This is a genomic window from Methylobacterium sp. Leaf88 (genome assembly GCF_001422795.1).
GTDB lineage: Bacteria > Pseudomonadota > Alphaproteobacteria > Rhizobiales > Beijerinckiaceae > Methylobacterium.
Genome location: NZ_LMMK01000005.1, coordinates 107232 through 164902 on the forward strand (window position 1 = coordinate 107232; position 57671 = coordinate 164902).

Annotated in this window: 43 protein-coding genes (1 of these 43 only partly in view); 28 read left to right on the forward strand and 15 right to left on the reverse strand. The window is 70.8% G+C overall.

Going from position 1 to position 57671, the window contains the following annotated elements; translation table 11 throughout:
- The first annotated feature begins 73 nt into the window (after positions 1-73).
- The 7 genes from ASF20_RS03665 (at position 74) to truB (ending at position 10002) form a co-directional block, all read left to right on the forward strand.
- On the forward strand, positions 74-1105 hold the full coding sequence (locus tag ASF20_RS03665) for an aspartate-semialdehyde dehydrogenase (RefSeq protein ID WP_056212594.1): 1032 nt from the start codon (positions 74-76) through the stop codon (positions 1103-1105).
- Positions 1106-1803: 698 nt separating this feature from the next.
- The gene (gene rimP / locus ASF20_RS03670; protein WP_056270920.1) at positions 1804-2622 is read left to right on the forward strand and encodes a ribosome maturation factor RimP; all 819 of its coding nucleotides are present in this window, start codon (positions 1804-1806) and stop codon (positions 2620-2622) included.
- 74 nt (positions 2623-2696) lie between these two features.
- Positions 2697-4298 (forward strand): transcription termination factor NusA, encoded by a 1602-nt coding sequence (gene nusA / locus ASF20_RS03675; protein WP_056270923.1) that lies wholly within the window; start codon positions 2697-2699, stop codon positions 4296-4298.
- Between the two features lie 74 nt (positions 4299-4372).
- Positions 4373-5116, forward strand: a complete 744-nt coding sequence (locus ASF20_RS03680) for an RNA-binding protein (protein ID WP_056212604.1) — start codon at positions 4373-4375, stop codon at positions 5114-5116.
- Between the two features lie 73 nt (positions 5117-5189).
- The gene (gene infB, locus ASF20_RS03685; RefSeq protein ID WP_056270926.1) at positions 5190-8108 is read left to right on the forward strand and encodes a translation initiation factor IF-2; all 2919 of its coding nucleotides are present in this window, start codon (positions 5190-5192) and stop codon (positions 8106-8108) included.
- A gap of 297 nt (positions 8109-8405) precedes the next feature.
- Entirely contained in the window at positions 8406-8840 is a 435-nt protein-coding gene (gene rbfA, locus ASF20_RS03690) for a 30S ribosome-binding factor RbfA (RefSeq protein WP_056212608.1), read from the forward strand.
- 133 nt (positions 8841-8973) lie between these two features.
- On the forward strand, positions 8974-10002 hold the full coding sequence (gene truB / locus ASF20_RS03695) for a tRNA pseudouridine(55) synthase TruB (protein WP_056270930.1): 1029 nt from the start codon (positions 8974-8976) through the stop codon (positions 10000-10002).
- 566 nt (positions 10003-10568) lie between these two features.
- On the opposite strand, the gene ASF20_RS23780 is transcribed toward truB, so the two are convergent.
- The gene (locus tag ASF20_RS23780) at positions 10569-10781 is read right to left on the reverse strand and encodes a hypothetical protein (RefSeq protein WP_156647939.1); all 213 of its coding nucleotides are present in this window, start codon (positions 10779-10781) and stop codon (positions 10569-10571) included.
- 993 nt (positions 10782-11774) lie between these two features.
- On the opposite strand from ASF20_RS23780, the gene ASF20_RS03705 reads away from it, so the two are divergent.
- Both ASF20_RS03705 and ASF20_RS03710 read left to right on the forward strand, forming a co-directional pair.
- Positions 11775-13967: a TonB-dependent siderophore receptor gene (locus ASF20_RS03705; RefSeq protein ID WP_056270936.1), complete on the forward strand. Its 2193-nt coding sequence runs from the start codon at positions 11775-11777 to the stop codon at positions 13965-13967.
- Between the two features lie 65 nt (positions 13968-14032).
- On the forward strand, positions 14033-14977 hold the full coding sequence (locus ASF20_RS03710; RefSeq protein WP_082501151.1) for an alpha/beta hydrolase-fold protein: 945 nt from the start codon (positions 14033-14035) through the stop codon (positions 14975-14977).
- A 367-nt stretch (positions 14978-15344) separates the two neighbouring features.
- Here ASF20_RS03710 and ASF20_RS03715 read toward each other — a convergent pair whose 3' ends face one another.
- The 5 genes from ASF20_RS03715 to ASF20_RS03735 form a co-directional block, all read right to left on the reverse strand.
- A complete protein-coding gene (locus tag ASF20_RS03715) occupies positions 15345-16520 on the reverse strand; it encodes a M20 aminoacylase family protein (protein ID WP_056270939.1) in 1176 nt (391 codons plus the stop codon).
- 92 nt (positions 16521-16612) lie between these two features.
- Positions 16613-17089 (reverse strand): Cu(I)-responsive transcriptional regulator, encoded by a 477-nt coding sequence (cueR, locus tag ASF20_RS03720; RefSeq protein WP_082487633.1) that lies wholly within the window; start codon positions 17087-17089, stop codon positions 16613-16615.
- Entirely contained in the window at positions 17086-19584 is a 2499-nt protein-coding gene (locus ASF20_RS03725; RefSeq protein WP_056270942.1) for a heavy metal translocating P-type ATPase, read from the reverse strand. The genes cueR and ASF20_RS03725 overlap by 4 nt, the downstream gene beginning before the upstream one ends.
- A gap of 164 nt (positions 19585-19748) precedes the next feature.
- Positions 19749-22304 (reverse strand): PBP1A family penicillin-binding protein, encoded by a 2556-nt coding sequence (locus tag ASF20_RS03730; RefSeq protein WP_056270945.1) that lies wholly within the window; start codon positions 22302-22304, stop codon positions 19749-19751.
- Positions 22305-22392: 88 nt separating this feature from the next.
- The gene (locus tag ASF20_RS03735; RefSeq protein WP_056270948.1) at positions 22393-23037 is read right to left on the reverse strand and encodes an HdeD family acid-resistance protein; all 645 of its coding nucleotides are present in this window, start codon (positions 23035-23037) and stop codon (positions 22393-22395) included.
- Between the two features lie 220 nt (positions 23038-23257).
- On the opposite strand from ASF20_RS03735, the gene ASF20_RS03740 reads away from it, so the two are divergent.
- Together ASF20_RS03740 and ASF20_RS03745 are read left to right on the forward strand one after the other, a co-directional pair.
- Complete coding sequence (locus tag ASF20_RS03740) at positions 23258-24493, forward strand: HlyD family secretion protein (protein ID WP_082501152.1); 1236 nt, start codon at positions 23258-23260, stop codon at positions 24491-24493.
- Between the two features lie 98 nt (positions 24494-24591).
- Complete coding sequence (locus ASF20_RS03745; protein WP_244476318.1) at positions 24592-26130, forward strand: DHA2 family efflux MFS transporter permease subunit; 1539 nt, start codon at positions 24592-24594, stop codon at positions 26128-26130.
- A gap of 1 nt (position 26131) precedes the next feature.
- Here the strand turns inward: ASF20_RS03745 and ASF20_RS03750 are convergent, their stop codons facing one another.
- Entirely contained in the window at positions 26132-27319 is a 1188-nt protein-coding gene (locus ASF20_RS03750; protein WP_082501153.1) for a transglycosylase SLT domain-containing protein, read from the reverse strand.
- A 314-nt stretch (positions 27320-27633) separates the two neighbouring features.
- Between ASF20_RS03750 and ASF20_RS03755 the strand changes: the two genes are divergently transcribed.
- From ASF20_RS03755 to ASF20_RS03805, 11 genes are read left to right on the forward strand one after another with little or no spacing between them, the layout of a single operon-like run.
- Positions 27634-28824 (forward strand): inositol-3-phosphate synthase, encoded by a 1191-nt coding sequence (locus tag ASF20_RS03755; RefSeq protein ID WP_056270954.1) that lies wholly within the window; start codon positions 27634-27636, stop codon positions 28822-28824.
- Positions 28824-29747: a hypothetical protein gene (locus ASF20_RS03760; protein ID WP_056270957.1), complete on the forward strand. Its 924-nt coding sequence runs from the start codon at positions 28824-28826 to the stop codon at positions 29745-29747. Before ASF20_RS03755 ends, ASF20_RS03760 begins: the two co-directional genes overlap by 1 nt.
- A 31-nt stretch (positions 29748-29778) precedes the next feature.
- Entirely contained in the window at positions 29779-30963 is a 1185-nt protein-coding gene (locus tag ASF20_RS03765; RefSeq protein ID WP_056270959.1) for a methyltransferase domain-containing protein, read from the forward strand.
- Positions 30963-31979, forward strand: coding sequence for a Gfo/Idh/MocA family oxidoreductase (locus ASF20_RS03770; RefSeq protein ID WP_056270962.1), 1017 nt, complete (start codon positions 30963-30965; stop codon positions 31977-31979). Before ASF20_RS03765 ends, ASF20_RS03770 begins: the two co-directional genes overlap by 1 nt.
- Before the next feature lie 19 nt (positions 31980-31998).
- A complete protein-coding gene (locus tag ASF20_RS03775; RefSeq protein WP_056212634.1) occupies positions 31999-33588 on the forward strand; it encodes a YcaO-like family protein in 1590 nt (529 codons plus the stop codon).
- Positions 33585-34430: a sugar phosphate isomerase/epimerase family protein gene (locus ASF20_RS03780; RefSeq protein ID WP_056270965.1), complete on the forward strand. Its 846-nt coding sequence runs from the start codon at positions 33585-33587 to the stop codon at positions 34428-34430. Before ASF20_RS03775 ends, ASF20_RS03780 begins: the two co-directional genes overlap by 4 nt.
- Positions 34427-35650 carry a glycosyltransferase family 4 protein gene (locus ASF20_RS03785; protein ID WP_056270967.1) on the forward strand — a complete coding sequence of 408 codons (1224 nt, stop codon included), beginning with the start codon at positions 34427-34429 and terminating at the stop codon, positions 35648-35650. The genes ASF20_RS03780 and ASF20_RS03785 overlap by 4 nt, the downstream gene beginning before the upstream one ends.
- Positions 35651-35654: 4 nt before the next feature.
- Complete coding sequence (locus ASF20_RS03790) at positions 35655-36419, forward strand: PIG-L family deacetylase (protein ID WP_056270969.1); 765 nt, start codon at positions 35655-35657, stop codon at positions 36417-36419.
- The gene (locus ASF20_RS03795) at positions 36409-37119 is read left to right on the forward strand and encodes a uracil-DNA glycosylase (protein ID WP_082501154.1); all 711 of its coding nucleotides are present in this window, start codon (positions 36409-36411) and stop codon (positions 37117-37119) included. The genes ASF20_RS03790 and ASF20_RS03795 overlap by 11 nt, the downstream gene beginning before the upstream one ends.
- Positions 37120-37177: 58 nt before the next feature.
- Complete coding sequence (locus ASF20_RS03800) at positions 37178-38215, forward strand: lysylphosphatidylglycerol synthase domain-containing protein (RefSeq protein WP_056270971.1); 1038 nt, start codon at positions 37178-37180, stop codon at positions 38213-38215.
- A 28-nt stretch (positions 38216-38243) separates the two neighbouring features.
- A complete protein-coding gene (locus ASF20_RS03805) occupies positions 38244-39524 on the forward strand; it encodes an ATP-binding protein (RefSeq protein WP_056270976.1) in 1281 nt (426 codons plus the stop codon).
- Positions 39525-39623: 99 nt separating this feature from the next.
- Here the strand turns inward: ASF20_RS03805 and ASF20_RS03810 are convergent, their stop codons facing one another.
- Complete coding sequence (locus ASF20_RS03810) at positions 39624-41093, reverse strand: AMP nucleosidase (protein WP_210166839.1); 1470 nt, start codon at positions 41091-41093, stop codon at positions 39624-39626.
- A gap of 282 nt (positions 41094-41375) precedes the next feature.
- Here ASF20_RS03810 and ASF20_RS03815 point away from each other — a divergent pair, with 282 nt between their 5' ends.
- Positions 41376-43751 carry an EAL domain-containing protein gene (locus ASF20_RS03815; RefSeq protein WP_056270981.1) on the forward strand — a complete coding sequence of 792 codons (2376 nt, stop codon included), beginning with the start codon at positions 41376-41378 and terminating at the stop codon, positions 43749-43751.
- A gap of 105 nt (positions 43752-43856) precedes the next feature.
- Complete coding sequence (gene tsaA / locus ASF20_RS03820; RefSeq protein WP_056270984.1) at positions 43857-44354, forward strand: tRNA (N6-threonylcarbamoyladenosine(37)-N6)-methyltransferase TrmO; 498 nt, start codon at positions 43857-43859, stop codon at positions 44352-44354.
- 27 nt (positions 44355-44381) lie between these two features.
- Here tsaA and ASF20_RS03825 read toward each other — a convergent pair whose 3' ends face one another.
- The 3 genes from ASF20_RS03825 to ASF20_RS03835 are packed head-to-tail and all read right to left on the reverse strand — an operon-like array spanning position 44382 to position 49683.
- Positions 44382-47489 (reverse strand): efflux RND transporter permease subunit, encoded by a 3108-nt coding sequence (locus tag ASF20_RS03825; RefSeq protein ID WP_056270987.1) that lies wholly within the window; start codon positions 47487-47489, stop codon positions 44382-44384.
- A gap of 59 nt (positions 47490-47548) precedes the next feature.
- Complete coding sequence (locus ASF20_RS03830; protein WP_056270990.1) at positions 47549-48640, reverse strand: efflux RND transporter periplasmic adaptor subunit; 1092 nt, start codon at positions 48638-48640, stop codon at positions 47549-47551.
- The gene (locus ASF20_RS03835) at positions 48637-49683 is read right to left on the reverse strand and encodes an efflux RND transporter periplasmic adaptor subunit (protein ID WP_244476319.1); all 1047 of its coding nucleotides are present in this window, start codon (positions 49681-49683) and stop codon (positions 48637-48639) included. The genes ASF20_RS03830 and ASF20_RS03835 overlap by 4 nt, the downstream gene beginning before the upstream one ends.
- A 306-nt stretch (positions 49684-49989) precedes the next feature.
- Here ASF20_RS03835 and ASF20_RS03840 point away from each other — a divergent pair, with 306 nt between their 5' ends.
- Positions 49990-50562 (forward strand): TetR/AcrR family transcriptional regulator, encoded by a 573-nt coding sequence (locus ASF20_RS03840; protein WP_056270993.1) that lies wholly within the window; start codon positions 49990-49992, stop codon positions 50560-50562.
- Positions 50563-50750: 188 nt separating this feature from the next.
- On the forward strand, positions 50751-51032 hold the full coding sequence (locus ASF20_RS03845) for a hypothetical protein (protein ID WP_056270995.1): 282 nt from the start codon (positions 50751-50753) through the stop codon (positions 51030-51032).
- Here the strand turns inward: ASF20_RS03845 and ASF20_RS03850 are convergent.
- Together ASF20_RS03850 and ASF20_RS03855 are read right to left on the reverse strand one after the other, a co-directional pair.
- Positions 50990-51892 (reverse strand): histone deacetylase, encoded by a 903-nt coding sequence (locus ASF20_RS03850; RefSeq protein ID WP_056212661.1) that lies wholly within the window; start codon positions 51890-51892, stop codon positions 50990-50992. The two genes, ASF20_RS03845 and ASF20_RS03850, sit on opposite strands and share 43 nt — an antisense overlap.
- A 10-nt stretch (positions 51893-51902) precedes the next feature.
- The gene (locus tag ASF20_RS03855) at positions 51903-52901 is read right to left on the reverse strand and encodes an FAD-dependent oxidoreductase (protein ID WP_156647940.1); all 999 of its coding nucleotides are present in this window, start codon (positions 52899-52901) and stop codon (positions 51903-51905) included.
- 126 nt (positions 52902-53027) lie between these two features.
- Between ASF20_RS03855 and ASF20_RS03860 the strand changes: the two genes are divergently transcribed.
- Positions 53028-54212 (forward strand): ceramide glucosyltransferase, encoded by a 1185-nt coding sequence (locus tag ASF20_RS03860; protein ID WP_244476320.1) that lies wholly within the window; start codon positions 53028-53030, stop codon positions 54210-54212.
- 94 nt (positions 54213-54306) lie between these two features.
- Entirely contained in the window at positions 54307-55677 is a 1371-nt protein-coding gene (gene eat / locus ASF20_RS03865; protein ID WP_056271002.1) for an ethanolamine permease, read from the forward strand.
- Positions 55678-55789: 112 nt separating this feature from the next.
- Here eat and ASF20_RS03870 read toward each other — a convergent pair whose 3' ends face one another.
- Entirely contained in the window at positions 55790-56191 is a 402-nt protein-coding gene (locus ASF20_RS03870; protein ID WP_200917624.1) for a response regulator, read from the reverse strand.
- A gap of 112 nt (positions 56192-56303) precedes the next feature.
- Positions 56304-57671, reverse strand: the 3' portion of a protein-coding gene (locus ASF20_RS03875; RefSeq protein WP_082501155.1) for a GAF domain-containing protein. 285 nt of this gene lie beyond the right edge of the window; only the last 1368 of its 1653 coding nucleotides appear in the window; its start codon lies beyond the right edge, outside the window; it ends in the stop codon at positions 56304-56306.

Consider the following 57671-nt stretch of genomic DNA (forward strand, 5'->3'; position numbering starts at 1 on the left):
CGGACGATGCGCTTCGCCAGACCGGCGGGCGCCGCACGGGCCCTCGGCGCCCGTGCAGAGCGGAGTGAAGAGCATGGGTTACAAGGTCGCCGTCGTGGGTGCCACGGGCAATGTGGGCCGCGAGATGCTGGACATCCTGTCCGAGCGCGCCTTTCCGGCGGACGAGGTGGTGGCGATTGCCTCGCGCCGCTCGGCCGGCCAGGACGTGTCCTTCGGCGACAAGATCCTGAAGGTGAAGGCCCTCGATTCCTACGATTTCTCCGATACCGACATCTGCCTGATGTCCGCGGGCGGCGAGACCTCGAAGGAGTGGTCGCCCCGCATCGGTCAGTCCGGCTGCGTCGTGATCGATAACTCGTCGGCGTTTCGCTACCATCAGGACGTGCCGCTGATCGTTCCGGAAGTGAACCCGGACGCTATCCACGGCTTCTCCAAGCTCAACATCATCGCCAATCCGAACTGCTCCACGGCGCAGCTCGTGGTCGCGCTGAAGCCCCTCCATGACGCGGCCACGATTAAGCGCGTGGTGGTGGCGACCTACCAGTCGGTCTCCGGCGCCGGCAAGGACGCCATGGACGAGCTCTTCCAGCAGACCCGCTCGGTCTTCACCGCCGGCGAGATTAAGGCCGAGAAGTTCCCCAAGCGCATCGCCTTCAACGTCATCCCGCACATCGATGTGTTCATGGAGGACGGGTACACGAAGGAAGAGTGGAAGATGGTCGCCGAGACCAAGAAGATGCTCGATCCCAAGATCAAGCTCACGGCCACCGCCGTGCGCGTGCCGGTGTTCATCGGCCACGCGGAAGCCGTGAACGTCGAGTTCGAGCGCCCGATCTCGGCCGAGCAGGCCACCGCGATCCTGCGCTCGGCCCCTGGCCTCATGGTCGTCGATAAGCGCGAGCCCGGCGGCTACATGACCCCGCACGAGGCCGCCGGCGAGGACGCCACCTACGTCTCCCGCATCCGCGAGGACGCTACGGTGGAGAACGGCCTCTCGTTCTGGTGCGTCGCCGACAACCTGCGCAAGGGCGCGGCCCTGAACACCGTGCAGATCGCCGAGATGCTGGTGAACCGCAAGCTCCTGAAGCGGGCCCAGGCGGCCTGAGGTTCGATTTGGGTCCGGACCTCGGGACCCAGACGACCGACAGCGATCATCGACGCCGTCCCGCCCTGCGGGGCGGCGTTTTTCTTGGGCCCGACGCAACGCGGGAGGTCTTCCGGGCTCGCTGTTGCGCCGGACAGTCGTACGCGAGGGCAAAGCCTCGGATCGCAACATCCACCGGCGCGGCCCAGCACCATGGGGATTGAGAGGTCTGCGCCGGCGGCGCGCGATCCCGACACCGTGGACTCCGTTCGCGGTACGCACTGCGAGTCCGAAGGGCCGGGCTGCATGGTTCCGATCGGCAACAGGGTACCATCCGCGTGCCCAGCACGACGCCGGGGTCGTTGCAGTCCCATCCGTTCGGGGTGGGGCGCGAGCGGGATCGCCGAGCGGACCAAGACTGGTCTTCAAATTTTTTCTGATTTCTACCTGGCGCGTTGTGGAACCGCCGCGCGGATCATGGAGATCAAGGCAGCTACGTAGGCGGTGGTTTTCGCCCAGGCCGGCCCAGGGTCCGGGTTCGACACAAGGCGGAAACCGCTTGAAAATGGGAGCGAACGCGCCTACTCTGTTTCTATCAGTTCTGGTTGCAGTTGTGAGACTGCGGTTCGGGAGTGGGCCCCACCGGGTCCGCTCTTTTTTATTGCCGCAATGACTCTTGCGCCGGATCGCCTCGGACAAGGCCGGACTTCAAGCGCAGCATGGCGGACAACCTCAACAGCGACCCGCTCAACAGCGATCTCAACGAGAAGCGCCTCATCACCGAGACCGGCGTGGCCGCGCGGGTGGTGCAGGTCATCGAGGGCTCAATTCAGGGCCTGGGCTATCGCGTCGTCCGGGTGAAGGTGACGAGCGCCAACGGCTGCACCGTGCAGATCATGGCCGAGCGGCCGGACGGCACCATGACGGTGGATGATTGCGAGGCGGTGAGCCGGGCGATCTCGCCACTGCTCGATCTCGATGACCCGATCGGCAAGCCCTACTACCTCGAGATCTCCTCGCCGGGCATCGACCGGCCGCTGGTGCGGGCCGTCGATTTCGCGCGCTGGGCCGGCTACGAGGCCAAGATCGAGCTCGCCGTGCCAATGGACGGCCGCAAGCGCTTCCGCGGCATCATCGGCGCCCCGAATGCGGACGGGCTCACGGTACCGATCGACCTGCCCGACGTGAAGGAGGGCCTGCCGAGCCGGATCGACCTGCCGCTGCGCGACCTCGGCGACGCCTACCTCGTGCTCACCGACGAGCTGGTACGCGAATCCCTGCGCCGCGGCGGTCCCCCCGCTCTCGACGACGAGATGGACGACGCGGAGGATGACGGGGCGGAGATCGAAGTCGAACCGACCCCTGCCCCTGCCCCGCTGAAGAAGAAGATTTCCCGTCCCCTGAAACCGAAGGCCTCGCAACGGCCCAAGCCCGTGAAGGTCGAGACCGAGGAGAGTCTCGCCATCAAGGCTCGGAACAAGGCGAAGCCCGTCCGCACTAAGGCGGTGCGGGTGAAGGAAGACGGCAAGCTCCACTAACACGCCCGGATCCCTGCCCCGCCGAGCGGCGAGGGGATCGCGACAGAACACGACGAAGAGAAGGACGAAAAACGATGGCCGTCGTCAGCGCCAACAGGCTCGAACTCCTGCAGATTGCCGAAGCGGTCGCCCGTGAGAAGGTGATCGACCGGTCCATCGTGATCGACGCGATGGAGGAAGCCATCGCCAAGGCCGCACGCTCCCGCTACGGCGCCGAAACCGACGTGCATGCCGAAATCGACCCGAAGACGGGCGCGCTGCGCCTGTCGCGCCACCTCGTGGTGGTAGACCAGGTCGAGAACGACGCCCGCGAGGTCACCCTGGAGCAGGCCCGCCGCTACAACCCCGGCGCCCTCGTGGGCGACGTCATCTCCGACACCCTGCCGCCCTTCGATTTCGGCCGCGTCGCCGCCCAGTCGGCCAAACAGGTCATCGTGCAGAAGGTGCGCGACGCCGAGCGCGACCGGCAGTTCGACGAGTATAAGGACCGCATCGGCGAGGTCGTGAACGGCCTCGTGAAGCGCGTCGAGTACGGCAATGTCATCGTTGACCTCGGCCGCGGCGAGGGGATTGTTCGCCGCGACGAGATGATCCCGCGCGAGACCTTCCGTCCGGGCGACCGCATTCGTTCCTACCTATTCGACGTGCGCCGCGAGGTGCGCGGACCGCAGATCTTCCTCTCGCGCTCGCACCCGCAGTTCATGGCAAAGCTCTTCGGCCAGGAAGTGCCGGAGATCTACGACGGCATCGTCGAGGTGAAGGCCGTGGCCCGCGATCCCGGCTCGCGCGCGAAGATCGCCGTGATCTCGCGGGACGGCTCGATCGACCCTGTCGGCGCCTGCGTCGGCATGCGCGGCTCCCGCGTCCAAGCGGTGGTCGGCGAACTCCAGGGTGAAAAGATCGACATCATCCCGTGGTCGGAGGACCAGGCGACCTTCATCGTCAATGCGCTGCAGCCGGCGGAAGTCGTGAAGGTGGTGCTGGACGAGGAGGCCGACCGCATTGAGGTGGTGGTACCCGACGACCAGCTCTCCCTGGCCATCGGCCGCCGCGGCCAGAACGTGCGCCTCGCCTCGCAGCTCACGGGCTGGGACATCGACATCCTGACCGAGGCTGAGGAGTCGGAGCGTCGTCAGAAGGAGTTCGCCGAGCGTACCGCGATCTTCATGGAAGCCCTCGACGTCGACGAGACCGTGGGCCAGCTCCTGGCGGCGGAGGGCTTCCGAAACGTCGAGGAAATCGCCTACGTCGAGCCGGGCGAGCTCGCCAACATCCAGGGACTCGACGAGGAGAGCGGAACCGAGATCCAGGCACGCGCCCAGGATCACCTCGCCCGCGTCGAATCGGAGTTCGATGCCAAGCGTCAGGAACTGGGCGTGCAGGACGAGCTGCGCGAGATCGACGGCATCACTACGCCCATGCTGGTGGCGTTGGGCGAGAACGACGTGAAGACGATCGAGGACCTCGCCGGTTGCGCCACCGATGATCTCGTGGGTTACACCGAAGGGCGCGGCCCCGAGGCCAAACGGCACACGGGCTACCTCGAGGGATTCGAGATTTCGCGGGCGGAAGCGGAGGCCATGGTCATGGCGGCCCGCGTCCATGCCGGCTGGATCGAGGCGCCGGCCGAGCCTGAGGCGAGCGAGTCCACCGATGAGGAGCCCGTCTCCGTCTGAGAAGGCGAATCATGGCTCCCCGCGGCCACGGATCGCGGGGATGTTTTCCAGTTGACGAGAGAATCCCACGCCACATGACGGGCGAAACCGCAGATGTAACCGACGATGCCGTCGAGCCGGATCCGAGCACGCTGCTCGATCCGGGTCTGGGGCGGGGTCGTGCCAATGCTCTGCGCACATGCCTCGTCACGCGGGTGACGCAGGCGCCGTCCGGCTTGATCCGTTTCGTGCTCGGGCCCGACGGCGCCGTCGTGCCGGATCTGCGGGCTCGCCTACCCGGCCGTGGTGCCTGGCTTACCCCCACCCGCGCGGCGGTCAACGAAGCGGTGAAGCGGCGCGCCTTTCAACGCGCCTTCAAAAGCAAGGATGCCATGGCATCCGACCTCGCCGACCGCATCGCCGAGGGTCTGCGCGCCGACCTGCGTCAATCGTTGTCCCTGGCCAACAAGGCCGGCTGCGTGGTCGCGGGCTTCGCCAAGGTCGAGTCGGCCATCGGCGACAAGGCCGGTGTGGCGGCGGTGATTCAAGCCTCCGACGGTAGCGCCGACGGACGGCGGAAGATCGTCGCGGCATTGCACCGGCGGCATGGCAGTGCCATATCGTGCATTCCCGTCATTGATGACCTGTCCAACGAAGAATTGGACATGGCCTTGGGTCGGGATCATGTGATACATGCGGCTCTCGTCGCAGGAGTCGGAGCTTCCGGCTGCCTTGCGCGTTGGCGTCGGCTCCGCACCTTCGAAGGTTTGGCGACGACGGCCGAGGAGGCCGGCTCCGCCCGTATTGGGCAGGCCGTTTCCGATCTGCACGACGATTGAAGCGATGGATCTACCCGGCGCACAGCAGTTTGCCGGTTCACGGGACGATGGAAACCCTCAGGGTTTGGACTGAATGAGCGATACGAACAATCCGGGCGACAAGACGCAGGCGAGACCCCCTTCGAAGCCGCTGTCCTTGAAGCGTCCGATCGAGCAGGGAACGGTGCGTCAGAGCTTCTCCCATGGCCGCTCCAAGCAGGTCGTGGTCGAGACGGTGAAGCGCCGTGTCATCGGTGCCGCGCCGGCCGCCCCCGCGCGTGAGACGACGCCCGTCGCCCCTGCGACGCGGGTGGCGCCGCCTCCGCCGCCGGCCGCACCGCGTCAGGCCCAGCGGTCCGCAAATGGCGTGGTGCTTCGCACTCTCAGCGAGCAGGAGAGCAACGCCCGTGCGGCTGCCCTCGCCGACGCCAAGCGCCGCGAGGCCGAGGCGCAGAGGCGTGCCGAGGCAGAAGCCGCGGCTGAGCGCGAGCGCATCGCTGCGGAACAGCGCGAGCGGGAGGCCGCCGAGGCGAAGAAGCGCGAGGAGGAGGCCCGCCGCCGCAAGGAGGAAGAGGATCGCCGCGCCGCCGAGGAGGCAGAACGCGCTGCTGCAATTGCGGCTCAAGACGCTGCGAAGGCCGATGCCGCACCAGCCTCCGCCCCGACCGTGTCGAAGACCGCCCCGATGCCGGCGGCCCCGACCATCGTGCGCTCGGCGCCTCCGGCCCCGGCTGCCCCGGCGGCGGAGCGTCCCGCTCAGGCTGCCGCTCCCGCCCGGCCTGCGGCTCCGACAGCGCCGGCCCGTCCGGTTGCCCGCCCGCCGCTGACGGCGCGTCCTGCCACGGCCGAGCCGCGCAAGACCATCACGGCCGACGTGCGCAAGCCGCGCGACCTGAATTTCATGGCCCGCCCGGCTCCGGCGCCGGAGCCCGAGCCCACCGCTCCGACCGCGGCCACGGCCGCCCGTCCGGCCGGTGGAGCAACGCCGGCCCGTACGGCTGGCCGCCCGCAGGCTGCCGAGGAGGAGAGCGAGCAGAAGCGCGTGATCCGCCGCCCCGGCATGCCGCTCAAGATCATCACGCCGCCCAAGACGCCGAAGCAGCCGGGCGGCGATCGCAACCGCGGCCGTCTCACGATCGCCACCGCCACGTCGGGTGAGGACGAGCGCACGCGCTCCGTCGCCTCGTTCCGCCGCCGCCAGCAGCGCATGAGCGGCAACCGGCAGGTGGAGCAGAAGGAGAAGCTCTCCCGCGAGGTGACGATCCCGGAGACGATCACGATCCAGGAGCTCGCCAACCGCATGTCGGAGCGGGCGGTGGACGTGATCCGTCTGCTCATGAAGCAGGGCGAAATCCATAAGATCACCGACGTGATCGACTCGGATTCGGCGCAGCTCATCGCCGAGGAACTCGGCCACACCGTTCGCCGCGTTGCGGAGTCGGACGTGGAGGAAGGCCTGTTCAGCGACGAGCCGGAGCTGGAGGAGGATCTCGATCCCCGTCCCCCGGTGGTTACCATCATGGGCCACGTCGACCACGGCAAGACCTCGCTGCTCGACGCGATCCGCAAGACCACCGTTGTCTCCGGCGAGGCCGGCGGCATCACGCAGCATATCGGTGCCTACCAGGTCGCCTCCCCGAGCGGCGACATGGTCACCTTCATCGACACCCCCGGCCACGCGGCGTTCACCTCGATGCGTGCCCGCGGTGCCAAGGTGACGGACATCGTCGTGCTCGTGGTGGCGGCGGATGACGGTGTCATGCCGCAGACGGTGGAGGCGATCTCCCACGCCAAGGCCGCCGGCGTTCCCTTGATCGTGGCGATCAACAAGATCGACAAGCCCGAGGCGAACCCGCAGCGGGTGCGAACCGAGCTGCTGCAGCACGACATCCAGGTCGAGTCGATGGGTGGCGAAACTCTCGAGTTCGAGGTGTCGGCCAAGACCGGCGACGGTCTGCCGGAGCTTCTCGAGGGCCTGCAGCTCCAGGCCGAAATCATGAACCTGCGCGCCAACGAGACGCGCGACGGCGAGGGTACGGTCATCGAGGCCAAGCTCGATCGCGGTCGCGGCCCGGTGGCGACCGTCCTGGTCCAGCGCGGCACCCTGTTCACCGGCGACATCGTCGTGGCCGGCGCCGAATGGGGCCGCGTGCGCGCCCTCATTGACGACAAGGGCGAGAACGTCCCCTACGCCGGTCCTTCGGTCCCGGTGGAGGTGCTCGGCTTCAACGGCACACCGGATGCGGGCGACCGCGTCGTGGTCGTGCCGAACGAGGCCCGCGCCCGTGAGGTCACCGAATACCGGGCCCGCCAGAAGCGCGAGCGCCTGGCTGCCCGTACCGGTGGCGCGAATCGCTCGCTGGTCGACATGATGCGCGACCTGAAGGAAGGCGCCGGCCGCAAGGAACTGGCGCTGGTCGTCAAGGGCGACGTGCAGGGCTCGGTCGAGGCCATCAACGGCGCGCTGGAGAAGCTCGGCAACGACGAGGTGTCGGCGCGGATTCTGCTGGCGGGCGTCGGCGGCATCACCGAGTCGGACATCACCCTGGCGGAGGCTTCGAAGGCCGTCGTCATCGGCTTCAACGTGCGGGCCCACAAGGAAGCGCGCGAGTCGGCCGAGAACAAGGGCGTCGAGATCCGCTACTACAACATCATCTACGACCTCGTGGATGACATCAAAGCGACCCTGTCGGGCATGCTGCCGCCGACGCTGCGCGAGGAGCGTCTCGGTGAGGCCCAGATCCTGCAGATCTTCGACGTGTCGAAGGTCGGCAAGATCGCCGGCTGCCGCATCACCGACGGTGTGGTCCAGCGCGGTGCCCATGTCCGCTTGATTCGCGACAGCGTGGTCATCCACGAGGGCAAACTCGCCCAGCTGAAGCGCCTGAAGGACGATGCGAAGGAAGTGACCGCCGGCTACGAATGCGGCATGTCCTTCGAGAACTTCCAGGACATGCGGGCCGGCGACACCATCGAGTGCTACCGGGTCGAGGAGATCCGTCGCACGCTCTGAGCGGCGGATTCGCTTCGGAATACCGACGGGGTCGCGACGAGGTCGCGGCCCCGTTGCGCGTTTCGGAGCCGGTGCCGGCCGTCTTCGCGGAAAGACGACGCGGAAACTGGCGCGACGGGCCTATATCCCGGACGCCGATCTGCGCTAAGAGGGTCGCCTTCGACGTCCGCTTCGTTTCAGCCGGCTCGGCGTTTCCGTGCGGCGGCACCTCGATGTTCCGTTTCAGCGACGCATCGTCCGCGGCTCCCGGCGCGCCGGTGTCGAACCGTTTCGACGACAAGACGATCAGAATCCGACATGGCCCAGAAGCAGACCCCCACCGGACCCTCGCAACGCCAGCAGCGCGTCGCCGAGCTGATCCGCCACGCCCTCGCCGAGGTTCTCCAGCGCGGGGACATCCAGGACCCGGTGCTGAGCGCCCACGTCATCACGGTGCCGGAGGTGCGGATGTCGCCGGACCTGAAGCTCGCCACGGCCTACATCATGCCGCTCGGCGGCCTGGACGAGGCCCCGGTCCTGGCGGCGCTGGCGCGCAACAAGAAGGCGCTGCGCCAGGAGGTCGCCCGCCGGGTGAACCTGAAATACGCGCCTGACCTGCGCTTCCTGCGCGACGAGACCTTCGACGAGGCCGACCGGATCGACGCCCTGCTGCGGACTGATAAGGTGCGCCGTGACCTCGAATCGCCGGCCCCGGAGAAGGACGACGGCGCCTCGGACCCCGACGCCGCCTGACGCGCACCGGCCCTGAGCGGTCCCCCGTCTCCGGCCCGAGGCGGCGGGGACACCGAACAGCGAACCCCGACCGGGACGGATGACGGCGCAGAACGTGCCGCCCGCCCCCTGTGAGCATTGACCGAGGACCCCCATGATCAACGAACCGACCGTCGAGCGCACCGAGGGTTCAGCGCCGCCGAACCCGGCGGACCGGCCCGTGGCCGCCGAGGGCCGGCGTCCGCCGCGGGGCGCGCCGCGCCCCGACCGGCCGAAGCGCCGAGACGTCAACGGCTGGGTGATCCTCGACAAGGGGGTGGGCATGACCTCGACCCATGCGGTCGCTGTGGTGAAGCGCGCCTTCAACGCCAAGAAGGCGGGCCATGCCGGCACCCTCGACCCCCTGGCCTCCGGCATCCTGCCGATCGCGCTCGGCGAGGCGACCAAGACGGTCCCGTTCGTGATGGACGGGCGCAAGGCCTACGTTTTCACCGTGACCTGGGGCATCGAGACCGACACCGACGACGCCGAGGGCCGGCCGGTGGCCACCAGCGAGGCGCGTCCGACCCGCGAGGCCGTGGAAGCGGCGCTGCCGACCTTCATCGGCGCCATCGAGCAGGTGCCGCCGCGCTACTCGGCCATCAAGATCGCCGGGGAGCGCGCCTACGACCTCGCCCGCGACGGCGAGGAGGTCGTGCTGGTGGCCCGCCCGGTGCAGATCGACCATCTCGCGGTGGTCGAGCACAGCCCCGAGCGCACGGTGATCGAGGCCGCCTGCGGCAAGGGCACCTATGTCCGAGCCATCGCCCGCGACCTCGGCCGCCTGCTGGGCTGCTACGGCCACGTCTCGGCCCTGCGCCGCACCCGCGTCGGCCCCTTCACCGAGGCGGATTCCTGCCAGGTCGCCGCCCTCGAGGAAGCCGGGCCGGACGGCAATGCCGGGCATCTCCACGCCGTCGAGACCGCCCTCGACGCGGTGCCCTCGGTGCCGGTGTCGCGGGACATGGCCCTGCGCCTGATGCGCGGCCAGCCGGTGATCCTGCGCGGGCGCGACGCCCCGGTGGAGGGCAAGGCCTTCGCCACCTGCGGCGGAATCCTCGTGGCGGTGGGCGACGTCGAGCGCGGCGAACTGGTGCCCCACCGGGTGTTCCACCTCGGCGGGACCGCCAACCGCCCGGTCTGAGCGGGGCTTCCGGGGGCCCTCCCCCACGGGGAGGGTGACCGCAGGCGCACGCCGCACGGGCTCCGCGCGGGCCCCCTCGCCGTCGGGCGGTGGCACCCGTGCCCGTCGATCCGGGGGCGCCGCAGTCGAGCCCGCCCCGAAGGAGAGGCGCGCCGTCCGAGGCCGCCGACCGTGTCAGGTCCGGCACGCTCGGCGTGCCCGGGTCCCGGGCTCCGCTGCGCGGCCCCGGGGATGAGGGGGTTCCGGACTCCGACTTTCGGTTCGAGCATCGGCCCTTGCGATCGCCCTTTCCTGGACAGGAGGCGGCGTCGCGTCTGCCAACTCGTCCTCGATGGACCTGCGTCACGCGCTTCCCCGAAGCGGTCGGCATCTCCACGGCCCTTCCCGCTCCGGCGAAACGGTCGCCTACGCGCAGGCGGCGGTGAGGCTCTCGGAACGCGATGCGATCTGTCGGGCGACCTCGACCGCCTGATCCGGATGGAGGGGAACGAGGACCGCGAGCCCTCCCGTCATGGGCGTGAGGAGGCGCCCCGATTGCGAGACAGGGAGGCCGTCGAGCCGGACTGTCAGGCGACAGCCGACAGGCGCGGCCGTGAATGTCGCGAACGCCGCCGCACCGCCATCATTGAAGTGGACCACGATGTCGGGTTGGTTCGCCCCTGACCATTTCCCCGCACCGATGTCGATGCGACCGTCAGGCTGACCGCATCGCCGGCGAAGGCCGTCGAAGAGATGCAGAGAAGCAGCGGAAGCAGGAAACGATCGATCTGTCTGCGCATCGCATGAACTCTCCGTCCTCGGGCTGAAACTCGGTCCGCTCGTCTGTGTGAAGGGCCGCTGAGAGTGAGAAGCGGAGCTTGGCCTTTTGCCCTGGAGGGGACGATCTCGCGATGACCCAGCTCGGTCGTCGGCGGGCCGACGGCGCTCGTCCCTCAGAAGTCCTTCCGGCATCTGTCGTGAAGGGAGTCCAAGCGGCCTCCGATCCCGTTGGATGGGACTCCCCATGGGTCGATATTCCACCAAACGGAGCGGCATTCAGAACCCGAGGTGCGTTCGATGTCGCGACATTCCACGGACCAACCAAAACCGGGTGCGCCCTTGATCGTACAAGCGTCAGGGCGTGCCGCGATCGTCTCCGAAAGAGCTTTGTCTCGGATCGCCTGATGTGACAGCCGGAAGGCGTCTGCGGTCGTTGGTACGGTCGCGACGGCCCAGACGATGCGGCCCACGATGATGAGCATGACCAGTGCACTGACGCAGCCGAGAAGCAGCGCTGCGGAGCTTCTATGCCTGGCTTCATCGGACCTTCGCATTCGAGGAGCTTACGAAGTGAAATGTCCGCGATCCACTCGATCCGGTGGTCGAGCGGAGGGGCAAAAACCGCCCCCCGTCAGGCAGACCGCCCGGTATTGCCGCATCTCGAAGGCGGCCATTCGTCAGCTATTTGATCGGGTCAATGAGGAGTCGCTTCAGTACGAGACCCTCCAGCCCTGAGCGGGCGTTCAGTGATCGACCCGACTTCATCGCCGCGATCAGTCATTTCCTTCGATCAAGCCAGTGGCTTAAGGCTGATGGAATCGGCCATGAAGGAAAGCGATGATAGACCGATGTAAAATCTCATTATCCAACGCTATAGGGTTACAGATTGGAACAACTTCAGATTTGAAGTGCTCTAATTGTGTGATAAATATCACGTTTCAAACTTGCCATGCAGATCGTATCTGGCAATGAGTACGATACTGCGCCGCTTAAGGCGCTTATCAGCGTGCCATATGCCCCATCGCGCCCCCTCCCTTGCTTTACTTCTCGCCACAACAGCTCTCTCCTGGCCCGTGGCCGCACAGCAAACGAGCGTGCAGCTCGACCAGCTCTCCGTCGAAGGCGTCGCACCGGGACCCCGGATTGGTAGTGGGGCCAATCTCAGTGGTGGGGATGGCGGCACGGCGGCGACCAGCGGCGGCGGCGGAGGCCCTTCCGGAATCACCGGCTACACCGCTCGGATCAGCCCCACGGCGACAAAGACCAACACACCGCTGCTTGAGACTCCACAGTCGGTCACGGTGCTCACCCGTGAGGCGCTCAACGACCGCAACGTCCAGACGCTCAACGAGGCCATCGGCTACGTGGCCGGAGTGTCCTCGAACGTCTTCGGTTTCGATCCGCGCTTCGATTCGTTCTTCGTGCGCGGCTTCAGCCTGACCTATGACGGCATCTTCCGGGATGGCCTGCGCCAGGTCGCATCGGGCCTGACGGTACCGCGCATCGAACCCTACGGCATCGAGGCGGCTACGATCCTGCGAGGGCCGGCTTCCGGTCTCTACGGGCTCGGCTCGCCCGGCGGCATTCTCGACGTCACCACGAAACGACCGGTCTTCGTGCCCTTCGGCGAGGTGCAGCTACAGGTCGGCAACTTCGACCGCTACCAGGGCAATTTCGACATCGGCGGCCCGGTGGAGGGCACGGGCGGCACCCTCGCGTACCGCGTCACCGGCATCAAGCGGCAGTCAGACACCTTCATCCCCGGGGGCTCGGACGACCGGAGCTACATCGCACCGTCCTTCACGTGGAAGCCATCCGCCGACACCACCTTCACGTTCCTGAGCGAGTATCAGGAGACCAAGCTTCCGGGCAGCACGACGTTCTTCAACCAGAACCTGCGCCCGACCCGGATCTACTCCGGCGACCCGGCCTTCAACGACTTCAGGCAGCAGCAGGGGCGCGTCGGCTACGCGTTCGAGCACCGCTTCGACGGGGATCTGGTCTTCCGGCAGAACTTCCGTTTCTACGATATCAGCAACGACTATCGCTACGCGTCGATCGCCGCGCTCAGCCCCGACGGCCTGAGCGCCAGCCGATCGACAGGATATTCGCGCCAGTTCCTGAGCCAGATCACGCTCGACAACCAGATCGAGGCGCATGTCACCACGGGGCCGGTCGCGCATACGCTGGTGGCGGGGCTCGACTACGCGCATTCCGACTTCAACTATCGCTTCGGTTTCGGCGCGGCCCCCGATCTCAACCTCGTCACGCGCAATTACGGCCAGCAGCCGATCCTCGCGCCGCTGCTGGGCCCGCGCACCGCGCAGAGCCAGGATCAGGTCGGGCTGTACCTGCAGGAGCAGGCCAAGTTCGACCGCTTCGTGCTGACCCTGACCGGGCGCTACGACTGGGTGTCCCAGACCACGACCGCGGCCCCCGCTGCCGCGACCCAGCAGAGCGACCAGGCCTTCACGGGCCGCGTCGGTCTCAACTATCTGCTGGCCCCCGGGCTGGTCCCCTATGCCAGCTACGCCACCACCTTCGCGCCGCAGCCGGGCGTCGATGCCGCCGGACGCGCCTTCAGACCGGCGACGGGGGACCAGATCGAGGCCGGCGTCAAATACCTGATCCCCGGCACGAACATCCAGGCAGGGTTCGCCGGCTTCGATATCGTCCAGAGCAGCGTCCTGCGCACGGATCCGAACAACGTCGCCTTCCAGGTGGCCACCGGCGCCGTCGAGTCCCGCGGCTTCGAGATGGAGGCCATCGCCAACTTCGCGCCGGGCACCAACCTCACCCTCGCCTACACCCACCTCAATCTGCGCTATCTCAGCCAGACCTCGTTCGCGGGCCAGTCCCTGGACGGCAACGCCCTCTCGGGCATTCCCGGGGACACGTTCACCGGCTTCCTGAGCTACCTGTTCCCGTCGAGTTCGGCCCTGCGCGGACTGACGCTCGGTGGCGGCATCCGCTTCAACGCCAACAGCTTCGCCAACGACGAGAACACCGTCCGCAACCCGACCGTCACGCTGTTCGATGCGCTGGTGGCCTACGACTTTGCGGCCATCGATCCGGCGTACAAAGGCTTTCGCGCCCAGATCAACGCCAACAACGTCTTCGACCGCGACTACTTCACCTGTCAGGCGGGCTTCTGCTACCGCGGCGCGCCAGCGACCGTCATCGGCAGCTTGATCTACCGATGGTAGACGGCAGAGCTGACACCGGAGCGCCCCTCTCCGCATCCGTTGAGACCCCTCGCGAGCCGAGACCGATGAAGGCACTTCCCTCGCGGCGCCGCCTGGCGGCTCTTCCCGCCGCCGCCTGGCTGCTGCTGAAGCCGAGCCTGGCCCATGCGACTGCCGACGAGCCGGCCCGGCTCACCGGCGCGGTCGCCTTCGATCTGGGCGGCAACGGCCAGCAGGTGCCGTGGCGGATCACGCTCTACGTTCCGCCCGGCGAGGTGCCTGCAGACGGCTGGCCCGTGCTGTACCTGCTGGACGGCAACGCGGTGACGGCCACGGCGATCGATATCGAACGCGTACAGGCGCCCTACCCCGACGCCACGGGTATCGCCACGCGCTTCGTCGTCGTCGGCATCGGCTATCCCGGGGACGATCCTTACGATGGCCTGCGTCGGTCCTGGGACTACACGCCACCGCCCGGACGGTCCTACCCACCGGCCCAGCTCGGCGGTCCTCCGATCCGGACGGGCGGCGCCGACGCGTTCCTGCGCTTCGTCTTGGACGATCTCCGGCCTGCGATCGCACGACGCTGCAGGGTCGATCCTTCGCGGCAAGCGGTGTTCGGACACTCGTTCGGGGGACTGTTCGTCCTCCACGCCCTCGCTCGGGCGCCCGCGGCCTTCTCGCACTGGATCGCCGCCAGCCCGTCCATCTACTGGGAAGACGCCGTGGTGCTCGAAAGCATCGCGGAGTTGGAGAAGGCCTCTCCAAACGGCGCGCGCGTGCTTCTCCTGGCCGGTGCCTACGAGGAAGCCCTCGCCCCGTTCCAACGGGTCGCCCCGGACCATGAGGCGCGCCGCGCCCGCCTCGCATCGACCCGCACCGTGGAACTGACCCGTGCGATGACGGAGCGGTTGAGCCGGATCTCGGGCGTGACAAGCACCTTCAGCCTTATCCCTGGCCGAACTCACATGACCGTCCTGCCCGAAGCACTCAACGAGGCGGTCGCCTTCTTCATGCAACGTTCGGGATAGCCTCGCCAAGTAGCTCGACGGCTTCGGCAATGCTGGGATCGTTCGTTCGGGCATACGACAGATCCGCTGCCGGCCCCTGCTCCAGCGAACGTCCGACGTCACGACGTTTCGGACTGTCGGCAATCCGGCACCAACCCAACCGATCCGGCCGTAGAGCGTCGTCCGGCAAGCTTCCGAGAAGCGGACCTCCAGAGGTCCAACACGGGGTCGCAAGTCGCTCCTCGCAGGGTCGGGACGTTCGGCTGTTGCCCCCAGGGCCGGGCCCTGTCAGGGCCATCGATCGGCATGCGCGGCCCGGCCGCCCGGAACCCGCCGTTTCAGGAGGGCGCCCGGCTCGGCCAGAGCCTACCTCGCGTGACGATCCGCGTCACGCGCCCCGGATCGGCAACCCCGTCTCGATCACCCGCGCCCAGAGCGAGGCGCCGTAGGGTGCGGCGGCGTCGTTGAAGTCGTAGTCCGGGTGGTGCAGGCCGGCGCTGTCGCCGTTGCCGAGGAAGATGTAGGCGCCGGGGCGGTGGGCGAGCATGTAGGAAAAGTCCTCGGCGGCCATCATGGGGGCCACCGCCCGGTCGATGCCGGCCTCGCCGACGAGCCCGGCCGCCACGTCGGCGATGAAGTCCGTCTCCGCCGGATGGTTCTCGGTGACGGGGTAGCCGCTGTTGAAGTCGATGGCGCCGGTGGCGCCGAAGCCCCGGGGCACGTGGGTGACGATCTCGGTGATCCGGTCCTGGATCAGGGTCCGCATCGGCTTCGAGAGGGCCCGCATGGTGCCCCGCAGGACCACGCATTGCGGCAGCACGTTGAAGGCCTCCCCCGCCTCCAGGGCGCAGACCGAGACCACCGCGCTCTCCAGGGGATCGACGGTGCGCGACACCACGGATTGGAGCGCCGTGATCACGTGGCTCGCCACCAGCACGCTGTCGATGGCGTTGTGCGGCTGGGCGGCGTGGCCGCCCCGGCCCGTGATGGTGATGGTGAAGCGGTCCGTGGAGGCCATGATCGGGCCCGGCCGGATGGCGAAGGTGCCCAGCGCCTGGCCCGGGATGTTGTGCATGCCGTAGACGGTCTCGACGCCGAAGCGCTCCATCAGCCCGTCGCGGACCATGGCCTCGCCGCCGCCGCCGCCCTCCTCCGCCGGCTGGAAGATCAGCACCGCCGTGCCGTCGAAGGCGCGGGTCTCGGCGAGGTACTTCGCCGCCCCGAGCAGCATCGCCGTGTGCCCGTCATGCCCGCAGGCATGCATCTTTCCCGGCACCGTGGAGCGGTAGGGCAGGTCGCGCGCCTCCTGGATCGGCAGGGCGTCCATGTCGGCGCGCAGGCCGATGGCGCGGTTCGAGCCGTGGGCCCGGCCGCGGATCACCCCGACGACGCCCGTTCGGCCGATGCCGGTGGCGACCGTGTCGCAGCCGAAGCCCCGCAGCTTGTCGGCGACGAAGCCGGCGGTGCGGTGGACGTCGTATTGCAGCTCGGGATGCGCGTGGAGATCCTGGCGCCAGGCGGCGATCTCGTCCGCGAAGGCGGCGATCCGGTCGAGGACGGGCATGGACAGCGACTTTCGAGAGGCGACGGCTCTCAAGGGGGGGACGCGCCGGGGTTGCGACGCCGGTCCCAGCAAACAAGAGGCCAGGGATGCGGTCAACGCGTCCCGCGCCGCGAAGGCGACGCTCCGGGGTCGCGCTCCCCCTGCCGCGGTGTCGCGCCGGGCCGGCCGTGGGGACCGCTGGCGAGGTCGTCGAGGATCGGGCAGTCGGGCCGGGCGTCGCCGCCGCAATGGGCGGCCAGATCCTCCAGGGTGCGGGCCATGCCGTCCAGGGCGTCGATCCGGCGCCGCAGGTCCGCCACGTGGTCGAGGGCGAGGCGGCGCACCTGGGCGCTCGCCCGCGCCCGGTCGTGCCAGAGGGCGAGCAGCGCCCGGATATCTTCCATGGTGAAGCCGAGGTCGCGGGCCCGGCGCACGAAGCGCAGGGCATGGAGGTCGGCCTCCGTGTAGAGGCGGTAGCCCGCGGCCGTCCGGCCGGCCGGCGCCAGCAGGCCGGTCTCCTCGTAGTAGCGGATCATCTTGGCCGAGACGCCGGTGGCGCGGGCGGCCTCCCCGATGGTCACCGCGCTCACGCCCCCGCTCCCGTCGTCGACGCCGTGCCGCCGGCCCGGCGCAGCCGCAGGGCGTTGGCGAGGACGAAGACGCTCGACAGCGCCATGGCGCCCGCCGCCAGGACCGGCGACAGCAGCGGTCCGCCGACCGCGTGGAGCAGCCCCGCCGCCACCGGAATCAGCGCGACGTTGTAGGCGAAGGCCCAGAACAGGTTCTGGCGGATGTTGCGCATCACCGCGGCCGAGAGCCGGAAAGCGCCGACGAGGCCCGAGAGGGCGCCCGACATCAGCACCACGTCGGCGGCCTCCACCGCGATGTCGGTGCCGGTGCCGAGGGCGATGCCCACATCGGCCTCGGCCAGGGCCGGCGCGTCGTTGATGCCGTCGCCCACGAAGGCCACCGCGCCGTGGCGGGCACGCAGGGCCTGCACCGCCGCGACCTTGCCGCCGGGGAGGATCTCGGCCGAGACCGACGTGATGCCGAGGGTGCGGGCCACGGCCTCGGCCACCGCGCGGCCGTCGCCGGTCACCATCGCCACCGCGAGGCCGCGGGCGCGCAAGGCCGCCACGGCCTCGGCCGCGCCGGGCTTGATCGGGTCCGCCACCGCGACCAGGGCGGCGAGGCGCCCGTCGAGGGCGATGTAGAGCGGGCTGCGGCCCTCCCGGGCGAAGCGGTCGGCCGCGTCGTCGAGGTCTACGGCCGGGATCGCAAGGCGGTCGAGGAAGCGCCGCGCGCCGACGACGACGGCGCGGCCGTCCACCGTGCCGGCGATGCCGTAGCCGGGCTCCGCCGCGAAGGCCGTGACCGTTCCGAGGGCCAGGCCCCTGTCCGCGGCCGCCGCCACGAGGCTGCGGGCGATGGGGTGCTCGGAGCGGGATTCGAGGCTCGCGGCGAGGCGCAAGGCCTCGTCCGCCGCGACGCCCGGCCCGGCGACGAGGTCCGTCAGGGTCGGGCGGCCCAGGGTGAGCGTTCCGGTCTTGTCCAGGGCGACGACCCCGACCGCGCGCAGGCGCTGGAGCGCGCCGCCGTCGCGGAAGAGCACGCCGAGCTCGGCCGCGCGGCCGGTGCCCACCATGATCGAGGTCGGGGTCGCGAGGCCCATGGCGCAGGGGCACGCGATGATGAGCACCGCGATGGCGTTGACGAGGGCGAGGCCGAGGGCGGGGCTCGGCCCGAAGGCGAGCCAGCCCGCGAAGGTCGCCGCCGCGGCGGCGATGACCGCCGGCACGAACCAGCCCGTCACCCGGTCGACCACGGCCTGGATCGGCAGCTTGGCGCCCTGCGCCGCCTCGACCATGCGGACGATCCGGGCGAGCACGGAGTCGGCCCCGACGGAGTCCACCCGCAGGTCGAAGCTGCCATGGGTGTTGAGGGTGCCGCCCACCGCGCCGTCGCCGGGCGCCTTGGCCACCGGCACCGGCTCGCCGGTGATCATGCTCTCGTCGACGTAGCTCGCCCCGGAGACCAGGACGCCGTCGGCGGCCACCCGCTCGCCCGGGCGGACCCGGACCACGTCCCCGCGCCGGAGGCTCGCCTGGGCCACCTCCGTCTCGACGCCGTCGCGGATCACCCGCGCGGTGGCGGGGCTGAGGCCGACGAGGCGGGCGATGGCCGCGCCCGTCCGCCCCCTGGCCCGCGCCTCCAGGGTCCGGCCGAGGAGAATCAGCGTGACGATCAGGGTCGCGGCCTCGAAGTAGAGGTGGGCCGTCCCCGCCGGGAGAAGCGCCGGCGCCAGGACCGCGACCAGGGAATACAGGTAGGCGGCGCCGGCCCCGAGGGCCACGAGGGCGTTCATGTCCGGGTGGCCGCGGACCAGGGCGGGCAGGCCCTGGCGGAAGAAGCGGGCTCCGGGTCCGGCGAGCACCAGGGTGGCGAGCCCGGCCTGGAGCCCGCCGGCCCAGGCGCCGAGGGCGCCGTGAACCGCGTGGCCGAAGGCCGGGACGAGGTGGCCGCCCATGTCGAGGACCACGATCGGCGCCGACAGGAGCGCCGCCGCGACGAGGTCCCGGCGCAGGGCCGCGCCCTCCTGCGCCAGACGGGTCTCCCGGGCCGCGACCGGCGCTTCGGCCGGAGCCTGCGGCTGGTAGCCCGCCTTCGCGACCGCCGCCTCCAGGTCCGCGCGCGCCACCAGCCCCTCGGGGTGGCGCACCGTGGCGCGGCCGGTGGCGAGGTTGACCGTGACCGCGGCGACGTCCGGGACGGCGACCAGCGCGCGCTCGACCCGCCCGACGCAGGCGGCGCAGGACAGTCCGGCGATCTCCAGGGTGGTGACGGCCTCCGGCACGGCGTAGCCGGCCCGCGCGACGGCCTCCACCGCCGCGGCACCGGAACCCGGCAGACGCAGTTCGGCCCGTCCGGTGGCGAGGTTGACCGAGACCTCCGAGGCTCCCGGCAGGGCGCGCAACGCCCGCTCCACCCGCCCGACGCAGGAGGCGCAGGTCAGCCCCTCCACCGGGAAGCCGAGCCGCCGGCCGGGCGTGGGAATCGTGGCGTCGAGGGTCGGGCGCTTGTCCATGTCCTCCCATGTGGGGGTTCCCATGGTGGGAAGGTCAAGGGCCGGGCGGGGGTACTGACCGGACCGGTTCCGCCCGGTCGGCGCGCCGCATCCGCGGGAGGGGGGCCAACGCATCGCGGAACGGTGCGGAACGCGATGTTCCGCTCAGCCCAGGATTCCGGCCCCTACCGCCGCCGGCCCCAGATGCCGGCGCGCTCGGAGCGGGCCTGCTCCTCGGCGGCGAGGAGGTCGGCCGGCGCGTCCTCGGCGGCGCGGGCGCCGCCGGCCGTGAGGATCAGGGCGGCGAGGTCGTCGCCATCGATCTGGCAGCGGAGCTGCTCGCCAGCCGCCTCGGCCCCGGAGGCGGGGGCGCAGGTCACCTCGCGGCGGCGCAGGTAGCGGGCGAGCTGCCGGGCGAGCGCCCCGCCCTCCCCTTCCACCCCGAGGAGGCGGACGGTGCGGCCGCGGAAGGCCAGGGTGCCGGTGTCGACCACCTCCGGTACGCCGCGGATGCCGGGCGCGGCGGCGCTGGCGGCGACCTCGCGGGCGGGCGCCGGCTCGGCCCGGGCCGGCTCGCCCCGCGCCGCCGAGGGGCGCTTGCGGCCCTTGGCCAGCTGCGCCGTCGCCCGCTGGACGAAGTCGTGGAAGATGCTCGCCGGGAGATCGCCGCCGCCGACGCGGTTCATGGAGGCATTGTCGTCGTTGCCGACCCAGACGCCCACGACGAGGTCCGGCGTCATGCCGATGAACCAGGCATCGCGATAGTCCTGGGTCGTCCCGGTCTTGCCGCCCACCGGCAGGCCGGCGACCCGGGCGGCCTTGCCGGTGCCGCCGTCGACCACGGCCTGGAGGGAGTCGAGCATCATCGCCCGGGCCTCGGTGGGGATCGCGGTGCCGCCCTTGGCGTCGGCGCGCAGGTAGAGCGGCTGCGGCTGAGCGCCCCGGATGGCGTGGACGCTGTGGGTGTCCACCGGCGCGGCCCCGGCCAGCACGCCCGCATAGGCGCGGGTCATCTCCAGCAGCGTCACCTCGGCCGAGCCGAGGGCGAGGCTCGGCACGTTGGGCAGCTCCGCGGTCACGCCCATCCGGTGGGCGGTGGCGATGACCGCCGGGATGCCGACCTCGTCGGCCAGCTGCGCCGCCACCGTGTTGATCGACTGCGCGAAGGCGCTGCGCAGGGGCATCGCGCCCTTGAACCGGCCCGTGGAATTCTGCGGTTCCCAGTCGCCGATCTGGATCGGCCGGTCGACCAGCACCGTGTCGGGGTTGAAGCCGTTCTCGTAGGCCGTGAGGTAGACGAACAGCTTAAACAGCGAGCCGGGCTGGCGCTTGGCCTGGGTGGCGCGGTTGAACTGGCTGTCCTCGTAGTCGCGCCCGCCCACCAGGGCGAGGATCGCGCCCTCCTTGTTGAGCACCACCATGGCGCCCTGGCCGGCCTTCTTCTTGGGCCCCTCGGCGTCGAGGCGGCGGGCGACGACGCCCTCCGCGAGGCTCTGCAGGTCGAGGTTGAGGGTGGTGCGCACGGTGACGTCGCCCGGCGCGTCGGCGAGCTTCTTCGACTCCGCCGAGACCATGTCCAGGAAGTAGTTGGTGCCCGGCGGCGTCTCGGGGGGCGTGCGCAGGGTGATGGTCTGGGCGCGGGCCTTGTCGGCCTCGGCGGCCGTGATCGCGCCGGTCTCCACCATGGTCTGCAGCACCACGTCGGCGCGCTCCTTAGCGCCGCCGAAGTTCCGGGTCGGGGCCAGCTGCGAGGGCGCGCGTACGAGGCCCGCCAGCATCGCGGCCTCCGGCAGGGTCAGGGCCTTGGCCCCCTTGCCGAAGTAGCGCCGGGCGGCGGCATCGACGCCGTAGGCGCCGGCCCCGAAATAGGCGGTGTTGAGGTAGCCGAGCAGGATCTCGTCCTTCGACATCGTCGCCTCGACGCGCAGGGCCAGGAACGCCTCCTGGATCTTGCGGCGCAGCGACTTCTCCTGGTTCAGGGAGACGAGCCGGGCATATTGCTGGGTGATCGTCGAGCCGCCCTCACGCACGCCGCCGCCGACGGCGTTGCGGTACAGGGCGCGCAGGAAGCCGCGCGGGTCGAGGCCCCAGTGGGAGCGGAAGCGCCGGTCCTCGATCGCGATGATCGCCTGGCCGAGATGGGCCGGCATCTCCGCCGCCGTCAGCTTCTGGCCCTGGAACGCCCCGCGGGTGGCGAAGACCCGGCCGTCATCGGCCTCGACGGTGAGCGCCCGCTGGCCCGCTTCCGGCACCACGCCGCCCAGGGGCGGCAGGGTGGCGAAGCTGTAGAGGACGAGCCCGGCCAGGGCCAGCAGCGGCAGCAGGACGACCGCCAGGGCCGCGGCGCGCCAGGGATGGCGGCGGAGCCGGGCCGGCCAGCCGGCGGCGCGGGGCGCCGGCGCGCGTGCGGGCGCGGGCGTCGGCCCCGCCGCAGGCGCGGCGGTGGACGGGGGCGGAGGTCCGGCCGGCGCGCGGGGGCGCATGCGGTCAGCCCATCCCCGCCAAGCTGGCCCCGCCGCCCGCGCCGCGCCGGCGGCCCGGCGTCCGGCACCCCGTGCCGCACCGACGGCGAGCACGCCGAGCTGGCGGCCGAGGGTCCGCGCCGCCGCCGCGGCTTCCCGCGCCGCGGCGCGGGTGTCCGCATTGTCCGGCCCGGCGGCGCTCCGGGGCTCGGGCTCAGGGGCGGGCCGGGGCGGGTCGACCCGCGCGGGGCGCGGGCGTTCCGGGTCGGGGGAGGTCATCGCGGGCCATGGTCACGGGGGGCGGGGCTCGGGCGGCGAAGCGCCCCGCGGTGTCCCGCCGGTTCTAGACCATCTCGCGCGGCCAAAGCTACGCCGTTCCGGGGCGCCCCAGGGGGCCGGGCCGGCCCGCCTCCGCGTGGCGGCCGCGCAGGCGGAAGGCCAGAAGCACCAGCAGGATTCCGAACACCATCGTGTAGCTGCCGATCCACCAGGTCAGGACCAGGGCCGACATGCCGGGATCGACCAGGAGCGCGATGCCGAACAGGATCGAGACGACGCCGCCGAGCACCAGCCACCAGCGCCCGTAATGGGCATGCAGGCGGAAGCCCGCCGCCACCATGAGGCCGCCGGTGACGAGGGCCCAGAACGCCACGAGGTAGACGAAGGCCCAGACGGCTGCCGCCGGGACGAGCACGGCCGCGACGCCGACGACGAGGTCGAGGAGCCCTTCGAGGAGGAGGAAGCCCCAGCGCTCGTGGCGCTGGGCGGCCCGCACCGAGGCGATCACGCCGACGATGCCGTCCACCAGCATGTAGGCGGCGAAGAACAGCACGAGGGAAAGGACGAAGGCGCCCGGCGCCACGAAGGCGATCAGCCCGAACAGGATCGCGACGACCCCGCGCAGGGCCATCAACCACCAATTGCGGGCCAGCACCGTGCTCATCGCGTCGAGACGGTCGAGGCCGCCCGGACCGGCGGCACCCGGTGGCGACAGGGAAGAACCGGCTGTCATACGCGCCTCCTGCAGGTTGCGGACGAACCGGGATCCGGCCCGTCAAACCCGAAAACGCGCGCCGGATTTCGGACGTTCCGTCGGGCCGCGGACGGGGCCCGCAAACGTCATGCGCACTGGGAACTATCGCCGGCGCTACTTCTTGTTGTCGCCGAGGCGGGAGTTTCGGGCGGCGCGGTTTCGATCGCGCGGCCCCTGGATGCGTTCGGACGGTTCGTCGATGCTTCAGGATCAGCAGGCTGTGGGGCGCCAGCCCGCACGGGGCGACGCGGTGGGGCCCTCCGACCCGGAAGGGGCCGATCCGCAGGAGACGGCGTCCGCGACGAGGTCCCCCGGAGAGGCGCCCCCCGGCGAGACCGAGCCGGGCGCGGAGTCCGGCTCGCCCGAGAAGTCCGGCTCGGGCGAGGAGTCCGACGCGGACAGCAAGCCGAACATCCTGCGCCGGCATCCGTTCTGGGCCCTTGGCATCACCGTGGCGGTCGTCGCCGTGGCGGCCGGCGCCTACGTCTACTGGCTGACCCGCCTGCACCCGTTCGAATCCACCGACGACGCCTTCGTCGATGCGCGGCAATTCTCCATCGCGCCCAAGGTCGCCGGTTACATCGTGGACGTGCCGGTCACCGACAACCAGCATGTCGAGACCGGGGCCGTTCTCTTCCAGATAGACCGGCGCGACTACGCGGTGGCCCTGGCGCAGGCGAAGGCGCAGGTCGCCTCGGCCGAGGCCTCGATCCGCAACTTCGAGGCGCAGATCGAGGGCCAGAAGGCGCAGGTCGCCGCCTCCCAGGCGGAGGTGACGCAGGCCGAGGCCTCGCTGAAATTCGCCCGGGAGGATGCGGCCCGCTACCGGGACCTCGCCGAGAAGGGGGCGGGCACGATCCAGCGCTCGCAATCCTCGTCCTCGACCCTCGACCAGCAGCAGGCCGCCTACGATCGCGCGCGGGCGAACGTCGTCGCGGCGCGCACCCAGGTCGGCGCGCTCAATGCGCAGAAGGCGGGGGCCGAGGCCAGCCTCGCCACCGGCAAGGCCCAGGTGGCGCAGGCCGAACTAAACCTCGGCTACACCACCGTCACGGCGGCCCAGCCGGGCCGGCTGGTACAGCTGTCGGGCGCCAAGGGCCAGTTCGCCCAGGCCGGGCAGACGCTGTCGACCTTCGTGCCCGACGACATCTGGGTGATCGCGAACTACAAGGAGACGCAGATCACCGACATGCGGCCGGGCCAGCACGCCGACATCGCGATCGATGCCTATCCCGAGCGCAAGATCACCGGCCACGTGGAGTCCGTGCAGCCCGGCTCCGGCACCGCCTTCAGCCTGCTCCCGGCCCAGAACGCCACCGGCAACTACGTGAAGGTGGTCCAGCGCATCCCGGTGAAGATCGTCGTCGACCAGTGGCCCACCGACGTCGCCATCGGCCCCGGCATGTCGATCGTGCCGCGGGTCCACGTCCGGTGAGCGGTGCGGCTTCGCAGGCGGGGGGCAAGGCGGGGGGCAAGGCGAGCGGCGCGTCGGGGGCCTCCGCCAAGGCGCCGGGCGGGCACAACCCCTGGGCGATCGCCCTCGTCGTCTCGCTGGCGACCTTCATGGAGGTGCTCGACACCACCATCGCCAACGTGGCCCTGCGCTACATCTCCGGGGGCCTGGCGGTGGGCCCCGACGAGGCCGCCTGGGTGGTGACGAGCTATCTCGTGGCCAACGCCATCGTGCTCACGGCCTCGAGCTTCCTCGCCAAGCGGTTCGGCCGCAAGGCGTTCTTCATGTGGAGCATCGCGCTCTTCACCGTGGCCTCGGTGCTGTGCGGCTTTGCCTGGAACCTCGAATCGCTCCTCGTCTTCCGCGTGCTCCAGGGCTTGGGCGGGGGCGGCATGGCGCCGCTGGCCCAGTCGATCCTCGCCGATTCGTTCCCGCCGGCGAAGCGCGGCCAGGCCTTCGCCCTCTACGGCCTCGCCGTGGTGGTGGCACCCGTGATCGGCCCGACGCTGGGCGGCTGGCTCTCCGACAACGTCTCCTGGCACTGGTGCTTCCTCATCAACGGCCCCATCGGCCTGATCGCCCTCGGGCTGATGCACGTGCTGCTGGAGGACCCGCCGGGGGCGGCGGCGGAGCGGCGTCGCCTGCGCCGCGCCGGCGTGCGCTTCGACCTCGTGGGATTCCTCCTCGTCGCCACCTTCCTGGGGTCGCTCGAGGTCGTGCTCGACGAGGGCCAGCGCAAGGACTGGTTCGGTTCGACCTTCATCATCGTGTTCGCGGCGATCTGCGTCGTCGCCTTCGTGGCGATGATCCCCTGGGAGCTGACCCGGAAGAACCCGGTCGTGGACCTCCGGCTCCTCGGCAGCCGCCAGTTCGGCGCGTGCTTCCTGGTGATGATGGCCACCGGCGCGATCCTGATCGCGACGACGCAGTTCGTGCCGCAGCTGGTGCAGGAATATTACGGCTACACCGCCACCCTCGCGGGCCTCGTCCTGGCGCCCGGCGGCCTCGTCACGGTGTTCATGATGCTGGTGATCGGCCGGATCTCGGGCAAGGTGCAGCCGAAATACCTCATCGCCCTGGGCGCCGCGATCGTCTCCGCGGCGATGTACGACCTCACGCGCCTCTACGGCGACACCAGCTTCTGGTTCTTCGCCTGGTCGCGCATCTATATCGGCATCGGCCTGCCGATGATCTTCATCTCGATCACCGCCGCCTCCTACGAGGGGATCGACAAGGGGCAGACCGACCAGGCTTCGGCGCTGATCAACGTCGCCCGCAACGTCGGCGGCTCGATGGGCGTGAGCCTCGCCCAGAACGTGCTCGCCTACCGGCAGCAATTCCACCAGAGCCGGCTCGGGGAGAGCATCTCCGGCGCCAACCCGAACTACCAGGAGACCCTGCGGGCGGCGACGCAGTACTTCCAGGCCCATGGGGCGTCCGGCGTCGAGGCGCAGAACCAGGCCATCGCCTGGATCGGCCAGCAGCTCCAGACCCAGGTGGCGTACTGGGGCTACATCGACGTGTTCTGGTCGCTCTGCCTCGTTTCGGGGGCGGCGGTGCCGCTCGCGATGATCCTCAGCAAGGTCAAGCTCGGCGGGCGCGCGCCGGCCGGGCACTGAGTCAGTCGGCCGGCGTGGTCGCCTCGGTGACGTGGACGCGCGCGGCCGGCGCCGGGGTGGGGGCCGCGTCGGTCTCGATCTCCATGAGGGTGACCTCGGATTTCAGCTCGGGTCCCGCCAGGGCGGCCACGCCCTCGTAGCGGTCGAGGCGACGGTCGATCATGCCGCCGATCTTCTCGCGCACCTCGGCGACCGTGAGGCTGCGGCGGCCCTTGCCGGCCTTCTCGGTGAACAGGCTCCGGTTCGCCTTTGCCGCGGCCTTGAAGACCTGCTTGGCGACCTGGCCCGGCTTCTCGGCGGTGAGTTCGAGGAAGCGGCCGGCGCTGGCGGTGCCGAGGAAATGCGCGAAGTAGAGCTCGGCGGTGGAGAGGTCGCGGCCGATGCGCTGCTCGATCCGGCCCTTGTCGCGATTGATGAGCTCGCCCGCCATCAGGGCGGCGACGTAGGGGTCCTGGCGCAGGCGCAGCACGCGGGTCCGCACCGCCTCGTCGGCGATCGTGATGGCACTGCCGCGCCCCTTCACCGCCGCCGCCTCGTCGGCGAGGCCGTGGCGGGCGCCGTAGGTGCGGATGAGTTCGAGCCAGGTGCCCGACAGGAACTGGAACAGGCCCTCGGCGGAGGAGGTCGAGGCCTTCACCGTGGTCGAGAAGCTCGATTCCTTGTCGGCCAGCGCCATCATGTAGGCGGGATCGACCCCGGTTTCGGTGGCGGCCCGCAGGATGGTGTCGACGATCTCGCGCGGCACGGCCATGTCACCGAAGCGCAGGCGCTCGGCGCCGGCGGCGTCGCGGCTCGGGGCGAGGGCCGCGAGGTCGCTCTCGATCAGCGACAGCGTCGCGGGTTCCTGCTCGAGCACCGGAACCCCGGCCCAGTCGGCCGCGTTGGGGGCTTCAGGTGCGGGCGCGGACTGCTCCCGGATGAGGGTCTGCGCCGTCAGGGCGCGCTCGTCGATCCGGTCATGGGCCGCCGCGGCGGGGGCCAGGGCGTTCTGCGGCAGGGCGCCGCCCAGCAGCGCGCCTGTGACGAGCGTCGCGAGGGTCCGGCGGCGGAGAGTGGCGAAGGTCCGGCGCGTCCTGCGCTCGGTCCGCGGCAGCCACGCCACGGTCAGATCTGCGTTGAAGGTCTCGTTGGGCACGAGACGGCTCACGTCGTCGGCGCAGAGCGCCGGCTCCGGGAAAACCCCCATCATTGGTCCTTGTTCGTACCGCTGCCTTCGTCGGGCGCGGCTTCGTTGTCGTTCAGCGAGGGGACGTCTCGCCGGCTGCTGTGACCAGAATGGGACAGCTCCGTGATTCAACGATGGCAGGCTTAACGTTGGGTTAAGCTCTTGTATTTACGAATTTTTAACGCCTCGTTCGGAGGCCGTTCAGGCGCACCGCGTCAAAAAGGCGTCCTGGCCAGGGTTGGAACGCAACCCCGGAAGCCCAGTTAGTGAGGGCTGAGCGGAACGGCCCCCAGGTTGGGACAGGCTCCCGTTCGCCTGAAGAAGGAAGCCGTTTCCCAATGAGCATGCAGACCGGTCGCCGCGTCGGCGTTGCGTTCGTTGGCATGGGTGGCGCTGTCGCCACCACCGCCATCGCAGGCATCGAGATGATTAAATCCGGATCGAACCGCCTTGATGGCCTGCCCCTCGCGGGCGTCCCCGTCGCCGGGATGGCCGACTACAAGGACCTCGTGTTCGGCGGATGGGACCTGAACGACGATGACCTCGCCTCCGCCGCTACCGGCCACGGTGTCCTCAACGCCCAGGATATCGAGAATGGCGCCCAGGTTCTGAAGGGCATCAAGCCCTGGCCGGCCGTCGGCAGCGCCAAGTTCTGCAAGAACATCGAGGGTGCCAACCGCATCGTTGCCAAGGACCACCGCGAGGCGGTCTCCGTCATCGCCAACGACTTGCGCCGCTTCAAGGCCGAGAGCAATCTCGACGAGGTCGTGGTGATCAACCTCGCCTCCACCGAGCGCTGGCCCGACCTCTCCGACCCGACCTTGAACTCGACGGCCGCCTTCGAGAAGGGCCTCGACAGCAGCGACGAGTCGATCAGCCCGGCGATGCTCTACGCCTACGCGGCGATCAAGAGCGGCGTTCCCTACGCCAACTTCACCCCCAGCGTCGCCGCCGACGTGCCGGCCCTGCTCGAACTCGCCAAGGACCTGAACGTCCCCGTGGCGGGCAAGGACGGCAAGACCGGCCAGACCATGATGAAGACGGTGCTGGCCCCCGCCCTGAAGGCGCGCGCCCTGCACGTCGATGGCTGGTTCTCCACCAACATCCTCGGCAACCGTGACGGCCTCGCGCTGAACGACAAGGACTCGCTCCAGTCGAAGCTCAACACCAAGGGCACGGTGCTCGACTCGATCCTCGGCTACCCGGTCGAGGACCACCTCGTGCACATCCACTATTACCGTCCCCGCGGTGACGACAAGGAAGCCTGGGACAACATCGACGTCACCGGGTTCCTGGGTCAGCGCATGCAGATCAAGGTCAACTTCCTCTGCAAGGACTCGATCCTGGCCGCCCCCCTCGTCATCGAGATCGCCCGTGTTCTCGACCTCGCCAAGAAGCGCGGCGACGGCGGCCCCCAGGAGCAGCTCTCGAGCTTCTTCAAGGCGCCCATGGTGAAGAACGGCCACGGCCCCGAGCATGATTTCGGCAAGCAGCAGACCATGCTGCTCGATTGGCTCGGCGCCCACTGATGATCGCCCAGACGGAGGGCGCCGGTCCCGCGGCCCCGCGGGCGCTTCGCGCCCTCCTCGTCGAGGTCAACGACCTCAAGCGCGTGCACTCCGCCGGGCGCACCGGCTCCATCGCCGAGCGCCTCTTCGCGCAGGGCTGGAGCGCCCTCACGGGGGGCGCCGCGCCGGAGGCCGTGGCCCTCGACATCACCGCCAAGGCGCTCGCCGCCGCCCGCCTCTGCGACCTCGACGCGGCCTTCCTGGCCTCCGCGGGGCTCGAGGCGGGCGAAACGGCCGACGTCCTGGTGGCGGGCTTCGATGCCGTCACCGACAGCGTCGAATCCGGCCTGCGGGACCGCCTCCGGGCGGCCCTGCGCGCGCCGTCGGGCTTCGGGCAGGGGCCCCTCCCGGGCTTCGTCGCCGCCCTGGCGCATCAGCCCCGCGCCGGCGTCACCTGCCCCGGCAAGCCCCGCATCCTGCTGGAGCCGCCGGAGAACCACGCCGAGCACTGCCTGATGGTGGCGGTCTACGGCGTCGTGCTGAGTCCGTTCTACCGGGCCGACCCGACCCAGGTCTTCCTGGCCGCCATGGCCCACCACTTCCACAACGCCGCGATGCCGGATGCCGGCTTCACCGGCGAGATGCTCCTCGGCGACCACCTCCTGCCGATCATGGCCCGCACCACGCGATGGGCGCTGGACGAACTCGATCCCGGGCTGCGGGAGACTGTGGAGCGGGCGCGTGCCGTCCTGCCCGACGACGCCACGGCGGAGGGCCGCGCCTTCCACGCCGCTGACTGCATCGACCGCGTCCTGCAGATCGCCCAGCATCTGCGGGCCGCGACCCTGACCATGGGCACGGTCCTCGACGAGATGGAGCTCGTCCACGCGGGTCCGGTGAAGGGCTTCCACGACCGCGTGCTCAAGGACATGCAGATCCCGTGATGTTTCCTCGCGACCGCGCGGGCGCCCCGTCATGATCCCCTTCGATCTTCGCTCGCCGGAGACCGGCGAGCCCCTCAAGGCCGACACCCCGCACTCGCTCCGCGACGGGGCGAGCGGGGCGCGCTGGCCCGTGATCGACGGCATTCCCTACCTGCGGACCAACCGCGCCGACCTCGTGGCCCAAACCCTGGTGCTGCTCGATTCCGGCGAGGCGAACCTCGCCCTCGAAGGTCTCCTCGCCGACCAGGACGACTGGTGGACGGGCCCGCCGGCCGATCCCCTGGACCTCCACGAACTCGTGCGCGAGCGGGACAAACGCTCGCTGCGCGACGCGGTGCGGCTCCTCGGCTGGGGCCGGGTCGGCGACTACTTCCTGAATCGCTGGACCGACCCGACCTTCCTGGCCGGGCTGACGCTCCTCGAGGCCCACTGGAACGACCCGGTCTGCGTGTTCGAGTTCGCCTGCGGCATCGGCCACTACCTGCGCGAATTCCAGACCCGCGGCATCAAGGTCGCGGGCGCCGACGTCGTCTTCGCCAAGCTGTGGGTCGCCCGGCACTGGGTCGTCGGCAAGTCGGCCCAGCTCGTCTGCTTCGATGCGAATTCGCCCCATTGGCCGATCCCGGGCGCGCCGGTCGACCTCGTCGTCTGCAACGATGCCTTCTACTTCCTCGACCGCAAGACCGAGGTGCTGGAATGCCTGCGCCAGAATGCCGGTGACGACGGCTGGCTCGCCGTCAGCCACATTCACAATAGCGACCGCCCGGGATTCTCGGCGGGGCGCGCCGTCTCGGCCGCCGAGATCGACGAGCTCTTCCCCGACGGCCTCGTCTACGACGACGACGACCTGACCCGGGCCATGGTGGAGCGGCGTGCCCCCTCCCCCCGCAAGCCCCAGGACCTCACCGCCTGCGAGGCCTTCTCGGTGGTGGCGGGTCCCGGCATGCGCCCGGCCCCCCGCCGCGTGATCGATGGCATCACCGTGCCGCGCCCCGGCCGGAGCCTTCGGCTCAACCCGCTCTTCCTCTCCGAAGGCGGGGCGCGGCACGCGATCCGCTGGCCGTCCGAGCGCTACGAGGCCGAGTACGCCGCCCGCGCCACCTATCCGTCGACCTACACCGGGCCGGACACCCTGGATTGGCAGGGCGACCTCGACGCGCCCGAGGCCGACCGGGTCCGTGACCGGACCTATGTCGACCTGCCGGAGCGCTGGTGATGGGGGGTTCGGAGCGGAGCCCCGTCGCCTGGGGCATCGTCGGCTACGGTTGGGTCGCCCGCGACTACATGGCACCGGGTATCCGCGCGGCCGGGCACCGGCTCGTCGCCGTCGCCGATCCGGGCGAGGCCTCGCGCGCGGCGGCCGAGGCCGAGGGCGCACGGGCCTACGCGCGGCTCGAAGACCTCGTGAACGACGCGGAGGTCGAGGCGGTCTACGTCGCCACCCCGAACCACCTGCACCGGGAGGCGATCGCGGCGCTGGCCGGCTCCGGCAAGGCGATCCTGTGCGAGAAGCCGATGGCGGCCTCCCTCGACGATGCCGAGGCGATGGTCGCGGCCTTGGCGCGCGGCGACACCTTCTACGGCACCGCCTTCGACCAGCGCCACCACCCGGCCCACCGGGCCATGCGGGATGCCATCCGCGCGGGCCGCCTCGGCACCGTCACGGCGATCCGCATCGTCTATGCCTGCTGGCTGCCGCGCGCCTGGACCTCCTTCGCGGGCCAGGACAACTGGCGCATCGACCCGGCCAAGGCCGGCGGAGGCGCCCTGATGGATCTCGCCCCGCACGGCCTCGACCTCGTCGACTTTCTCCTCGACGAATCGATCCACGATCTGGCCGCCCTGACCCAGGCGCGGGCGCAGGACTACGCCGTCGACGACGGTGCACTCCTGATCGGGCGCACGCCCTCGGGCGTCCTTGCCAACCTGCACGTCGCCTACAATTGCCCGGACGCCCTGCCGCGCCGGCGCCTCGAAGTCACCGGCACCCAGGGCCTGCTCACCGCCGTCGACACGATGGGACAGGTGGCAGGCGGAACCCTGTCGTTCACCGACGGGTCAACCGGCATCTCCGAAACTCTGCCCTTCGATGGGGAGGCCTCGCCCTTCCTCGAACAGGTGAAGGCCTTCGGCTCGGCCCTGCGCCGACCGGAGGAGCGCGAGGCCTACAGCGCAACGCGCGACCTTCACACCATGCGCTTGCTGGCCCGCGCCTACGAAGCGTCGGCCTGAACAACGGAAACGCACGACCGTGAACGAGCAGGACCAGGACGACCGCGCCCGCCACAGCCGGATCAAGGCACCGCGCGCCTACACACACGGCGCTCCCCGCCGGATCGAGGGCCTGCCGGCCGCCCTGCCCGAGCCGGTGCGCGCCTATCTCGACATCCTGCCGGAGGGCCGCATCGTCGGCTTCCCCCTGGCGCCGCTGGACCGCACCGGCATCCCGGTCTGGTTCGTGTCGCTGTTCCTCGATGATCCGTTCTTCGTCGGCGCCATGCCGAGCGGCATCGGTTACGGCGCCACCGACGATGAGGCGATCATCGGCGCGGTCGCGGAGATCGCCGAGAACCTGATGCCCTCACTCGCCGTGATGCCGCGCAAGAAGGAGCGCGCCAGTTACGACGACCTCGTGCGGGTCTACGGCGCCGGCGCGGTGGCCGATCCCCTCACCCTGTGCCTGCCCGCCGGCAGCCCGGTGGGGCGCGCCACCACCCTCGAATGGACGCCCGCCCTCCGCGCCCGCAGCGGCGAGACGGTGCTGATGCCGCTCGACATCGCCGCCACCGATTATTTCGAGCTGTCGGAGGGCTACAAGCCTTTCACCAACCTCATCACCAACGGTCTCGGCGCCGGGCCGGACGTCGACTTCGCGCTGGGCCACGGCCTGCTCGAACTCCTGCAGCGCGACGGCAACGGCCTCCTGTTCCGCGCCCTCGACCAGGGGGTGGTGCTCGACCTGTCGGAGGGCCTCGGCCCGGAGACGCGCGGCATGCTCGATCGGCTGGATTCCCTCGGGATCAAGGCCCTGCCGAAATTCGCCACCGATCAGTTCGGCCTGACCAACCTCTACGTCGTCGGCTACGACCGGAACCTCGCCGACACGCCGGTGCCGATCGCGCTCTCGGCCTGCGGCGAGGCCTGCGACCCGGACCGCGAGCGGGCCCTGCGCAAGGCGCTGCTCGAGTTCCAGGCCGCCCGCGTGCGCAAGGCCTTCGGCCACGGGCCGCTCGCCTTCGCCGAGCGGGTCACGCCCCCGGGCTACGTCAAGGCCTTCATCGACAAGGCCCTGCCGAGCCTCGATCTGGAGGAGAGCCGCGCCCTCAAGGCGATGCTCGAATGGATCGTGCAGCCCCCCGAGGGCATCGCCGCGACCTTGCGCGACACCGTCTATTCCGAGCGCGCCACCAAGCGCTTTTCGGAGTTGCCCACGACGCAGGCCCCGGACGGGCACGCACGGGGCCGCATCGCCCGCGAACGGCTGGAGGACGCCGGGTTCGACGTGCTCTACGTCGACTGCTCGCCGCCCGGCGGCCGGGTCGGCGTGGTCAAGGCCATCGTGCCGGGGCTCGAGGTCGAGACCATGAGCTATCACCGCATCGGCGCGCGCAACACGCAGAAGCTCATCGACCGCGACCACCCACTGATCCGCTTCGGCGAGGCCACCGACACCCTGAAGCCCGTGCGCCTGACCCCGGAGGCGATCGAGCACTTCGGCGGGCAGCCGCTGTTCGACACCGCGCTGGCCGACCGGATCGTGGGCGCCCACTACCCGCTCTATCGCGAGCCGGAATCGCACCACGCGCCGTTCCGCCTGAGCCAGCAGGGCCGCGCCGCATGAGCCTGCGCTTCGCCTACAACACCAACGGCACCGCCCATCACCGCCTGGACGATGCGATCGACCTCATCGCCGAGTCCGGATACCAGGGCGTGGCGCTGACCCTCGACATCCACCACCTCGACCCCTTCGCCGAGACCTGGGTGCAGGAGGCGCAGCGGGTGTCGAGCCGCCTGCAGCGCCTCGGCCTCGGCTCGGTGATCGAGACCGGCGCGCGCTTCCTCCTCGACCCGAAAGCCAAGCACGAGCCGACCCTGGTCAGCGGCGACGCGTCCGGCCGGGCGCGGCGCATCGGCTTCCTCAAGCGCGCCGTCGACATCGCGGCGATCCTGCAGTCCGAGGCGGTCTCGTTCTGGGCCGGCGTGCCGAAGCCCGGCATCGATCCCGACGCGGCGAGGGCCTGGCTGCGCGAGGGCCTGACCGAGGTCGTCGCCTACGCCGCCGAGCAGAACGTCATCGCCTGCCTGGAGCCCGAGCCCGGCATGCTGATCGAGACCCTGGACGACTACGCCGCCCTGGACCTGCCGGGCCTGAAGCTCGCCCTCGACACTGGCCACTGCCTCGTCACCGGCGAGCGCGACCCGGCCGTCGCCGTCGGCGAGTTCGCCGACCGCATCGGCACCGTGGCCCTCGAGGACATGGCGCGGGGCATCCACGTCCACCTGCCCTTCGGCGAGGGCGACATGGACGTGCCCGGCGTGCTGGACGCCCTCGAGGCGATCCGGTTCGACCGGCTGATCTGCGTCGAGCTCTCCCGCGAGAGCCACCGCGCCGACCTGATGGTGCCGGCCTCGCTGAAATACCTCCGCGATTGCCGCAATCCGAACCCGGGAGCCTCCGCGTGAGGATCTGCTTCGTCTCGCGCCGCTACTTCCCGGCGATCTCCGGCATGAGCGTCTACGCGCAGAACCTGCTGCGCGAGCTGGTCGAGGCCGGCCACGACGTCACGATGATCTCCCAGTATCGCGGCGACGCCTTCGGCACCCGGGTCTATGGCGGCGGCCCGCCGCCCGACGTCCCCGGCGTCACCGTGATCGGCCTGGAACAGCTCGGCGAGCAGGAGAGCGGCGACTTCGAGCGCGACATCGACACGATGGTGGCGGCGATTCGCACCGAGCACGCGAAGAAGCCCTTCGACATCCTGCACGCGCAGTACGGCTACCCCACCGGTTGGGCCACGCTCCTGGCCTCGCGCGCCCTCGGCGTGCCGAACGTGGTCTCGATCCAGGGCGGCGACGGCCACTGGGTCGGCTCGTGCTGCGAGACCCACCGGGTCGCCATGTGCGAAGTCCTGGCCCATGCCAACGCCCTGCTGATCGGCGGCGCCTCCTTCGTCGGCGAGGTCTGCGACCGGCTCGGCTCGGACCCCGCCCGCTTCACCATCGTACCGGGTGCGGTCGACACCGCGCGCTTCACGCCCGGCCCCGATAACCATCCCGGCCCGGTGCGGCTGTTCTATCACGGCCGAGTCGACCGCCGGAAAGGCGTCCTCGACTTCATCGACGCCCTCGCGCTGGTGCGCGCCCGCGCCATCCCGTTCGAAGCGACCATCTCCGGCATCGGGCCGGACGTGGACTCGTCGAAGGCTCGCGCAGCGGACCTGAAGTTCTCGGAAGCCGAGATCCGCTTCACCGGCTACGCCGACTACGACACCGTGCCGGACCTCTACCGGGCGGCGGACGTCTTCGTCTCGCCGACCTATGCGGAAGGATTCTCCAACACGATCCTGGAGGCGATGGCCGCCGGGCTCGCGGTGGTCTCGACCCATGCGGTCGGCGTCTCGGACTGCCTGCGCGACGGCGAGAACGGACTCCTGGTCCAGCCCGGCGACGTGCCGGCCCTGGCCGAGGCCCTGGCCCGCGTCATCGAGGACGAGCCCCTGCGCAGGCGCCTGGCCGAGGATGGGCTCGCCGAGTGCCGGCAGGTCTATTCCTGGCGGGCGGTGGGCCGGCAGATCATGGACGTGTACGCGCGCGTGGCGAACGAGCGCCCGGCGACCGATTTCGCCGCGACCCTGCCGCACGACCCGTCCTGCCGCTTCCGCGCCGAACCGCACCTGCTCTGAGCCGATGCCCACCGCCCTCGCCCTGTCGCCGCATCTTGACGATGCCGCCTTCTCCTGCGGCGGGCTGCTCCACGCCCTCGGCCGGGCGGGTTGGCAGGTCGAGATCGTGACGGTGTTCACCGCCTCGGTGGCGAACCCGACCCGCTTCGCCCTCGCCTGCCAGACCGACAAGGGGCTCGGGCCCGAGATCGACTACATGGACCTGCGCCGGGCCGAGGATGCGGCAGCCGTGGCCGCCCTTTTGCTCGCACCCCCGCGCCATTGGCCCTTCCGCGAGGCGCCGCATCGCGGCTACGGCTCGGCGCCGGAGCTGTTCGGCGCGGTGCGGGCCGAGGACACCATCGTGCCCGACCTGACCCGCGCGATCCGAGCGCTCCTCGCCGAGACGGCACCCGACCTCGTCCTGGCCCCCCAGGGCATCGGCGGGCATGTGGATCACGTCCAGGTGGTCCGCGCCCTGGACGCGGCCGAGCCGACCGCGCCGATCCTGTGGTGGCGCGACTTTCCCTACACGGTGCGCGACCAGACCCCGAAGGAGCCCCTGCGCCCGCGCTTCGCCGATCTGCCGGAGACGGAATTCCGGTTCGGCCCCGAGGGCCGGGTGGCCAAGGGCGCGGCCTGCGCGGCCTACGCGACGCAGCTCGGCTTCCAGTTCGGCGGTCCCGAGGGCCTCGCCCGGCGCCTGGCGCAGGAGGACGGGCGCGAGCGCTTCCGCCGGCAGGGCACCCTGCCGGAAAGCCTGAGGCGCCTCGTCGCCGATGTCGGCTGAGGCGCCGCCCGCCGAACCGAAGAGCCTGCGCGACCCCGTCACCCTGGCCGCGCGCAAGTCCCGGCTCGACAGCCCCCACCTCGCCCCGATCCGCGCCCTCGGCCGGGCGATCGCCGCGGCGCAGGGCGCCGAAGTCCCCGAGCCCGACCCCCTCGACGGCGGCGTCGCGGCCCGCCTGCTGCTGCTCCTGGAGACGCCGGGTCCGCGCATCCGCGGCACCGGCCTCGTCTCGCGGGACAACCCGACGGGCACCGCCGCCAACCTCTTCCGCTTCCTCGCCGAGGCCGGGATCGCCCGCCGCGACACCCTGATCTGGAACACGATTCCGTGGGTCATCCACACCCCCGGCGCCCGCAACCGGCCCCCGCGCCGGTCCGAGGTGCGGCAGGCTCTGCCCTGGCTGACGCCCCTCCTCGCCTGGCTGCCGCACCTGCGCGTCGTCGTGCTCTCCGGACGGGTCGCGGGCTTCGCGCAGTCGGACCTCGAAGCGTCGCGTCCGGATTTGAGGCTGATCCCGATCCCGCATCCGAGCCCGACCTTTGTCTGCACGGCGCCGAGCGTCGCCGCGCGCATCCGGGCGGGGCTGGCGGAGGCGCAAGCCTGCATCGCCGGTGGGCATTGCGCCTCCCTCGCTGGCAATTGCCGGCCGATGCCCCTAAATGCGGGCGACGGGCCGTGGTCCGGCACAAGCTCGGGTTGACCCCATGCCGCCGATGCGGCCGTGCGCGGGGAGCCCAGCGGAGGCGGACGCCGACACGATGAACTTTGCGAGACAGCAGAAGCAGATCGAGACGGCCGAGGCGCTCGCGCCCGAGGCGTCGCCGATCGACGCGGCGGAGACCGAGGCGCCGAAGGGCGGCCTGCGCGGTCGCTACGCCTGGCTCGGCACCATCGCCAGCCTCGCCATCCTGGCGGGCTCGCTGTTCGTCCTGTGGAAGCTCGTCGAGACGGTCACCTGGGCCGAGATGCACGCGGCCTTCACGGGCGCCTCGGCCGAACAGCTCGGCTTCGCCTTCCTGTTCGTCGGCCTGAGCTACCTCTTCCTCACCTGCTACGATGCCCTGGCCCTCCGGCAGCTCAAGCTGAAGGTTCCGTACCGAACGACGGCCCTGGCTTCGTTCACGAGTTACGCCGTCAGCTTCACCCTCGGCTTCCCGCTCCTGACGGCCGGGACGATCCGCTACTGGATCTACTCGAGCAAGGGGCTGGGAGCGGCCAAGATCGCCGCCCTGACGGTGATCGCGGGCTTCACCTTCTGGCTCGGGATGGGCGTCGTCCTGGGCCTCAGCCTCATCGTCGAGGCCGGCCAGCTCGCCGCCCTCACCTTCACCAGCATCGCGCTGAACCAGGGGGTCGGCTTCGGCGCCCTCCTCGCCGTGGTGGCCTACCTGCTCTGGGTCTCCCTCAAGCGCCGCCACGTCCGGGTGAAGAGCTGGCGGCTCGAACTGCCGGGCGCCTCGGTCTCCCTGAGCCAGATGGTGGTGGGCATCGGCGACGTCTGCGCGGCGGCCGCGACGCTCTACGTGCTTCTCCCGGCGGGCACCTCCATCGGCTTCACCACCTTCGTGGCGATCTACGTCCTGGCGGCCATGCTGGGCATCGCCTCGAACGCGCCGGGCGGCATCGGGGTGTTCGAGGCGACGATCCTCCTCGCGCTGTCGAGCCTGCCCCGGGACCAGGTGCTCGGATCGCTGCTGCTGTTCCGGGTCTGCTATTATCTCGTGCCCTTCGTCATCGCGCTGGCCATGTTGACCGTCTACGAGATCGTCAAGCGCACCCGGGACGCCCGGGCCTGAGGCGCGGGGCTGAGCCGGGAGGGTCCGCATGGCACGGGGCGCACGCCGATCATCCTGGACCGCCGCCACCGTCGCGACGGTGGGACTCGGGGTGTTCGCGGCCGGACGGGGAACCCTCGACGGACCGATGATCGCGGCTTCCCTGGTCGTCCTCTGCCTCGGCGGCGTCATCGGCAGCCTTGGGCGGGCCCGCATCGTGCGGGTGACCGAGAGCCCCGGGGCCAGCCGGCATTCGGTGGCGGAAGCGCTCCTCGCCAACATTCCCGATCCCGTCATCCTCGTGGATCGCCGTGCGGTGGTGATCGAGGTCAATCCCGCCGCCCGGGCCCTGCTGCCGGCCCTGAAGCTGCGCCACCCGCTCTCCTTCGCCCTGCGGGCCCCCGACGTCCTCGACGGGATCGAGGAGGTGCTGCGCACCGGCGCCCCGCTCAAGACGCTCTACGCCACGCGCGTCCCCACCGAGCGCGCCTTCGAGGTGCAGATCGGCGCCCTGCCGATGCCGGACGGCGTGGTGGGCGGGCAGCCCAACGTGGTGCTGTTCCTGCGCGACCTCACCTCGGCCCGGCGCCTCGAGGCGACGCGGGTCGATTTCGTCGCCAATGCCAGCCACGAGCTGCGCACGCCGCTGGCCTCGCTGCTGGGCTTCATCGAGACGCTGCAGGGCCCGGCCCGCAACGACCCGCCGGCGCGCGAACGCTTCCTCGGCATCATGAAGACCCAGGCACAGCGGATGGCGCGCCTCGTCGACGACCTCCTGTCGCTGTCGCGGATCGAGCTGCGCGAGCACGTTCCGCCGACGCACCCCGTCGACCTGACCCGGATCGCCCGGCAGATGGTGGACACGCAGGGGCCGCTGGCCCGCGACCGCGGCGTGGTGCTGAGCGTCGCCGCCGAGGGCGCCTTCCCCATCCTGGGCGAGCGCGACGAGCTGCTGCGGGTGGTCGAGAACCTGATCGAGAACGCGGTGAAGTACGGCGGCAGCGGGGGGCGCGTCGAGGTCGCGCTTCGGCGCCAGACCGAGGCGGCCAGCGGGCGGACGAGCATCGAGCTCGCCGTGCGCGACCACGGGCCGGGGATCGCGGCCGAGCACATCCCGCGCCTGACCGAACGGTTCTACCGGGTCGACGTCGCCTCCAGCCGCGACCAGGGCGGGACCGGCCTCGGCCTCGCCATCGTCAAGCACATCGTCAACCGGCACCGGGGCCGCCTGCTGATCGAGAGCGTGCCCGACGCGGGCACCACCGTGCGGGCGATTTTTCCGGAATTCGAGGCCGTCGAGCCCCCGGACGTCCTCGCCGAGCCGGCCTAGAGCGTTTTCAAGAAAGGGGGATGCCGGATCGCGTGAAGACAACGCGACCACACAATAAGAAAGGGCATTTTCGGTGATCTGGAAATCACCGAAAATGCTCTAGCGGAAGGGCGGCTCGTCGAAGCTGCGCAGCTTGCGGGAATGCAGGCCGTGGCGCTCGGCCCGCAGGTTGTCGAGGGCGGCGAGGCCGATGAGCAGGTGCTCGGCCACCGCCCGCTCGTAGAAGGCGTTGGCGGCGCCGGGCAGCTTGATCTCGCCGTGGAGCGGCTTGTCGGAGACGCAGAGCAGCGTGCCGTAGGGAACCCGCAGGCGATAGCCCTGCGCCGCGATGGTGCCGCTCTCCATGTCGACGCCGATGGCGCGGGACAGGTTGATGCGCCGCCGCTCCTGGCTGAAGCGGAGCTCCCAGTTGCGATCGTCGTAGGTGACGACCGTGCCCGTCCGGAGCCGGCGCTTCAGGGCCTCGCTCTTCTCGCCGGTGACGTGGGCGGCCGCCGCCTGGAGGGCGAGCTGCACCTCGGCCAGGGCCGGCACCGGCACGTCGGGCGGCACCAGCTCGTCGAGGATGCGGTCGCGGCGGAAATAGCCGTGGGCGAGGACGTAGTCGCCGATGGTCTGCGACTGGCGCAGGCCGCCGCAATGGCCGACCATCAGCCAGCAATGCGGACGCAGGACCGCGAGGTGGTCGGTGATCGTCTTCGCGTTCGAGGGGCCGACGCCGATGTTCACCAGGGTCGTGCCCTGCTGGCTGCCGTCGGGGCCCCGCGCCACGAGGTGGTAGGCCGGCATCTGGTACTTGTGCCAGGGCGAGGCGGCGATCAGCGCCGCCGGGTCGACGGTGGCGGCCTCCGCCCGCGAGACGGTGACGCCGCCCGGCAGGATCATCCGCTCGAACCCCTCGTCGCCGCGCGCCAGGCGCTCCAGGCCGTGGCGGATGAAGCCGTCGACGTAGCGGTGGTAGTTAGTCAGCAGGATCCAGGGCTGCACGTCGCCCCAGTCGCTGCCGGTGTAGTGCACCAGGCGCCGGAGCGAGTAGTCGGTCCGGATCGCGTCGAAGAGGGCGAGCGGGCGCGGCGCGTCGGGCAGGTCCTGCCAGAGCCCGTCCGCGATCTCGTCGCCCACCACCGAGAGCAGCGGCACCGGGAAGTAGGTGGCGAGGTCCCGCGGGGTGACGCCGCTGCGCCCGAGATCGGCGCCCGGCTCGATCACGTAGGGATACGGGATCTCCTGGGCGCTGAGGCCGACCTCCAGGGTGACGGCGTAGTCCCGAACCAGGGGCCGCAACTGCTCCAGCAGGTAGCCGCGAAAATGGTCCGGCTGGGTCACGGTGGTGGCGTAGGTGCCCGGGGCCTGGAGCTTGGCCGTGGCCCGGGAGACCTGCGGCATCGGCCCGGCCGGCTGGTAGGTGAGGCGCAGTTCCGGATAGCGGAACTGCAGCCGCTCCGTCGCGTCCGGCGGCGGGCCGCCATCGAGATAGCGCGCGAGGGCCGAACGCAACGCCGCGATCGCCCCCGCATGGAGCGCCGCCAGGCGTTCCACCGCGGTCTCGGCATCGGAGACGGATTCCATCGGTCGCAACTCGTCGCGGATCACGGTGACTCCTGCCCAGGCGCTCGGTCCCCAGGGTCTTACACCCGCCGCACCCAGGAGGCGAACGCGGGCAGGATCGGCGACTTTTCCCGCCGTCGTCGCGGCCTGAGGGATTCCCAATGGCCGCTGGGTTCCAATACAACCATTTCGTTTCGCCTCCGATTCCCTTAACATATGCAAGGTATCCATTTCGTCCTGAAGAGACGAAGACTGGGTCCTCGGACTGGCATAAGCGGCGACGACAGGGGGAACAGGGCGTCGATGCTCACAGTCTTCGGGTGCTTCACTACCGAACATGACCCGTGGCTGCTGACGCTCGCGGCGATCATTTGCGCCCTGGCCGCGACGTCTACGGTCGCGCTCCTGCACCACGCGAAGCAGACCCGGATCGGCTGGCGCAGCGGATGGGTCGGGGTCGCGGCCGTCGCCGGCGGCTCGGGGATCTGGGCGACGCATTTCCTCACCATGCTGGCCTCCGATCCGGGCCTGGTCGCGGCCTATGCGGTCGGCCTGACGGTGCTGTCGCTGGTGTTCGGCATCGGGGTGAGCGGGATCGGCCTCGCGACCGCGGCGTTCTGGAGCGCCCGCAGCGCCCCCCTGGTCGGGGGGGCCATCGTGGGCCTCGGCATCGCCGCGATGCACTACACCGGGATGGCGGCCTATCAGGTCGCCGGGCGCATGGTCTGGAACCCGGCCCTGGTGGCGCTCTCCGTCGCCGTGGGCGTCGGGCTCGCCATGGCGGCCCTGGGGATCGGGCTGACCAGCGCACGCGCGCGGGGTCGGGTCGTCGGGGCCGCGCTCCTCGCGGGCGCGATCTGCGGCCACCACATCCTCGGCATGCTGGCCCTGACGGTGATGCCGGATCCCTCGGTCGTCGTGCCCGAGGAGACGGTCCCCTCGCTCTGGCTCGCCCTCCCGGTGGGGCTCGCGAGCCTGACGATCCTCCTGATGGCCTGCACGACCCTGGTGCTCGACCTGCGCGACCGCCAGCGCGAGGTCTATCGCGGACGCCTGCACAGCCTCGCCAACGCCGCCGTCGAGGGCCTGGTGATCTGCCAGGATGGCGTCATCATCAGCGCCAACGACAGCTTCGCGGCCCTGGCCGGCGGCGAGGCGAAGGCCCTGGCCGGATTGCCCCTGGCGCAGTTCGTTCCCGACAGCGCGACCCGCGGCAGCCTCGCCGACCACCCCGACGACGGGGTCGAGGGGACCCTGTACCGGCTCGACGGGTCCGACCTCCCAGTCCAGCTCATCATGCGCCCGGTCGCCTATGGGCGGACGCCGCACGTCGCCCTGGCGGTGCGGGACCTCACGACGCGGCGGCGGGCCGAGCGCCAGATCCGGTTCCTCGTCGGGCACGACCTCCTGACCGGATTGCCGAATCGCCGGCATTTCCAGGACTGCCTGGACCGGAACATCCGGCAGGCGGGCAGCGGGCGCCTGGCGCTCCTCCACATCAACCTCGATGGGTTCAAGGAAATCAACGATCTCTTCGGAAACCCGATCGGGGACGCCACCCTCGTGCGGGTCGCCCGCCTCGTCGGCGGCCTCCTGGACGACACCCAGACGATGGCGCGGATCGGCGGCGACGAGTTCGCCGTGCTGACGCCCTGCACCCACGCGGTGACGGCCGGCCGCCTCGCCGAGACCATCCGGGCGACCCTCCAGGCTGCGGCCGAGAGCGCGCTCCAGGGTGAGCCCGTGCCGGCCGCCACCATCGGCATCGCGGTGTTCCCGGACGACGCGCGCGACCGCAACGACCTCGTGAACGCGGCCGATACGGCGCTCCTCCTGGCGAAGTCCGAGGGGCGGGACACCTACCGCTTCTTCGAGGCGTCCATGGGACAGGATGTGCGCGAGCGCCGCCTCCTGGAGAAGCAGCTGCGCCGCGCCCTAGCGGAGGACCAGCTGCGCCTGGTCTACCAGCCGCAGATCGAGACCCGCTCCGGGACGGTGATCGGCTTCGAGGTCCTGCTGCGGTGGCACCAGCCCGGGCGCGGGCTGGTCTCGCCGGCGGTCTTCATCCCCATCGCCGAGGAGAGCGGTCTGATCCGGGAGATCGGCGCCTGGGTGCTGCGGGAGGCCTGCCGGGAGGCCGCACGCTGGGAGGTACCCCTGGCGGTCGCGGTCAACGTCTCGGGGGTCCAGGTCCATGATTCCGGCTTCGCGCCGGCCGTCCAGGCGATCCTGGCCGAGACCGGCCTCGATCCGGCGCGCCTCGAACTCGAGATCACCGAGACCGCCCTGATCCGCGATCCCGAGCGGGCCCTGACCAACCTGCGTCGGCTGAAGGCGCTGGGGCTGCGCCTCGCCATGGACGATTTCGGCACCGGCTACTCGTCCCTCTCGAACCTGCGGCTCTTCCCCTTCGACACCATCAAGATCGACGGCTCCTTCATCGCGTCCGTCGACTCGAACCCGCAGGCGGCCGCCATCGTGCGCTCCGTGCTCGGGCTCGGCGCCGGCCTCGGGCTGCCGGTCATCGCCGAAGGGGTGGAGACCGCCGAGGAGCTCGGCTTCCTCGTCACCGAGAAGTGCCACGCCGCGCAGGGCTACTTCATCGGCCGGCCCGGCCCCATCAGCGAGTTCGCGCAGCAGACCCGCGGCGCCCGGCAACGGTCGCCGGTCGCCGCCTGACCGGCGGCGACCGGCCCGCTCCCGGTCTCGGCTTGCTCCCGGTCTCGGCTTGCCCGAAACGAGAGGCCCGGCGCTTCGACCCGCGCCGGAGGAGAGCCGCCGCGCATGCACGACGAGACCGACCATCGTCCCGGTGAGGTGGCGATCCCGCTGCCCGACGCCTTCGACGCCGGGCTCTACTTCATCGGCCGCGTCCGCACGCCCTGGGCCACGCGCGGCGAGTGCCCGAAGAACGGCCTGAAGACCGACGCGGTCTGCACGCTCGCCGTCGATGCGCCCTTCGCCGAGGCCCTCCAGAACGTCGAGGGCGCGAGCCACCTCATCGTCCTCTACTGGATGGACGAGGCCGCCCGGGACCTCGCGCTGCAGCGCCCCCGCCATGCGGAGGGCAGCCGGGGCACCTTCTCCCTGCGCTCGCCGGCGCGCCCGAACCCCATCGCCCTCTCGGTGGTCGAGCTCCTGGCGCGGGACGGGGCGAGCCTGCGGGTGCGCGGTCTCGATTGCCGCGACGGCACCCCGCTCCTCGACATCAAGCCCTATTTCGCGTCGACGGATTCGCGCCCCGGCGCCACGGTGGACCGGGCCGGGACGAGCCCGCGCTGAGGCGGTGCCCGCCCGCGGATCCGCGGATCAGCCCGCGGGCGCCTCGGCACCGTGGACCTGCCCGTCCGTGCCGTGGACCTTGCGCGGAGTGCCCTTCGGCGGCGCCTTGATCCGGTACCAGCCGACATAGAGGGCGGGCAGGAAGAACAGCGTCAGGAAGGTGGCCGCCAGGATGCCGCCGATCATGGCGTAGGCCATCGGTCCCCAGAACACCTCGCGGGCGATGGGGACGAGGCCGAGGCTGGCCGCCGCCGCGGTCAGCAGGATCGGGCGCATGCGGTGGCAAGTGGCATCCACCACCGCGTCCCACGGCGCCAGCCCGTCGCGCTCGTACTCGTCGATCTGGGTCACCAGGATCACCGAGTTGCGCACGATGATGCCGATCAGCGCCAGCACTCCCAGGATCGCCACGAAGCCCATGGGCTTGTTGAAGGTGAGGAGCGCGATGGCGACGCCGATGAGCCCGAGCGGCGCCACGCTGGCCACCAAAAAGAGCTTCTGGAAACTCTGGAGCTGGATCATCAGGAACATCGCCATGGTGAGGAGCATCACCGGCGCCACCGCGGCGATGGGCCCCTGGCCCTTGGCGCTCTCCTCCACCGCCCCGCCCACCGCCAGGACGTAGCCGTCGGGCAGGGACTTGCCGAACGCGGTGATCGTCTCGTCGAGCTGGGCGACCACCGTGGCGGGCTGGGTGTCGTCCGCGATCGAGGCCCGCACCGTGATGGTCGGCAGGCGGTCGCGGCGCCAGACGATGGGCTGCTCCAGCTCGTACCCGATGGTGGCGAAGGCCAAGAGCGGCACCACGCTGCCATTGGCCAGCGGCACCTGCAGGCTCTGCAGCGTGTCGAGGGAGTTGCGCTCCACGGCCTGCGCGCGGGCGACCACGTTGACGAGGTAGATCGAGTCGCGGACCTGGGTGATCGACCGGCCGCCGACGATGCCGTTGAGCAGTCCGGCGATGTCCTCCGAGGTCACGCCGAGCTGGCGCGCCTTGTCTTGGATGATGTCGACCTTGAGCACCTTGCCGGGCTCGTTCCAGTCGAAGGTCGGCACGTCGAGATGCGGGTTGGCGCCGACGATGTTGCCGAGGGTGAGCGCCTGGGCCCGCAGGGTCTGCAGGTCGGGGCCGCTGAGGCGGTACTGCACCGGACGCCCCACGGGGGGGCCGAGGTCGAGGGAATGGATGAGGAAGTCGGTGCCGACGAACTGCTCGCGGGCGAGCTTGTCGAGCTTCAGCTTCATGCGCTCGCGCGCCTCGATCGACTTCGTCTCGATCACGATCTGGCCGAAGAAGGCGTTCCCGAGCTGCTGGTCGAGGGGCAGGTAGAAGCGCACCGCGCCCTGACCGACATAGGACGACCAGCGTACGATCTCGGGGTCGCCCACCAGGGTCGCCTCGAAGCGGTCCATCTGGCCCTTGGTCTCGGCGATGCTGGCGTTCTGCGGCAGCGTCATGTCGACGAGGAGCTCGGGCCGGTCGGAGGCCGGGAAGAACTGCTGCTGGACGAAGCCCATGCCGACGATCGCCGCGCCGAGCATGCCGACGCAGGCCGCGACGGTGGTCCAGCGCCAGCGCATGGCGCCCAGCAGCAGGCCGGTGAAGATCCGCATGGACCGGCTCGGGGCGCCGTGGTCCTTGTGCTTCATCTGCTTCGGCAGGAGCTTCACCCCGATCAGGGGCGCGAACAGCACCGCCACCACCCAAGAGACCAGGAGCGAGGCGGCGATGACGACGAAGAGCGAGTAGGTGTACTCGCCCGCCGACGAGCCGTTGAAGCCGATGGGCAGGAAGCCCGCCACCGTCACCAGGGTGCCGGTGAGCATCGGGAAGGCGGTGGAGGTGTAGGCGAAGGTGGCGGCCTTCTTCAGGCTGTCGCCGACCTCCAGCCGCGCGACCATCATCTCGACGGTGATCATGGCGTCGTCCACGAGGAGGCCCAGCGCGATGATCAGCGCGCCGAGCGAGATGCGCTGGAGCGTGACGCCCATCACCTGCATGACAACGAACACGATGGCGAGCACCAGCGGGATCGACAGCGAGACCACGAGGCCGGCGCGCCAGCCGAGCGAGATGAAGCTAACCGCGAGCACGATCACCACGGCCTCGACGAGCGCCTTGGTGAAGCCGCCCACCGCTTCCTCGACGATCTTGGGCTGGTCCGAGACGAGGTGGATGCCGACGCCCACCGGCAATTCGCCCTCGAGCTTGCGCATCCGCTCCTTCAGGTCGTGCCCGAAGGTGAGCAGGTTGCCCGAGGGCTGCATCGCGATGGCGAGGCCGATGGCCGGCTGGCCGTTGAAACGGAACAGGTCGGTCGGCGGGTCGGTGAAGCCGCGGGAGATCTCGGCGACGTCGGAGAGGCGGAAGAAGCGATCGTTCACCCGCAGGTTCACGGCGCGCAGGCTCTCCTCGTTGACGAACTGGCCGCCCACCCGGACGGAGACCCGTTCGGGGCCCGCCTGGATCACGCCCGAGGGCGCGATGGCATTCTGCGACTGCAGGGTGCGGATGACCGAGTTGGTGTCGAGGCCGAGGCCGGCGAGCTTGCGGGTGGAGAAGTCGAGGTAGATCACCTCGTCCTGGGCGCCGAGAAGCTGCATCTTGCCCGCAGACGGCACCTTCTTCACCTCGGCGCGGACGCGCTCGACGTAGTCGCGCAGCTGCCGCGGGGTCACGCCGTCGGCCGTGAAGGCGTAGACGTTGCCGAACACGTCACCGAACTCGTCGTTGAAGAACGGACCCTGGATGCCCTGCGGGAACGTGCCCTGGATGTCGCCGATGCGCTTGCGGACTTGGTAGAAGATCGCCGGGATGGTCTTGGGTGGCGTCGTCTCGCGCAGCTGCACGAACACCGTGGCCTGGCCCGGCGTGGTGTAGCTGCGGCTGAAATCGACGGCATCGATCTGCTGCACTTCCTTCTCGATCCGCTCGGTGACCTGATCGAGGGTGTCGCTGATGGTGGCGCCCGGCCAACGCGCCTGCACGATCATGGTCTTGATCGCGAAGGGCGGGTCCTCCTCGCGGCCGAGGCGCTCGTAGGCCAGGAAGCCGGCCACCACCGAGATCAGCATCAGGAACCAGACGAAGGAGCGATGCTCCAAGGCCCATTCGGAGAGATTGAAGGACTTCACGGGTTTGCTCTCGCCTTACCGGGATGGCGGCTGATCATGGATGGCGGCGGTGCCCGGGCTCAGGGCGTCGGGTCGGGCAAGCGCACGGCCTGCCCCTCCTGGAGCGAGTGGACCCCGGCCAGGACCACCCGCTCTCCGGCGTTCAGGCCCGTGCCGATGCTCACGCGCTCCGGGTCGCGGCGGGTGACGGTGACCGGCCGCTTGCGCACGCTCTTCCCGTCCGGCGCGACGACCCAGACCGCGTCGCGGCCGTCCTCCGTCAGCACCGCGGCGGCGGGCAGGTCGACGTGAGGCGCCTCGGCCCGCGCCAGGGTGACGGTGAGGGTCGAGCCCAGCCGGAAGGCCTCGGAGGGCTTGAGCAGGGTCATGCGGATGCGCCGGGTGCGCGTGGTCTGGTCGGCGAAGGGGGCGATCTCGCGCACCCGCGCCGTCGCCGTCACGTCCGGGGCGCTCTGGAGCGCCACCGTGAACTGGGCATCCGTGGGCATCGTCCCGACGAGCTCCTCGGGGATGTCCACCACGGCCTCGCGCTCCTCGGGGCGGGCCAGGGTCGCCACGGCCTGGCCCGCGCTGAGCACCTGCCCGACCTCGGCGCTGCGTACCGTGACGACGCCGTCGAAATCCGCGTGCAGCTCGGTGTAGCCCATCTGGTCCCGGGCCCGCTGCAGGTTCGCCTCCGCCTGGGAGACGCGGGCCTGGGCGGTGTCGCGGCTCGCCACGGCGGTATCGAGCTGGGCCTGGGTGACGTTGCCGCCGGCCAGCAGGCGCCGGCGCCGCGATTCCGTGGCGCTCGCGTTCTCGGCCTGCGCCCTCGCGTCGGCGAGGTCCGCCTCGGCGCGGGTCAGGGCGAAGCGCGTCACCACCGGATCGAGGGCGGCGATGCGCTGGCCCTTGTGGACGATGTCGCCCACGGTGACGTCGCGGGCGATCATCCGGCCGGCGATCTGGAAGCCGATCTCCGACTGGTAGCGGGGGGCCACGACCCCCGCGAAGGGGCCGAAGACCTGGGCCGCTACCGGCTTCACGACTCGGTACAGGACCGGCCGTACGGGTGGCGGCGGGGCCGTCTCCTCGGCGGCCTGGCAGGCGCCGAGGGGCGAGACGAGCGCCAGGGCGCCCAGGGTCGACCGGAGCAGGGTCGGGCGGATCATCGCGCCGCCTCCAGGGTCTGCGAGACGGCAACGGTCTGGCCCGGGCGCAGGAGCTGGATGCCCGCGATGACGACCTCCTCGCCGGGCTCGACGCCGCCCTTGAGCGCGATGGTGTTGGGCCCGTAGCGCTCGATCACGACCGGACGGGGCGCGACGGTGCTGTGGGTGGGATCGCGGACCCAGACGGCCGGGGCGTTCTCCCAGCGGTAGAGGGCCGACCAGGGCAGCACGATCGCCTGGCGCGGCCGGAACTTGCCGGTGCCGACCACGATGGCGCCGAGGCTCATGGCCTGGGGCGTCGCGTCGAGCCCGACCTTGACCCGGACCGTGCCGGAGGCGGCATCGACGCTGGGCGAGATCTCGCGTACCCGGCCGGTCGCCTTGACCCGCGGGTCGGCCTGCAGCGTCACCTCCACGGTCTTGCTCTCGGGGGGCGCGGCCAGCACCGCCTCGAAGATGTTGAAGACCGCGTCGCGGGGGCCGTCCTGGGCCATCGCCAGCACCGTCTGGCCGGTCTGCACGACCTGGCCGACTTCGAAGGTCCGACTGAGGACGATGCCGTCCACGCCCGCCTTCAGGTCCGTGTAGGAGTACTGCTCCTCGGCGCTGCCGAGGGCGGCCTTGGCGGAATCCACCGAGGCCTGCGTGGTGCGCAGCTGCTGTTCGGCATCGTCATAGCTCGGGCGGGTGGTGTAGCCACTGGCGAGGAGCTGCTCCTGACGCTTGAAGTTCAGCTTGGCCTGGGTCAGCAGCGCCTCGGCCGAGGTGAGCGCGGCCTGGGCGTTGTTGAGGTTGGCGCGCTGCTCCTGGGGATCGAGCTTGGCCAGCACCCGATCGGCGGTGACGTGGTCGCCGACCTCCACGAGGCGCTGCGCGATCTTGCCGTTGGTCCGGAAGGCCACGTTGACCTGGGACTGGGCCTGGATATCCCCGGTGAAGATCAGGTCGGAGGCGATCGTGGTGGCGCGCGCCACGGCCGTGCGCACGACGGCAACGGCGGGGCTCGCCGGCTTCCCCGTCTCCCTGGCCGTTTCCCCGGCCACCGCCTCGCCGCCCCGGGCCGGCGCCAGCGCGACGGCACAGACCGCGAGCACGAAGGCCACGCCCGCGCACCTGCGCGGCCACACCCTCAGCCTACCCACCATCGCGTCCTCGAACTCGAAAAGGCCCTCTCTGACGTCACCCATATCGGCTCCGCTACCGACCGTCCAGACGGTTTCTTTTTTCGGCGAACCGTCTTCCCGCCGCCGTCGTTCCCCGATATCCCATTGTCGTTTCCCGATCTTCGCGCCGGTTCTGGCAACAGATCTCCCGCCCTCGAAACCGCCGGTGAACCGGCTTGATCGTCGATGATGAAGGCGCGTACCCGCCGCGAAGACCGACCGGTGGTCATCCTGGATGCCGCCGAACGCCTGATCCGGCGCATGGGCGCCCGGACGCTCACCATCGACGCGGTGGCGGCCGAGGCCTCGCTCAGCAAGGGGGGCGTGCTGCATCACTACGCCTCGAAGGACGCACTGATCTCCGCGCTGGCCGAGCGCAAGCTGCGGGAGATCCGCGAGAGCGTGGCCGCGCACGAGGTCGAGCAGGGTCCGGGTCCGGCAGCACTCCCCCTCGCCCTGATCGCGCATGCCCGTCAGGTCTACGCCGACGAGGACGGGTTTCCCCGCGCGCTCCTGCTGGCCTCGGCGGAAAACCCCGAGGCCTTCGCGGGCTTCAACGCCTTCCTGAAGCAGCGCCTCGCCCAGATGGAGGACGTGGCCTGCTGCCCGGGGGCCGGCGCGATGCTGACCTTCGCCACCCTGGGCTTGCTGCTCAGCCGCACCCTGGGCTTCCACTGTCTCGAGGGCGCGGAACTGGAGAAGCTGTTCGACGCCATGGAGAGCGCCGCCCGGAGCCTGCCGAAGCCGATCCCGGCCTGAAGCCGCACGCGCGCCGCGCGTGCGTTTCTTGAACCTTGAGGAGCGAACGGCGACACAGACCTCTGCCGCGTAGCGATGCCGACGCGTTTCGGTCGCCGGCCGACCGGGCCTCCCGACGCCGGGAGCGCGCCGGCGGAAGGCACGCGGGACGCCCCCCTTCGACATCGCGGTCTCGGGTCCTGCCCGGTATGGGCGGCGTCGCCCCGGCGCGGGACCTGAAGCGGCGGCGTCCGACGCTGCCGGTGCCGCCCGCCTCCAGCGACAGCCACATCCTGGCGCAGGAGGATGCCCAGGGCTTCGAACTCCTGCGCACGCCGTATTGCGGCGGGCAGCCGGGTCGGACGATCGACCGGATCGTCGCCCGTCACGCGGCGCTGTCGAAAGCCGAGGTCGAGGTCACCGCCGCGACGGCCGATCGGGTGCCCGGTCAGGCCGCCCGTTCGGCCATGGCTGCGAAGACCAGGGCGTGACGGGCCGCGAGGGCGTCGATGTCGGTGGAGTAGCCGCCGCCGATCACCCCGACGAAGGGAATGCCCCGCCGATGCGCCTCGCCGACGACGAAGCGGTCGCGCGCCAGCAGGCCCGCATCGGTGAGATCGAGGCGGCCGAGCCGGTCGTCGCGATGGGGGTCGACGCCGGCATTGTAGAAGACGATGTCGGGGCGGATCGCATCGAGCAGCGGCCCGACATGGGCCGCCAGCACCGCGAGATAGCCGGCATCGTCGACGCCGTCGGGCAGGCCGACATCGCGGTCGCCGGCGATCTTGCGCGTTGGGTAGTTCTTCTCGGCGTGGATCGAGAGGGTGAAGAGATCGGGCGTGCCGCCGAGGCAATCGGCGGTGCCGTCGCCCTGGTGGACGTCGCAATCCACCACCAGGGCACGGGCGATGGTGCCTTCGGCGTGCAGCGTGCGCGCGGCCACCGCCACGTCGTTGAAGATGCAGAAGCCAGCGCCGGTCTCGCGGCGGGCATGGTGGCTGCCGCCGGCGGTGCTGCCCGCGAGGCCGTGCGCCAGGGCGAGGCGGGCCGCCAGCAGCGTCCCCCCCACCGAGGCGCAGGAACGGGCGACCACCGAGGCGCCCACGGGCAGGCCGATGGTGCGCTCGATCTCGCGGGAGACGTCGAGGGCGAGCACGGCCTCCACGTAGGCGCGGTCGTGGGCCGCGGCGAGGAGATCGGCCCCGGCGGGCTCCGGCCGCGCAAAGCCGCCCGGCACCAGTCCCTGCTCCACCAGCAGCGCGGCCAGGCGCCCATACTTGCGCATCGGGAAGCGATGGCCTTCGGGCAGGGTCGCCTCGTAGGCCGGGTGGAAGACGATGGGCAGGCTCATCGTGACAGGCTCATGCGAGATCCGCGATCAGCCGGTCCGCGAGGGCGAGCCCGCTGTCGAAGGCAGCCTCGATGCGCGGCCCGAGGCAGCCGTCGCCGGCATAGCCGAGACGCCGGCCCGGATCGTAGAGACAGGGGGCGCCGCAGGTCTCCTCCACGAGGGCGTAGCGCCAGCGATGGGCGCGGGCCTGCAGGGGGATGACGGGGTCGCCGAACAGGTCGCCCAGGGCGGCGAGCAGCGCGGCCCGCACCGCCTCCGGGGCCTCTTCGAGATGCGTCTTCGACCAGTCCGGCGTGGCATGGACGGTGTAGGCGACGGGCGCGGTCGGGCGCCCGGGCTTCGCGCCCTCGCGGAACATCGCGGCGACCGGCCCGTCCACGGGGCGCAGGACGTCGCCCGGGAGGGGCAGGTCGTGCTCGCAGGCCAGCATCAGCGACCAGCAGGGCGCGTAGGTCGCCCGCTCGACCCCGGGCAGGGCGAGACCGCTCGCGGCGAGGAGGCGCAGGGCCTGCGGGCCCGGCAGCGTCAGGGCGACCGCGTCGAAGAGCCGGTCCTCGCCGGCCTCCGCCAGGGTGAGTCGCCAACCGCCGTCGGCGCGCGCCAGGGCGGTGACGGTGCGCCCGACCTGTACGTCGAGGCCGGCGAGGAGGTCGCGCACGGGCGCGGTCATGTCGGGCACGGCAGTGACGCTGCCGGGCGCATCGTAGGGCGCGACGCGGCCGCTGACCGCCCAGTCGGCGAGGCGGGCGCGGAAGGCGGGTCCGTGCGCCCGCATCACCTGCGCGCCGTGGTCGAAGCTGAGGCCGGTCTCGTCGTCGCGGCGGTTCGCCATGCGGCCCCCCGGCTGCCGGCCCTTGTCGAAGACCGCGACGGAGAACCCGGCCGCGTGGAGCGCGCGTGCCGCGCTCGCCCCTGCCATCCCGGCCCCCACGATCGCCACACGCGCCGGTCTCGCCCCTTGCACCGGTTCCGCCACCCGCACTCCCCCCTCGTGATCCGGGGCTGTCATACGACTGAAGCATCACGGCTGTTAGGGGCGCTGTGCAGCCGGGGACGCGACGCGGTGTCCAACCCGCGCCGGGCTGCGATGGTGGGGTTTCGCGAACGGGGGACGTCGCGGATGTGGGACCAGGCGCTGCAGGAGCTGTCGGAGCCGGGCGCCACGGCCGCCCTCTGGCTCTGCGTCGCCCTGACCTGCATCAACCTCGTGGGCATCGCGGTGGCGGCCTTGCGGATCGGGCGGCGCAACGGCGCGTCAGTGTTTCCGAGCGCCGTCCCGATCTCCCTAGTGCGGCCGGTCTGCGGCGTCGAGGCCTTCAGCGAGGAATTACTGACGCGCGGCTTCCATCTCGCCCATCCCGACTACGAGCTGATCTTCTGCGTCGCCCACGGTGCCGACCCCATCGTGCCGTTGCTGGAGCGCCTGATGGCGGCGCATCCCCGCGTGCCCGCCCGCCTGATCGTCGGCGACGAGCGGATCAGCGACAACCCGAAGCTGAACAATTGCGTACGCGGCTGGGAGGCGGCCCGCCACGACTGGGTGGTGCTGGCCGACTCGAACGTCGCGATGCCGCCGGACTACCTGCAGCAGCTGCAGGCGGCCTGGCGCCCGAACACCGGCCTCGTCTGCTCGACGCCGATCGGGGCCCGCCCCGCGGGCCTGTTCGCCGCGGTGGAATGCGCCTTCCTCAACACCCTGCAGGCGCGCTGGCAATATACCGGCGAGGCCCTCGGCCTCGGCTTCGCCCAGGGCAAGAGCATGCTCTGGCACAAGCCCTTCCTGGAGGCCCGCGGCGGCATCCGGGCGCTCGCGTCCGAGATCGCCGAGGATGCGGCGGCGACGAAGCTCGTGCGCGCGGCGGGGGCGCAGGTGCATCTCGTGGCCGTCCCCTTCGACCAGCCCCTCGGGCAGCGCACCCTCGCCGAGGTCTGGTCCCGGCAGCTGCGCTGGGCGCGCCTGCGCCGGGTCACCTTCCCGCTCTTCTTCGCCCCCGAGATCGGCTGCGGCCCGCTCCTGCCCTTCGCGGCCGCCCTCGCGGCCGCGCCGTCCATCCCCTTGGCCGGCCTCCTCCTCGGGCTCACAGGCCTGTGGTACGGGGCCGAGATCGCCCTGGCCGTCCGGGCGCGCTGGTACCGGCACCCCCGGCTGCTCCTGGCCTTCCTGATCCGCGACGCCCTGGTTCCCGCCCTGTGGGTGAGCGCTTGGCTGCGGGGCGCCATCGTCTGGCGCGGCAATCCCATGGACATCCGGACGAAGGCGTCCGAGCCCTCCCGGCGCAACCCCTGGCGCCGCCCGCGGCCCCGCGCCAGCGCCGCCTGAACGCGCCGGTGCCAGTCCTCCGTCCGACGCGAGGGCACGGCAGCGCTCTTGCTTCAAGCTCCCCCGCCCGCGGCGGGCGGACGGAGCCAGGGCGATGCAGACCGAGACGAGCGGCCTCCACAGGGGCCTGAACGCCTTCCACCTCTGGGGCATCGCAGTCGGGCTCGTCGTTTCGGGCGAGTATTTCGGCTGGAGCTACGGCTGGGCCTCCGCCGGGACCCTGGGCTTCCTCATCACCACCACGGCCGTGGCGGCGATGTACGTCGCCTTCATCTTCAGCTTCACCGAACTCACCACGGCGATCCCGCAGGCCGGCGGCCCCTTCGCCTACAGCCGGCGCGCCTTCGGGCCGGTGGGCGGCTGCATCGCCGGCTACGCCACGCTGATCGAGTTCGTGTTCGCCCCGCCCGCCATTGCCCTGGCGATCGGCGCTTATCTCAACGTGCAGTTCCCGGGCCTCGATCCGAAGCACGCGGCTTTGGGCGCCTACCTCGTCTTCATGTCCCTCAACATCGTCGGCGTGCAGATCGCCGCGACCTTCGAGCTGTTCGTGACGATCCTGGCGGTGGCCGAACTCCTGGTCTTCAAGGGCGTCGTCGCCCCGGCCTTCGCCTGGTCGCACTTCGCCGCCCACGGCTGGGCCGGCGCGAACCGGTTCGGCCTGCCGGCGATCGGCGGCATGTTCGCCGCGATCCCGTTCGCCATCTGGTTCTTCCTCGCCATCGAGGGCGTGGCGATGGCGGCCGAGGAGGCCAAGGACCCCAAACGCACCATCCCCATCGCCTACATCACGGGCGTGCTGACCCTGACGGTCCTGGCCTTCGGCGTGATGCTCTTCGCCGGCGGCTCGGGCGACTGGCGGACCCTGAGCAATCTCAACGATCCCCTCCCCCAGGCGATGAAGGGCGTGGTGGGGGAATCCAGCGGCTGGCTGCATATGCTGGTCTGGCTCGGCCTGTTCGGCCTCGTCGCCTCGTTCCACGGCATCATCATGGGCTACTCGCGCCAGATCTACGCCCTGGCCCGGGCCGGCTTCCTGCCCCGCGGACTCGCCCGATTGCACCCGCGCTTCCGCACGCCGCACGTCGCCACCCTCGCCGGGGGCGTCGTCGGGATCGCGGCGATCTACAGCGACAACCTGGTGACGATCGCGGGGCAGTCGCTCACCGCCAGCATCGTCACCATGGCGGTGTTCGGCGCACTGGTGATGTACGGGATGAGCCTGGCGAGCCTGTTCCGGCTGCGCCGGATCGCGCCGGATCTCGCCCGTCCCTATCGCGCTCCCCTCTACCCGGCGGCGCCCGCCTTCGCCCTCACCCTGGCGGCGGTCTGCTTCGTCGCCCTGGTCGTCTACAACCCGGTGATCTTCGCGATCTTCCTCGTCCTGATGGGTCTGGCCGTGCTCGCGGCGAAAGGGTTTGCGACGCCGGCCTCGGGCAAGCCGCTCTGCGACCCGGCGCTCTGAACCCGAATGCCGCCGGAGGCCGATCGCGGCGCCTTTCGCAATGCCGCGCGGTGGTGGCCGGGGGCAAGGGGCGCGGTGAAAGGCGCCCGGGGGCGTAGCCCAGGCCCAGGCGCTACTGAACCTTCAACCCGTTCTCGTCGATCATCTGCTGCAGATGGCGATTGACGATGCGGGCGCTGAAGGGCTTCTCGATGAAATGGGCGAGCGCGGGCATGTCGCCGACGACGGGACGGGCAATTCCCGACGAGACCAGGATGGCGATGTGCGGGTAGGTCCGCGCGGTCTCCCGCGCCAGGGAGAAGCCGTCTTGCGTGCCGGGCATCCGGACATCGGTGAACAGGACGGTCACGTCCCGATGGCAGCGGCGCAGCAGGTCCAGGGCCTGATCCGCGGTCTGAGCCTCAAGGGTGGCGTAGCCCGCCCGCTCGAGAATATCGACGGCATCCATGCGGATCAGACCGTCATCCTCCACCACGAGAGCGTGCGAGCCTTTGGAGGAGGTCGGGTAGGGCATGAACCTCAACGCTTCGCGGTCGAGAAAAGGTCCGGCATAGCGGCCCTGTCGCCGCCACCGGCCTCGAACGGCCCTCTCGTCCCGCACTCCGAGCCGGCGGACCCTATGGGCCTTACTCCTCCGCTTCTATCCCGCGCAGGGGCGCAGCCAGGGTACAGACCAGGCCTGTGGACGCGTAGGTGGTGCTCACCGCCCCGCCCACCGCGCCGGCGAGGCCGCGCTCGATCAGGCGGCTTCCGAAACCCCGGCGCGTCGGGGTGACCACCGCGGGGCCGCCACGCTCGGTCCAGCACAGGGACAGCATCGCTTCGGCCCCCTCGGTCTCGATGGTCCAGATCACGGCGACCGAGCCCTCGGATCGGGACAGCGCCCCGTACTTGGCCGCGTTCGTCGCCAGTTCGTGGACCATCAACGCAAGGGAGAGGGCGGCCCTGGAGCCGACCTGGACGAAGGGACCGGCCAGGTGCAGCCGCTCCGACCGGGCATCGTCGTGAATCTCGAGAGCCCCGCGAATGACCGCCTCGATGCTGGCGCTCTCGCGGGTTCCGCTGAGAAGCAGGTCGTGGGCCTTGCTCATCGCGATCAGGCGGTCGGCCAGCACGTCCCTGGCGGTCTCGAGGTCGGGTGCGCTGCGCAGGGTCTGGGTCGCGATCGCCTGGACCATGGCCAGCATGTTCTTCATGCGATGGCTGAGCTCGCGGTTGAGCACCGCCTGATGTTCCTCGGCCCGCAGGCGCGCGATGCCCACCTGGACGCGATCCGCGACGTTGCGGACGAAGGCGATCTCCTCGTGCCGCCACGGGCGCGGCGCGTCGCTGTGCACGAAGAAGAGACCGACGCTGCGACCGCGCTCACGCACCGGGACGTTGAGCATCGCGCCGACATTGATTCGCGAGAGGAGCGCGGCCGCCTCCACGGTGCGCGGATCCTCGGCCACGGCGTCGACCACGAGGGTCTCCCCGCGCGAAAGGCAGGGGGCGAGGGTCTCGTGGTCCATGAAGCGATGCCGCCCGACGAGGCTGTCCGAGCCGACGGTGGTCCAGTCGCGATGGATGGTGATGTACTCGCCGGCCCCGTCGAGTTCGCCGTATCCGGTCCGGCTGGCGTCCAGGGTCCGGCCGACGATCTCCGCCGCCCGGTGCGTCATCGCCGGCACGGAGGCCTCGTTCCGCAGGAAATCCCCGAGTTCGATCAGCGCGGCGCGCCGGAGGGAGGCCGCACGGGCATAGACCTCCTCGGCCTTCACCAGGGCGATCTGCCGGCGCTCGTCGATCAGCGTCGTCACCTGACGCGTCAGGCGGCGCAGACCGTCCGCCTGATCGTCCGTCAGACCACCCGCGCGCGGCTGGTGATCGAGCACGCACAGGGTGCCGAGCACGCGGCCGCTGGGCATCCGCAGGGGGGCGCCGGCGTAGAAGCGGATATGCGGATCCCCCGTGACGAGGGGGTTCCGGCAGGTGCGGGGATCGCCCGTCAGGTC

Excerpts from the sequence above, each read along its gene's own strand:
- truB (WP_056270930.1), top strand. The coding sequence starts at position 8,974 with ATGATCAACGAACCGACCGTCGAGCGCACCGAGGGTTCAGCGCCGCCG.
- ASF20_RS03735 (WP_056270948.1), bottom strand. The coding sequence starts at position 23,037 with ATGACAGCCGGTTCTTCCCTGTCGCCACCGGGTGCCGCCGGTCCGGGC.
- ASF20_RS03715 (WP_056270939.1), bottom strand. The coding sequence starts at position 16,520 with ATGCCCGTCCTCGACCGGATCGCCGCCTTCGCGGACGAGATCGCCGCC.
- ASF20_RS03725 (WP_056270942.1), bottom strand. The coding sequence starts at position 19,584 with ATGGACAAGCGCCCGACCCTCGACGCCACGATTCCCACGCCCGGCCGG.
- ASF20_RS03770 (WP_056270962.1), top strand. The coding sequence starts at position 30,963 with ATGGGGGGTTCGGAGCGGAGCCCCGTCGCCTGGGGCATCGTCGGCTAC.
- rbfA (WP_056212608.1), top strand. The coding sequence starts at position 8,406 with ATGGCCCAGAAGCAGACCCCCACCGGACCCTCGCAACGCCAGCAGCGC.
- ASF20_RS03750 (WP_082501153.1), bottom strand. The coding sequence starts at position 27,319 with ATGATGGGGGTTTTCCCGGAGCCGGCGCTCTGCGCCGACGACGTGAGC.
- ASF20_RS03740 (WP_082501152.1), top strand. The coding sequence starts at position 23,258 with ATGCTTCAGGATCAGCAGGCTGTGGGGCGCCAGCCCGCACGGGGCGAC.
- ASF20_RS03760 (WP_056270957.1), top strand. The coding sequence starts at position 28,824 with ATGATCGCCCAGACGGAGGGCGCCGGTCCCGCGGCCCCGCGGGCGCTT.
- ASF20_RS03705 (WP_056270936.1), top strand. The coding sequence starts at position 11,775 with ATGCCCCATCGCGCCCCCTCCCTTGCTTTACTTCTCGCCACAACAGCT.
- ASF20_RS03800 (WP_056270971.1), top strand. The coding sequence starts at position 37,178 with ATGAACTTTGCGAGACAGCAGAAGCAGATCGAGACGGCCGAGGCGCTC.
- ASF20_RS03680 (WP_056212604.1), top strand. The coding sequence starts at position 4,373 with ATGACGGGCGAAACCGCAGATGTAACCGACGATGCCGTCGAGCCGGAT.
- ASF20_RS03665 (WP_056212594.1), top strand. The coding sequence starts at position 74 with ATGGGTTACAAGGTCGCCGTCGTGGGTGCCACGGGCAATGTGGGCCGC.
- ASF20_RS03870 (WP_200917624.1), bottom strand. The coding sequence starts at position 56,191 with ATGCCCTACCCGACCTCCTCCAAAGGCTCGCACGCTCTCGTGGTGGAG.
- ASF20_RS03855 (WP_156647940.1), bottom strand. The coding sequence starts at position 52,901 with ATGACAGCCCCGGATCACGAGGGGGGAGTGCGGGTGGCGGAACCGGTG.
- ASF20_RS23780 (WP_156647939.1), bottom strand. The coding sequence starts at position 10,781 with ATGCGCAGACAGATCGATCGTTTCCTGCTTCCGCTGCTTCTCTGCATC.
- nusA (WP_056270923.1), top strand. The coding sequence starts at position 2,697 with ATGGCCGTCGTCAGCGCCAACAGGCTCGAACTCCTGCAGATTGCCGAA.
- ASF20_RS03805 (WP_056270976.1), top strand. The coding sequence starts at position 38,244 with ATGGCACGGGGCGCACGCCGATCATCCTGGACCGCCGCCACCGTCGCG.
- ASF20_RS03815 (WP_056270981.1), top strand. The coding sequence starts at position 41,376 with ATGCTCACAGTCTTCGGGTGCTTCACTACCGAACATGACCCGTGGCTG.
- ASF20_RS03765 (WP_056270959.1), top strand. The coding sequence starts at position 29,779 with ATGATCCCCTTCGATCTTCGCTCGCCGGAGACCGGCGAGCCCCTCAAG.
- eat (WP_056271002.1), top strand. The coding sequence starts at position 54,307 with ATGCAGACCGAGACGAGCGGCCTCCACAGGGGCCTGAACGCCTTCCAC.
- ASF20_RS03810 (WP_210166839.1), bottom strand. The coding sequence starts at position 41,093 with ATGGAATCCGTCTCCGATGCCGAGACCGCGGTGGAACGCCTGGCGGCG.
- ASF20_RS03755 (WP_056270954.1), top strand. The coding sequence starts at position 27,634 with ATGAGCATGCAGACCGGTCGCCGCGTCGGCGTTGCGTTCGTTGGCATG.
- ASF20_RS03840 (WP_056270993.1), top strand. The coding sequence starts at position 49,990 with ATGATGAAGGCGCGTACCCGCCGCGAAGACCGACCGGTGGTCATCCTG.
- ASF20_RS03845 (WP_056270995.1), top strand. The coding sequence starts at position 50,751 with ATGGGCGGCGTCGCCCCGGCGCGGGACCTGAAGCGGCGGCGTCCGACG.
- ASF20_RS03780 (WP_056270965.1), top strand. The coding sequence starts at position 33,585 with ATGAGCCTGCGCTTCGCCTACAACACCAACGGCACCGCCCATCACCGC.
- infB (WP_056270926.1), top strand. The coding sequence starts at position 5,190 with ATGAGCGATACGAACAATCCGGGCGACAAGACGCAGGCGAGACCCCCT.
- ASF20_RS03830 (WP_056270990.1), bottom strand. The coding sequence starts at position 48,640 with ATGATCCGCCCGACCCTGCTCCGGTCGACCCTGGGCGCCCTGGCGCTC.
- ASF20_RS03850 (WP_056212661.1), bottom strand. The coding sequence starts at position 51,892 with ATGAGCCTGCCCATCGTCTTCCACCCGGCCTACGAGGCGACCCTGCCC.
- ASF20_RS03710 (WP_082501151.1), top strand. The coding sequence starts at position 14,033 with ATGAAGGCACTTCCCTCGCGGCGCCGCCTGGCGGCTCTTCCCGCCGCC.
- tsaA (WP_056270984.1), top strand. The coding sequence starts at position 43,857 with ATGCACGACGAGACCGACCATCGTCCCGGTGAGGTGGCGATCCCGCTG.
- ASF20_RS03790 (WP_056270969.1), top strand. The coding sequence starts at position 35,655 with ATGCCCACCGCCCTCGCCCTGTCGCCGCATCTTGACGATGCCGCCTTC.
- rimP (WP_056270920.1), top strand. The coding sequence starts at position 1,804 with ATGGCGGACAACCTCAACAGCGACCCGCTCAACAGCGATCTCAACGAG.
- ASF20_RS03730 (WP_056270945.1), bottom strand. The coding sequence starts at position 22,304 with ATGACCTCCCCCGACCCGGAACGCCCGCGCCCCGCGCGGGTCGACCCG.
- ASF20_RS03795 (WP_082501154.1), top strand. The coding sequence starts at position 36,409 with ATGTCGGCTGAGGCGCCGCCCGCCGAACCGAAGAGCCTGCGCGACCCC.